46 protein-coding genes and 3 pseudogenes (1 of these 49 running past the window's edge) are annotated in these 57671 nt (G+C 56.9%); 21 read left to right on the plus strand and 28 right to left on the minus strand.

The annotated features are described in order from the left end of the window. From VSR82_RS33535 to VSR82_RS33550, 4 genes are all read left to right on the plus strand, one after another. Positions 1-596: fatty acid desaturase (locus tag VSR82_RS33535; RefSeq protein ID WP_498858449.1), on the plus strand; the 596-nt coding region annotated here is incomplete at its 5' end. Further along, positions 568-1296 (plus strand): gamma-glutamyl-gamma-aminobutyrate hydrolase family protein, encoded by a 729-nt coding sequence (locus VSR82_RS33540; protein ID WP_498858450.1) that lies wholly within the window; start codon positions 568-570, stop codon positions 1294-1296. The genes VSR82_RS33535 and VSR82_RS33540, both read left to right, overlap by 29 nt. Positions 1297-1319: 23 nt before the next feature. Then, the gene (locus tag VSR82_RS33545; RefSeq protein WP_498858451.1) at positions 1320-1976 is read left to right on the plus strand and encodes a LysE family translocator; all 657 of its coding nucleotides are present in this window, start codon (positions 1320-1322) and stop codon (positions 1974-1976) included. Between the two features lie 98 nt (positions 1977-2074). Next, positions 2075-2506, plus strand: a complete 432-nt coding sequence (locus VSR82_RS33550; protein ID WP_498858452.1) for a homoserine O-acetyltransferase/O-succinyltransferase family protein — start codon at positions 2075-2077, stop codon at positions 2504-2506. On the opposite strand, the pseudogene VSR82_RS33555 reads toward VSR82_RS33550, so the two are convergent. Further along, a pseudogene (locus tag VSR82_RS33555) lies at positions 2487-2696 on the minus strand (transposase); the annotation flags it as partial. The gene VSR82_RS33550 and the pseudogene VSR82_RS33555 sit on opposite strands and share 20 nt — an antisense overlap. Positions 2697-2942: 246 nt before the next feature. Between VSR82_RS33555 and VSR82_RS33560 the strand changes: the two are divergent. Further along, complete coding sequence (locus VSR82_RS33560) at positions 2943-4178, plus strand: IS110 family RNA-guided transposase (protein ID WP_429459802.1); 1236 nt, start codon at positions 2943-2945, stop codon at positions 4176-4178. Here the strand turns inward: VSR82_RS33560 and VSR82_RS33565 are convergent. After that, positions 4157-5272: pseudogene (locus VSR82_RS33565) on the minus strand (IS256 family transposase); the annotation flags it as partial. The gene VSR82_RS33560 and the pseudogene VSR82_RS33565 overlap by 22 nt on opposite strands. An 18-nt stretch (positions 5273-5290) precedes the next feature. Here VSR82_RS33565 and VSR82_RS33570 point away from each other — a divergent pair. The 3 genes from VSR82_RS33570 (at position 5291) to VSR82_RS33580 (ending at position 7339) form a co-directional block, all read left to right on the plus strand. Then, positions 5291-5470, plus strand: coding sequence for a homoserine O-acetyltransferase/O-succinyltransferase family protein (locus VSR82_RS33570; protein WP_498858453.1), 180 nt, complete (start codon positions 5291-5293; stop codon positions 5468-5470). Between the two features lie 4 nt (positions 5471-5474). Beyond that, on the plus strand, positions 5475-5891 hold the full coding sequence (locus VSR82_RS33575; protein WP_498858454.1) for a homoserine O-acetyltransferase/O-succinyltransferase family protein: 417 nt from the start codon (positions 5475-5477) through the stop codon (positions 5889-5891). Positions 5892-5980: 89 nt separating this feature from the next. Continuing rightward, entirely contained in the window at positions 5981-7339 is a 1359-nt protein-coding gene (locus tag VSR82_RS33580) for a glutamine synthetase family protein (protein WP_498858455.1), read from the plus strand. Between the two features lie 327 nt (positions 7340-7666). Here the strand turns inward: VSR82_RS33580 and VSR82_RS33585 are convergent, their stop codons facing one another. The 4 genes from VSR82_RS33585 to VSR82_RS33600 all read right to left on the minus strand — a co-directional run bounded on the left by VSR82_RS33585 (position 7667) and on the right by VSR82_RS33600 (position 12439). Beyond that, positions 7667-8797 carry an amidohydrolase family protein gene (locus VSR82_RS33585; protein WP_498858456.1) on the minus strand — a complete coding sequence of 377 codons (1131 nt, stop codon included), beginning with the start codon at positions 8795-8797 and terminating at the stop codon, positions 7667-7669. Continuing rightward, positions 8794-10107: an MFS transporter gene (locus tag VSR82_RS33590; RefSeq protein WP_498858457.1), complete on the minus strand. Its 1314-nt coding sequence runs from the start codon at positions 10105-10107 to the stop codon at positions 8794-8796. The genes VSR82_RS33585 and VSR82_RS33590 overlap by 4 nt, the downstream gene beginning before the upstream one ends. Before the next feature lie 77 nt (positions 10108-10184). Further along, positions 10185-11459, minus strand: coding sequence for a CaiB/BaiF CoA transferase family protein (locus VSR82_RS33595; protein ID WP_410853099.1), 1275 nt, complete (start codon positions 11457-11459; stop codon positions 10185-10187). Then, positions 11456-12439 (minus strand): hydroxymethylglutaryl-CoA lyase, encoded by a 984-nt coding sequence (locus VSR82_RS33600; RefSeq protein WP_498858458.1) that lies wholly within the window; start codon positions 12437-12439, stop codon positions 11456-11458. The genes VSR82_RS33595 and VSR82_RS33600 overlap by 4 nt, the downstream gene beginning before the upstream one ends. A gap of 163 nt (positions 12440-12602) precedes the next feature. Between VSR82_RS33600 and VSR82_RS33605 the strand changes: the two genes are divergently transcribed. Next, a complete protein-coding gene (locus VSR82_RS33605; protein ID WP_410853100.1) occupies positions 12603-13421 on the plus strand; it encodes an IclR family transcriptional regulator in 819 nt (272 codons plus the stop codon). A 753-nt stretch (positions 13422-14174) separates the two neighbouring features. On the opposite strand, the pseudogene VSR82_RS33610 reads toward VSR82_RS33605, so the two are convergent. Next, positions 14175-14921, minus strand: a pseudogene (locus tag VSR82_RS33610) (SDR family NAD(P)-dependent oxidoreductase); the annotation flags it as partial. A 128-nt stretch (positions 14922-15049) separates the two neighbouring features. Here VSR82_RS33610 and VSR82_RS33615 point away from each other — a divergent pair. After that, complete coding sequence (locus VSR82_RS33615) at positions 15050-15667, plus strand: TetR/AcrR family transcriptional regulator (protein WP_498858459.1); 618 nt, start codon at positions 15050-15052, stop codon at positions 15665-15667. Between the two features lie 817 nt (positions 15668-16484). On the opposite strand, the gene VSR82_RS33620 is transcribed toward VSR82_RS33615, so the two are convergent. The 15 genes from VSR82_RS33620 to nodB all read right to left on the minus strand — a co-directional run bounded on the left by VSR82_RS33620 (position 16485) and on the right by nodB (position 37798). Next, the gene (locus VSR82_RS33620; RefSeq protein ID WP_429464053.1) at positions 16485-17852 is read right to left on the minus strand and encodes a carboxyl transferase domain-containing protein; all 1368 of its coding nucleotides are present in this window, start codon (positions 17850-17852) and stop codon (positions 16485-16487) included. Positions 17853-17934: 82 nt separating this feature from the next. Continuing rightward, positions 17935-19278 (minus strand): amidase family protein, encoded by a 1344-nt coding sequence (locus VSR82_RS33625; protein WP_498858460.1) that lies wholly within the window; start codon positions 19276-19278, stop codon positions 17935-17937. 39 nt (positions 19279-19317) lie between these two features. Continuing rightward, positions 19318-21006 (minus strand): NAD(P)/FAD-dependent oxidoreductase, encoded by a 1689-nt coding sequence (locus VSR82_RS33630; RefSeq protein WP_498858461.1) that lies wholly within the window; start codon positions 21004-21006, stop codon positions 19318-19320. 1550 nt (positions 21007-22556) lie between these two features. Beyond that, entirely contained in the window at positions 22557-25604 is a 3048-nt protein-coding gene (locus VSR82_RS33635) for an efflux RND transporter permease subunit (RefSeq protein WP_498858462.1), read from the minus strand. A gap of 11 nt (positions 25605-25615) precedes the next feature. Next, entirely contained in the window at positions 25616-26767 is a 1152-nt protein-coding gene (locus tag VSR82_RS33640) for an efflux RND transporter periplasmic adaptor subunit (RefSeq protein WP_498858463.1), read from the minus strand. Positions 26768-26861: 94 nt separating this feature from the next. After that, positions 26862-28337, minus strand: coding sequence for an efflux transporter outer membrane subunit (locus tag VSR82_RS33645; protein ID WP_498858464.1), 1476 nt, complete (start codon positions 28335-28337; stop codon positions 26862-26864). A 334-nt stretch (positions 28338-28671) separates the two neighbouring features. After that, a complete protein-coding gene (gene cysC / locus VSR82_RS33650) occupies positions 28672-29268 on the minus strand; it encodes an adenylyl-sulfate kinase (protein ID WP_498858465.1) in 597 nt (198 codons plus the stop codon). A 180-nt stretch (positions 29269-29448) separates the two neighbouring features. After that, positions 29449-31197 carry a nodulation protein NodU gene (gene nodU, locus VSR82_RS33655; protein ID WP_152854004.1) on the minus strand — a complete coding sequence of 583 codons (1749 nt, stop codon included), beginning with the start codon at positions 31195-31197 and terminating at the stop codon, positions 29449-29451. Between the two features lie 13 nt (positions 31198-31210). Then, the gene (nodS, locus tag VSR82_RS33660; RefSeq protein WP_311733526.1) at positions 31211-31816 is read right to left on the minus strand and encodes a nodulation methyltransferase NodS; all 606 of its coding nucleotides are present in this window, start codon (positions 31814-31816) and stop codon (positions 31211-31213) included. Positions 31817-31926: 110 nt separating this feature from the next. Beyond that, positions 31927-32517 carry a NodA family N-acyltransferase gene (locus VSR82_RS33665; RefSeq protein WP_026228599.1) on the minus strand — a complete coding sequence of 197 codons (591 nt, stop codon included), beginning with the start codon at positions 32515-32517 and terminating at the stop codon, positions 31927-31929. 222 nt (positions 32518-32739) lie between these two features. Beyond that, positions 32740-33480, minus strand: a complete 741-nt coding sequence (locus tag VSR82_RS33670; protein ID WP_498858466.1) for a sulfotransferase — start codon at positions 33478-33480, stop codon at positions 32740-32742. 102 nt (positions 33481-33582) lie between these two features. Then, positions 33583-34371 carry an ABC transporter permease gene (locus tag VSR82_RS33675; RefSeq protein ID WP_368587017.1) on the minus strand — a complete coding sequence of 263 codons (789 nt, stop codon included), beginning with the start codon at positions 34369-34371 and terminating at the stop codon, positions 33583-33585. Between the two features lie 2 nt (positions 34372-34373). Continuing rightward, the gene (gene nodI, locus VSR82_RS33680; protein WP_375792177.1) at positions 34374-35288 is read right to left on the minus strand and encodes a nodulation factor ABC transporter ATP-binding protein NodI; all 915 of its coding nucleotides are present in this window, start codon (positions 35286-35288) and stop codon (positions 34374-34376) included. Positions 35289-35343: 55 nt separating this feature from the next. After that, positions 35344-36687: a chitooligosaccharide synthase NodC gene (gene nodC, locus VSR82_RS33685; protein ID WP_498858467.1), complete on the minus strand. Its 1344-nt coding sequence runs from the start codon at positions 36685-36687 to the stop codon at positions 35344-35346. Positions 36688-37120: 433 nt separating this feature from the next. Continuing rightward, entirely contained in the window at positions 37121-37798 is a 678-nt protein-coding gene (gene nodB, locus VSR82_RS33690) for a chitooligosaccharide deacetylase NodB (protein ID WP_410851683.1), read from the minus strand. Between the two features lie 226 nt (positions 37799-38024). Here nodB and VSR82_RS33695 point away from each other — a divergent pair, with 226 nt between their 5' ends. Continuing rightward, complete coding sequence (locus VSR82_RS33695) at positions 38025-38933, plus strand: LysR family transcriptional regulator (protein WP_429464036.1); 909 nt, start codon at positions 38025-38027, stop codon at positions 38931-38933. On the opposite strand, the gene VSR82_RS33700 is transcribed toward VSR82_RS33695, so the two are convergent. Next, positions 38930-40249, minus strand: coding sequence for an ATP-grasp domain-containing protein (locus VSR82_RS33700; RefSeq protein ID WP_429464035.1), 1320 nt, complete (start codon positions 40247-40249; stop codon positions 38930-38932). The genes VSR82_RS33695 and VSR82_RS33700 overlap by 4 nt on opposite strands. Positions 40250-40875: 626 nt before the next feature. Continuing rightward, on the minus strand, positions 40876-41589 hold the full coding sequence (locus VSR82_RS33705; RefSeq protein ID WP_368587013.1) for a hypothetical protein: 714 nt from the start codon (positions 41587-41589) through the stop codon (positions 40876-40878). A gap of 655 nt (positions 41590-42244) precedes the next feature. On the opposite strand from VSR82_RS33705, the gene VSR82_RS33710 reads away from it, so the two are divergent. The 8 genes from VSR82_RS33710 to VSR82_RS33745 all read left to right on the plus strand — a co-directional run bounded on the left by VSR82_RS33710 (position 42245) and on the right by VSR82_RS33745 (position 50346). Beyond that, positions 42245-43177, plus strand: a complete 933-nt coding sequence (locus VSR82_RS33710; protein WP_429464033.1) for a LysR family transcriptional regulator — start codon at positions 42245-42247, stop codon at positions 43175-43177. Positions 43178-43907: 730 nt separating this feature from the next. Continuing rightward, positions 43908-45554 (plus strand): nif-specific transcriptional activator NifA, encoded by a 1647-nt coding sequence (gene nifA / locus VSR82_RS33715; protein WP_498858468.1) that lies wholly within the window; start codon positions 43908-43910, stop codon positions 45552-45554. Between the two features lie 273 nt (positions 45555-45827). After that, a complete protein-coding gene (gene nifE, locus VSR82_RS33720; RefSeq protein WP_429464031.1) occupies positions 45828-47321 on the plus strand; it encodes a nitrogenase iron-molybdenum cofactor biosynthesis protein NifE in 1494 nt (497 codons plus the stop codon). Between the two features lie 21 nt (positions 47322-47342). Continuing rightward, positions 47343-48704 carry a nitrogenase iron-molybdenum cofactor biosynthesis protein NifN gene (nifN, locus tag VSR82_RS33725; protein WP_410851688.1) on the plus strand — a complete coding sequence of 454 codons (1362 nt, stop codon included), beginning with the start codon at positions 47343-47345 and terminating at the stop codon, positions 48702-48704. A gap of 51 nt (positions 48705-48755) precedes the next feature. Then, entirely contained in the window at positions 48756-49169 is a 414-nt protein-coding gene (gene nifX / locus VSR82_RS33730; RefSeq protein ID WP_018435005.1) for a nitrogen fixation protein NifX, read from the plus strand. A gap of 73 nt (positions 49170-49242) precedes the next feature. Continuing rightward, positions 49243-49461: a CCE_0567 family metalloprotein gene (locus tag VSR82_RS33735; protein WP_410851689.1), complete on the plus strand. Its 219-nt coding sequence runs from the start codon at positions 49243-49245 to the stop codon at positions 49459-49461. Beyond that, on the plus strand, positions 49458-49760 hold the full coding sequence (fdxB, locus tag VSR82_RS33740; RefSeq protein WP_018435007.1) for a ferredoxin III, nif-specific: 303 nt from the start codon (positions 49458-49460) through the stop codon (positions 49758-49760). Before VSR82_RS33735 ends, fdxB begins: the two co-directional genes overlap by 4 nt. Positions 49761-49776: 16 nt before the next feature. Continuing rightward, positions 49777-50346 carry a nitrogen fixation protein NifQ gene (locus VSR82_RS33745; protein WP_018435008.1) on the plus strand — a complete coding sequence of 190 codons (570 nt, stop codon included), beginning with the start codon at positions 49777-49779 and terminating at the stop codon, positions 50344-50346. A 422-nt stretch (positions 50347-50768) separates the two neighbouring features. Here VSR82_RS33745 and VSR82_RS33750 read toward each other — a convergent pair whose 3' ends face one another. Next, positions 50769-52661 carry an SAM-dependent methyltransferase gene (locus VSR82_RS33750; RefSeq protein ID WP_429464028.1) on the minus strand — a complete coding sequence of 631 codons (1893 nt, stop codon included), beginning with the start codon at positions 52659-52661 and terminating at the stop codon, positions 50769-50771. A 1502-nt stretch (positions 52662-54163) separates the two neighbouring features. On the opposite strand from VSR82_RS33750, the gene VSR82_RS33755 reads away from it, so the two are divergent. Together VSR82_RS33755 and VSR82_RS33760 are read left to right on the plus strand one after the other, a co-directional pair. Then, a complete protein-coding gene (locus VSR82_RS33755; RefSeq protein WP_410851690.1) occupies positions 54164-54592 on the plus strand; it encodes a hypothetical protein in 429 nt (142 codons plus the stop codon). 287 nt (positions 54593-54879) lie between these two features. Beyond that, a complete protein-coding gene (locus VSR82_RS33760; protein ID WP_410851691.1) occupies positions 54880-55128 on the plus strand; it encodes a hypothetical protein in 249 nt (82 codons plus the stop codon). Between the two features lie 1424 nt (positions 55129-56552). On the opposite strand, the gene VSR82_RS33765 is transcribed toward VSR82_RS33760, so the two are convergent. The 3 genes in view from VSR82_RS33765 to VSR82_RS33775 are tightly spaced (at most 59 nt apart) and all read right to left on the minus strand, a layout consistent with a single transcriptional unit that may run on beyond the window. Continuing rightward, positions 56553-57056, minus strand: coding sequence for a hypothetical protein (locus VSR82_RS33765; protein WP_026228606.1), 504 nt, complete (start codon positions 57054-57056; stop codon positions 56553-56555). Positions 57057-57115: 59 nt separating this feature from the next. After that, entirely contained in the window at positions 57116-57418 is a 303-nt protein-coding gene (locus VSR82_RS33770; protein ID WP_018435014.1) for a ferredoxin family protein, read from the minus strand. After that, positions 57415-57671, minus strand: the final stretch of a protein-coding gene (locus VSR82_RS33775) for an FAD-dependent monooxygenase (protein ID WP_410851692.1). The gene runs 1057 nt beyond the window's last position; only the last 257 of its 1314 coding nucleotides appear in the window; the start codon falls outside the window, past its right edge — the gene reads right to left on this strand; the stop codon is at positions 57415-57417. The genes VSR82_RS33770 and VSR82_RS33775 overlap by 4 nt, the downstream gene beginning before the upstream one ends.

Consider the following 57671-nt stretch of genomic DNA (forward strand, 5'->3'; position numbering starts at 1 on the left):
TGGATGTGAAAGCTGTGTTTGCCAAGGTCGATCCCAACGAGCGTCGCATGGTCCATGATGGTCTCCAGTTACGAGTGAGCTCCTTCAGCGTAACCTGCCCGGTGAGGCGGGGCGGACCATGTCATTATCTATGGAGTGAGCGGTTTCTTATTTCTCGTGAGGGGAAAAAAGACATCGACAGGCGGGGTGCTGCCATCGACACCTATGGATTTGCGATATTCTGGCTGATTGTCATTTTCGGCTTTGCCCTGACGCAATCGCTGGATTTGCTTGTGCTGTTCTGGCTTGTTCCATATCTAACCACGTTCCAAGCCTTGGGCTGGTTCATTGAACTCGCTGAGCATTCGCCAATGTGTGAGACCGAAGCCGAAGATGTGTACTTGACGCGTAACCGCAAAGGCAATTTGATCGAGCGACTGCTGGTCGGCGCGAACCTTGATGAATATCATCTGGAACACCATCTTTCGCCAGGCGTGCCTTTCTGGCACCTGAAGCGGGCACAGAAGATCAGATTGCGCGATCCGCGATATGCTGAGGTTGCAGAGTCATGGGGAGGACTCTTCGCTAGTGGCCCAAAAGGGCGAGGCGCTGACTAGACACGCGTCGGTCGAGTGCGTCATCTTACCGACGATCGACCGCGATCTGCCTTGCGACGCGATTTTCCAGAGATTACGCGACCTGATGCGTCGTCTTGACGGCCTTATTCTAACTGGCGACGAATCAGATCTCGATCCCGGGATCTTTGACAGGAACGGTGGCGCTTGGGCGCTTGCTGAAGACGACATTGTCGCCTGCAGGACGGATCGTCCGCGAGACAGGCTGTCGATGGTTGCGTTGATGGTGGCGGAAGAACTGGATATGCCAGTATTGGGAATTTGCCGCGGTTTGCAGGAGATGAACGTTTACCGTGGCGGCACATTGCACGAAGATCTATCGTTGACGCACAAGGCGATCTCGCATCGCGAAAATCCAGAGATTCCTCGCGACGAACAGTACCGTCCGGTCCATACGGTTAAGGTCGCTTCCGGCGGCTTGCTGTCGTCCGTTATCCAGGGCGACGAGTTATGCGTCAATTCGTTGCATAGGCAAGGCATCGCGGAGCTTGGTGAAGGAATCCGAGTGGAGGCAGTAGCGGGGGACGGTGTCGTAGAAGCGCAGTCATATAGGAATTCACGCACCTTTCAACTGGCGCTGCAGTGGCATTTAGAATGGCATGCTTCCAGCGATGTAATCAGCCAGAAGATTTTGGGCGCCTTCGGGAGAGCCTGTGAGGCATATAACGCAGCGGTCCACTGAGATGCGGAGATTAGCCGGATTTTGTGTCGATAGTTGTTCCTTTCGGGAGTGATTTGCAAATCGAGGCGGGGCTTCATGGATTTAATCTATTTGTTTTGTTTCTTGTTACTTTTACTGCCGCCGTGGCTTTGCCTGGTCCGAACGTCATTTTTGCCGTTGCTCAAACATTGAAGCACGGGCTCAAAATCGCAATTCCTGGCGCGATCGGATTTGGTACTGGTGCGGCCGTTCACGCAGCAGTCGTATTGTCGGGTGTTGGGATTTTTATACAGGATAACCAATGGGTGTTACTTTATGTCCGATGGATAGGGGCGATATATCTTGGATGTCTTGCCATTATTGCTTTTTGTGGGAAACGGGAGTCAAGAACAGAAGATGGGGTGCGCTGGAACTCCAGACAGGTGTTTGTCGATTCCCTCATTGTCTCTCTAGCGAACCCTAAGGGGTGGTTGGCCACATTAGTTACGTATCCCAGTTTCATCAGCCCATCCGGTTCCTACCTTGGGCAGGCGGTTCCGATGGGAGCTGCGGCAACGGCGATCTCCGTCGGGGTCTATTGCGGATATATGTTTCTTGCAGATCGCGCAAGCGTGGTATTGATCAACAGATCCATGCTTGAGAAGATTACGGGCGCACTTTACGCATGCGTCGCAGCCAGCTTGATCTTCTTAAACAGGTGAAGACCTAAACTTGCTCGCAGTCGGTCAGACGTGGTGTTATTGGTATGCCGTGCAGTCTTGCGGGTATCGCGTAGTTTCGAAACGGAGGTTGTGCTTCCATGCCGATCAAGGTTCCAAAAGGTTTGCCGGCTGCAATTGCTTTACAAAAAGAAGGCATCAAGGTAATGGAGCACGAAGCTATGTATCGGCCGATTGAATGTCCTTTGCATATTGGTTTGCTAAACCTGATGCCCAATAAAATAGAGACGGAAATCCAAATTGCACGTCTCCTCGGTGCAACGCCCATATTGGTTGACCTCACCTTGGTAAAGATAGCCAGTCATTTACCCGAGAACACACCAGCAATTCATTTGGCGTCGTTTTACCAGGATTGGGAAGAGATAAAGGAGCGGATATTTGACGGCTTTATTATTACCGGCGCACCGGTTGAGTTGATCCCGTTGGGAGTGTCTGAATTTTTGTGTGCAAGGCGTCTGAACATTTCAGGCGTGGCAGGCGATCAATTTCATTCTAGCTGTTGGGTCGTGTGAAGCGATCCTCGTAGAGGATCGCGAACTGCCGCATGGCGGCCTTCCAGTCGTGGGCCGCACGGTGCCAGTCGCTGGTGATTTTGCGCAGCGCAAGCCAGAGCAGTTTGGTCGCCGCTTCATCGGACGGGAAGTGTCCGCGCGTCTTGATGATCTTGCGCAGCTGTGCATTCACGCTCTCCAGCGAATTGGTAACCGGCATGATATAGCCGGTGCCTCGCGTTCCCGCGCCCAGCGGTTTGAGCGTATGGTGTGACCATCCGGGACAGGGGCACTGGGGAGCACTTCGGGTGGGCAGGCCGTTGTTACATGATGAGCCGCGAGCTCGTGTTAGTAGTTGGCCGCCCCTGCGACCCGCCCGGTTGCGCTGTGAGCGCGAATCCGTAGTTGTCGTGCTGCCCCACCGGCTCCCAACAGTGATCTGATACGGGAGACGGTTATGCGAATCGTGGGATTTGATGTTTCGCGCTCCGTGGCCGAGATCGCGTACCTGGAGAATGGCCTGATGCATGCCGGCGGCCGTACCGGGTTGCGACGCGACCAGCTGGAACGCTTTGCCGAGAACCTACGTGCCACCGATCACGTGGTGCTCGAGGCAACCGGCAACACTGCCGCCATCGTCAACGTGCTCCGCCGTCACGTCGCGCGTGTGGCGATTGCGAATCCGCTGCAAGTCCGGCTGATCGCCGAAGCCCGCGTCAAAACGGACAAGATCGATGCGGCCGTGCTGGCACAACTGTATGCAAGCGGCTTTCTGCCGGAAGTCTGGATGCCAGACGAGCGCACGCTGGCGTTGCGTCGGCAGATCTCGCGCCGTTCGCAGCTGGTGCGGCAACGCACGCGGCTGAAGAACGAGGTTCACGCCGTGCTGGCGGCGCATCTGATCGAGCGGTGTCCTGCCACCGATCTGTTTGGCAGGAAGGGGCGTGCATGGCTCAGCGTTCAACCGCTGCCGCTGGATGAACGCCTGGGCATCGAGCAGCGACTGCGCGAACTGGACCGCCTCGGCGAAGATCTGCGTGAGGTGGAGCAGGCACTCGCGCAAGCGACCATCGACGACGCGCGACTACGCGTGATGCTGACGATTACCGGCGTCAATACCACGGTGGCGATCGGGCTGCTATCGGCCATCGGCGACATCGAGCGGTTTCCGAATCCGGAGAAGCTGGTGAGCTACTTCGGGCTCAATCCGTCGGTCTATCAATCCGGCCCAACACCGGCCAGGCACGGCCACATCACCAAGCGCGGCCGCTCTTACGCACGGGCGATGCTGGTCGAGGCTGCCTGGGGCGCCACGCAGGCGCCCGGGCCACTGCGCGCCTTCTTCCTGCGCGTGCGCGATCGCCGCGGCCAACAAATTGCCGTCGTAGCGACCGCTCGCAAGCTCGCCGTGATCGTCTGGTATGTGATGACACGTGGCGAACCGTTCGCGTGGGATCGTCCCGCGTTAACCGCGCACAAGCTGCGCGCGCTGGAACTGCAGGCTGGAATGCCGGCGCAGCATGGCTCGCGCAAAGGTTCGGCTGCCGCCTACAGTCTGAAGAGCGTCCGCCAGCAGGAGCGAGCCATGGCCGAGCAGTCCGAGCGAACCTATCAGAGACTGTTTAACCGATGGAAGCAGTCGCGCCCCAAATCAGACAGCGCGCCGATACGGTGGCCGGAAGCGCGGACATAGCGAACGAGCGAAGTACGGCGTGAGGGCTTGTGTATTTCATCCGTGGTGTAGATGACCTTGCGCACCTCAGGCGGAAACGCGAAGAACGGAATCACGCGAACCCATGCGCGGCGCCAGGCTGCCATGACCGTCGGGAACCTGCTTCCCCACGGGCCCCGTTCCAGGGCAAGCAACTCCGCCTCGGCTGCAGCAGCACTGGCCGCCGTGTAGATTGGACGCAGGGCTGCGGCCAGCTCCCGACGCTCCTTCCAGCCGGCATAGTCGAGCGAATTGCGGATGAGGTGCACGATACAGGTCTGCAGCGTGGTCGCCGGGAAGACCGCTTCAAGCGCGTCGGACATGCCCTTCAGTCCGTCGGTGACGGCAATCAGGATGTCCTGCACGCCGCGTGTCTTCAGATCGCTGAAGACCTTCATCCAGAACTTCGCGCCCTCGGTGTTCTCGATCCACAGTCCGAGAATGTCACGCGTGCCGTCGGGCAGGATCCCCAGCGCCAGATAGATCGCCTTGTTGCGCACCATCCCTTCGTCGCGGATCTTCACACGCAGCGCGTCGAAGAACACCACCGGATACATTGGCTCGAGCGGACGGCCCTGCCAGGCTGTGATCTCCTCAGTCACCGCATCGGTGACACAGCTGATGAACTCCGGCGATACTTCGGTGCCGTACTGTTCGGCCAGAAAGCCCTGTATCTCACGCACGGTCATGCCTCGCGCGTACATCGCAATGATCTTGTCGTCGAAGCCGGTAAAGCGGCGTTCGTGCCGTGGTATCAGGATCGGTTCGAAGCTGCCGTCACGGTCGCGCGGAATGTCTACCCGCAACGGGCCGTCCTCCGTCAACAGGGTCTTGCCGCTCCTGCCGTTGCGCTGGTTGGTCGACTCCGGCGGGCGTTGGCCTCCGCTCGGATAGCCCAGGTGATGTTTTAGCTCGGCGCCCAGCGCACGCTCGATCAGCGCCTTCTTGAACGCCATCGAGGCTGCCTGCACCGCTTCCGCCGTCATCGGACCCTTCACGAACTGATCGACGAGCTCCTCTGGAATCGCGGGCAGCTCAGGCGGGGGCGCAGACCCTGCTTTTGGTTTGCCTGGCATACATGCTCCTTTGGGTACATGTTATGCCTTGAACACAAAATTTATGACAGGCTCATCCCGTTTGAGGAAGTGGCGTATTGGAACGAGTTAACTCAGATTCTCAACTGGACTCAAACCAACACTCTGAGCTGCTTCAACATCTGCTGGGCCGCACAAGCGGCGCTATATCATTTCCACGGTCTGCCTAGTACACATTGAATGAATGGCTTTTGGTGTCTTCAGGCACCAAGGCGTGGGGTCCACATCACCGTATCTGCGGGGCCTGTCAGACGATCTCTTTGTTCCCGTCTCCCGATGGACGGAAATGCGACGCGCCGACATCCCACCAGGCAGCGGTATCTGTGTGCCCATCGAATCGCCGGAAACAGGCCTGTGTCTGCTTGATGACCCGAACCATCATTCCCTGCATATATTTAATCACCTAGAGTACGATTCGCAAACGTTGGCAGACGAGTATCTCAGAGACCGTTCACTTGGTCGTCGGGTAAGTATTCCGGCAAATTATTTTCCGGAGGATTGCGAAGATCTTCGGCCGCGCAATTGCTGGCGCAGTCACGCCAACATAATTTTCGGAAACTGGATAAAACAAATTGGCATGATCAAGCCACATCAAGATTAGATCACTCGTTTGCCGGGTCAAATTTGTCCGCGCATAGTGGATTGGGTGCGCGTGCCGGAAGAGCTTATTTACGTTCCGCGGGAGGGAATATGAATCTGAAATTCGAAGAATTGAAACGGGATGTTGCTTCGGGTGCTATTGATACAGTTATCGCATGCATGGTTGACATGCAAGGTCGGCTTGTCGGGAAGCGGTTTCAAGGGGACTTTTTCGTTAAGCATGGCTATCTGGAAACGCATGCCTGCAATTACTTGTTGGCCAATGATATCGAGATGGAACCGGTGGCAGGGTACACGTGTTCAAGTTGGGAAGCTGGATATGGCGATTTTGTGCTCAAGCCCGACCTTTCGACATTGCGGCGCATTCCTTGGCTTGAAGCGACGGCGTTGGTAATTTGCGATGTTTTCGACCAGTGTCAGGAGCCCGTTGCTCATTCGCCGAGGCAGATTCTACAGGAGCAGCTTCGTCGTCTGAACGAGAGGGGAATGGCCGCGTGCTTCGCATCGGAATTAGAGTTCTACCTATTCGATGAGTCTTACGAGTATATATCGATGAAGAAATTTCGCGACCTCTTAACCTCTGGAACGTACAACCAAGACTACCATATCCTGTCGACCTCGCGACAGGAATCGGTCATGCGTCGGATAAGGAACGGATTGCACGGTGCGGGAATCGCGATCGAATGCTCGAAAGGGGAATCGGGGCCTGGGCAGGGCGAAATCAATGTACGCTACGCCGATCCGCTAGTGATGGCTGACCAACATACGCTAATTAAGCACGGCACCAAGGAAATTGCATCTCAAGAGAATAGAGCCATTACGTATATGGCCAAGTGGAACTACCAGTTGGCAGGTTCTTCCAGCCACATTCATTCCTCCCTGTGGACACTAGATGGAGCTCTGGTTTTTTTTGACAGAAATTCGCCCTATGGCATGGCCAATGTTATGCGCCACTACCTTGCGGGTCTTCTGAAGTATTCGAGAGACATCACGCTGTTTTTAGCGCCATACGTTAACTCATATAAACGATTTCAAAAAGGGACGTTCGCGCCGACCACGGCGGTCTGGAGCCCAGACAATCGTACGGCTGGTTTCAGGGTTTGCGGCGAAGGCTCGTACGCGGCTAGGGTCGAATGTCGGATCGGAGGCGCGGATCTCAATCCATACCTGGCCTTCGCGGGGTTGATCGCGGCCGGCCTCGCGGGGATTACCGAGAACCTCGAACTGCCCGGTCCATGTCATGGCGACGCGTACCGTGATCGCGATCTTCCGGATATTCCCAAAACGCTAAGAGAATCGATCGATGTTGCATCAAATTCAGCCTGGCTGCGGGATGTCCTGGGAGATGATGTTGTTAAGCATTACGTGCATGCGGCCCGGTGGGATCAGTTGGAATATGATCGCCGAATAACAGACTGGGAACTCGGGAGAGGATTCGAGAGAACCTAGGGGCAGGCTTACCGTTAGCTTGCGGCGGAGAACTGAGCATGCCCGATGCTACAGAAAGGGAAATGGGCGGCAAGTAACCCGAAAACTGCTACTGCAGATGGTGAAAATTCTCGCTACGATGACAAAAAGCGTCCGAGACGTACCGATGCTGGCAGTTGAACTGCCAGCATGGCGTCCTTGGCAAGGACGGTAGTTCCTTCCAAGTCGGCTTCATCAGACGGCTATCGCGCCGGTCCTGTCATACACACAAAGGCTGTCAAACGCAGCTGTTGGGCCGACAGTGATGACGATGCTTCCGGGCCGGCCGCGCTGATCCATCGGACGCACTCATTCGAAGCGGTAGGCTTTGGTGACCGTGCCCCGAAACAATGCTTCGCGCTCTGCGGGACTCGCTTGCGCAGTCAACTTCTTGAAGGCGTTCCAACCGTTGCTGAAGGGATAAGAGCCCTTGTCCACGGGGAAATTGCTTTCGAACATGCAGCGGGCCGCACCGAATGCATCGATACACGTATAGATCCATGGCTTCCACGCCTGTGCCAATTGGTCCGACGAGGGTGGGCGTTCGCCCCTTTCGAACTCGAAGCCATTGATGCGCATACCAAGGCCACCCACCTTCACATAGACATTCGGCAGTTCGGCGAGTGTGCGCATTGAACCGGACCACGCATCGAATACTTCCTCGCGCTGCTTTGCATAGCTGGCGATCCGGAGAACGCCGCCGCAATGGTTGATGATGAAAGGCGTATGAGGATTCGACTTGGCCAGCTCGTACAACTCCGGCAACTGCGGAAAGAATAACCACGCGTCGTATGACAGTCCAAGCGAAGCTAGTTGTGCGACTCCCGCCCCGTAGTCCGGATCGAGCAGCAGCCCTCGCGGGGGCGCCGATAATGGATTGACAAGGGTCCGGTCGGCATCCCAAGTAACGAGGTGCCTAACGCCACGAAATCTGCCATCGCCAGCATGCAGTTCTGCCTCGAGAGCATCGCGCACCGCTGATCCGCGGCGAAGATCAGCGTAGCCGACCATGGCTTTTGCAACCTGCGGCTTGCCGCTCTGCAAAGGAGTCGTGACGCTTGCAACATATTCGATTTCTCCCACAGGGCGCAGTGCCTCGGGACCAGACGGGCGATACCGTGTCAGCGCCTGCATGAACACCGAGGCAGTAATGTTATGTCCCGAGCGCGCGTCCTCGAGATACTCGTCCAGAAGGTAGGTCCATCCTGGGCGCTCGTAGAAGTGATGATGCGCATCGATGATCGGCATGTCGGGTTCGAGCGCGGCTTCGGTGCCGCGAGCGAGCCAGTCGGCCCGAACGGGAAGGTAATTGCTCGTTGTGCTCATGAGGTGCTTTTCCTCTCTTGCAAACGCATGGCGCCCGGTAACAGGGGAGAGAATCATGGAAGCTGAGGCAGTGCCGAGCAATTGCCGACGCCGCGGCGAATGTGATTTTTTCATGCCTGTTCTCCGGAAGCGAACGCATGAAGTGACAGTGTCAGCAATGTCGTGATGCCCAGCGCGATTGACAGGCCAATCATGCCGGCCGAGAACGTACCGAAACCGTCTTTCAGATAGCCGATGAGATACGGTCCGACAAAGCCGCCAAGCGCGCCGAACGAGTTGATGAAAGCGAGCCCACCGGCGGCCGCTTGGCCGGAAAGGAAGCTGGTTGGGAGCGTATAGAAGATCGTTCGCCCGGCAATCGTGCCGATAAGCGCGAGCGTTAGGCCGGCCATCGTCGGAAGCAGTTGATGAAAGTACGTCGAGACGCCGAGCGCGATTGCGCCGATCAGCAGACCCGCGGCCAGATTCGCTATCGGCCCGCCGCGACTGTCGACTCGTTTGGCCCACCAGAGCAACGCAACAGTAGCAAAGAAGTAAGGCACTGCCGACATCCAGCCCGTCTTTGCCACGCTCATGCCGTGAGCCCTCAGCATCTGAGGGAGCCAGATACCGATGCCGTAAGAGCCCATCGTGAAGCCGAAGGAAATCATCGCCAGAATGTAGGTTCGCACGTCCTTCAATGCCGCAACGAAATGCTTCTTCTTCCGACTTGACGTGTCTTCTCGATCGAACGCCCCCTGCAGAGCTTGCCGTTCGTCGTGCGACAACCACTCCGCATCGGCGGGCTTGTCGTCCAGCATTTTCAGTACCAGAAAACCGAGGACGCACGCGGGCAGTCCTTGAACGACGAACATCCACCTCCAGCCAGCTAGTCCCAAGACACCGTCCATGTGCAGCAGGCCAGCCGAGAGCGGCCCCCCCACGAGCGACGAGAGCGGCGTGGAGACGGTGAACCAAGCCAGAACTCGGGTGCGATAGGCAGGCGGAAACCAGACCGCGAGAAAAAAGATCACACCGGGGAAAAAACCGGCCTCGCCGATGCCAAGCATCAGCCGGATCGCGTAGAAGCTTTTCGGGCCGACAGCTAGTGCCGTTGCCGCTGCGAACAGCCCCCACGTGATCATGATGCGGGCGAGCCAGCGCCGTGCGCCGAAGCGGTACAGCGCGAGGTTACTCGGAATCTCGAACAAGCAATACCCCGCAAACATGATGCCAGCCCCCCAGCCGAACTGCGTGGCGGTCAAGTCCAGATCGCGGTTCATTGTCAACGCCGCGAAACCGACGCTGGTGCGATCGAGATAGTTGAAGAAGTACGCAAGCGCCAGTAGCGGAATGAAGCGCCGCGCGGCTTTTCTGACCGCGGAGTGCTCGAGGGTGGAATCCGCCGCGCGGCCTGTGGCGATATTCGATGAACTTAATGCCATGCCTCGTCTCCGGACAAATCGCGGCGTGCAGAGGCCCGGCCTCTGCGGAACAGTGACTGCTTGTTTGCTTCGCCGGTTCAGGCGCTGGCGAGTTCGTTCGCCGAAGGATTCGACGCATCGTGAGGCTGGGCGTCCCGACACTTGACAATCCCAGCCTCGACCAATCGTCCGAGATCCTCAGCCGTGTATCCGAGATCTGTCAGAAGCGCCTGAGTATCCTGACCGAGCGAAGGCGGCGGCGCGCGTAGGTGCAGGCGCTCACCACCGAGCGTCAAGGGCAGCAGCGCAGTCCGTGTCGCGATGGCTTGCCCCGCATCGCTGGCGTCAGGCGGCAAAGTCACTTGGGCGAGTCCGCCGGTAGCGAGCAGGTGCGGATCATCGAAAAGGTCCTGCGGCTTCATGATCGGCGCATAAGGCAGCCCGCAGCGCTCGAAGATCGCGCTAATCTCCGCGGCGGTGAACGCTTCCAAATGTTTTTGAAGCTGCGGCAGCAACCATTCGCGGGCCTGCACGCGCAGATTGTTGGAGGCTAGCCGCTCATTCGACTTGAGCTCCGCCAGCCCGAAAGCGTCGCAGAACGGCACCCATTGTGTATCGGAGACGACCGCAAGAAAGATCTGCTCGCCGTTTTTCACCGAGAACACGTCATAGATGCCCCAGGCTGAAATGCGGCTTGGCATCGGCGCCGCGGCAGTACCGGTCACCGTGTACTGCATCATGTGCTGTGCTACGAGGAACACATTGTTCTCGAACAGCGCGCTTTGCACTTCCTGACCCCGGCCGGTGCGTTCGCGTTGTGCGAGGGCCGCCATCGCACCGATCGCGCCGAACATGCCTCCCATGATGTCGTTGACACTCGTTCCGGCGCGCAGCGGCCTGCCTTCCGGTCCCGTCATGTAAGCGAGGCCGCCCATCATCTGCACGACCTCATCCAGCGCGGTGCGATGGTCGTATGGGCCGGGCAGAAACCCTTTATGCGACACGTAGATGAGACGCGGATTGATCCTGGACAGTGCAGGATAACCGAGGCGAAGTTTGTCCATCGTGCCGCTCTTGAAGTTCTCGCTGAAAATGTCCGCCCCTGCAAGCAGCTTGTGAATGATTTCCACGCCGCGCGGATCTTTTACGTCGACAGCGATGCTCTTCTTGTTGCGGTTGAACGTGCTGAAGAAGCCCGCCCCGGACCCGCGCAAAGCGCGCGTGCTGTCGCCGGAAATGGGTTCGACCTTGATCACCTCCGCGCCGAGGTCCGCCAGCACCATGCCGCATGTGGGCCCCATCACCATGTGCGTCATCTCGACGACGCGTACGCCGCTATACGGCAAATCTTGGTTGGCTCGCACTTTGCTCATTGCGCTAGTCTGATCCGGTAGTCTTCCGGTTTCGGCGCACGGGGTGCGTGGCCGTCTGCATACGCGAATCCTTTGGGGAGCCCCGCGTCCTGCAAGTGTCCGTATAACGCTTCGCGAGGCAACGCATCGGCGAGAATGGCACGCGCGGCGATCAGCCTGTCGATGTCCACGCCCGTGTCATAGCCCATGGCTTCCAGCAGGAAGACCAAGTCCTCAGTCACGATGTTGCCGGTTGCGCCCGGCGCATAGGGACAGCCGCCGAGACCCGCCTGGCTGGAGTCGATCGTCGTCACGCCGACTTCAAGCGCTGCGACGACGTTGGCAAGTCCCTGTCCGCGCGTGTTATGGAAGTGTGCACCGCCAGCCTTTGAGCCAAGTTCCGTTTGGAGCCGGCGAAACAGCCGGCGAACCTGGGTCGGGTTCGCGTAGCCGCTCGTATCGGACAGGCCGATTTCATCAACACCACACTCGGCCATTGCCAAACACATGCGCATCGTCTGGTCATCGGTCACAGTGCCGGCGATCGTGCAGCCGAAGGCAACCGAAATGCCGGCCTCTATCTCTACGTTTGGAAACCGTTCGTTGCGAAGCGCGACGATATTGCGCACTTCCTCGATCATCTGCTCATTGGTTTTCTGCATATTGGCCAGCGAGTGTTCTATGGTCACTGACACGGGAAGCGTGACCTTGTGCACGCCAGCTTCGAAACCGCGCTGACTACCACGCAGGTTCGGCGCGAGAACCGCGACGCGCAAATCCGGAATAGACAGCCCATGCGCGACGACTATACGAATGTCAGCCATCTGCGGCAGCAGCTTCGTCGGCACGAATGAACCCACTTCAATTTCCCTAAGACCCGCAGCGGCGAGCGCGGAGATCCATCGCAGCTTCGCTGCCGTGGGCATCACGGTTTTAACGCTCTGCAATCCGTCGCGCGGCCCGACCTCGCTGATCAACACTTCGGGATTCGGGGTATTCAAGAGTAACTCCATGGTTCTATGCAATAGATCGTGGGTCTACGTGATAGAACTCTAGATGGTCGGGTTAATCTCGTTAATAGGGGTGAACCCTTGATGTCAAAGTGAAACTTGAGCTCTGTCGAGCGAAACCGTAAAGTGACGGCAATTGACCGAAGGGGAAGAAATGACTGGCATTGGGCCCGACGACGGGCAGCGTTCAGTCGACGCATCGAAGACAAGCAGCGGAGTCGCGGTTCTTGACCGAGCTTTTGCTATTCTCAGCGCATTCGGCCCGACCGACGATCAGTTGACGCTAACCGAGCTTTCGCGCCGTGCCGGGTTGTACAAAAGTACGGTCTTGCGGTTGCTCGGCGCTTTAGAGCACGGCGGATTTATCCGGAAGTTGAATGACGGTCAGTACTCTATCGGACCTCAACCGCTACGGCTCGCAATGCTTTACCAGCGGTCTTTTCAAGTCGGTCCAGTGGTGGAGCCGATCCTTCAGCAGCTCAGTCGGGACTTGGGCGAGACGGCATCTTTCTATGTGCGGCAAGGTGACCAGCGCTTAGTTCTGTACCGCGTGGAGCCTTCGAGAAGCGTGAGAGTAGCGATACGTATTGGGGAGGAATTCGCGATTGACAACGGCGCCTCCGGCAAAGTACTGCTCGCTTTCACTGAATCGTCAGATCCGCGCTGGAATCGGGTGCGGGAACAATTGTGCGCGGTCTCATACGGTGAACGCGATCCTGAAACGACATCAGCATCGGTGCCGGTGTTCGATTCAACCGGTCAGCTAGTAGGCGCTCTGACTCTATCGGGACCGAAGGGCAGATTCGACACCCCATCTACGATCAAGCTTGCTCTTAAGGAGTTGCTTCTCAGCGCGCAGCGAGCGACGGTTGCCTTGGGGGGCAGGGGCGCGAAATACGATGCAAGCATCGCCAGATTCGTCCAGGAAGACGCCCCAAATCTTGAAGGACTGGATATCGATAGAAGCAGCTAAATGCGTCTCTTCATCGGCGCCTTTTGGTTGGTCCGCCTCGCCGACCGCTCTAGGAGCAAGACGACCTTACGGTCTCGCTGCTTCTATATTCGATAGAGTTTTCTGATGAATTGCCCACGACCGTCCGTGTGTAATTTATCTGCGGCGCTGATCGCGGGCATCGACGCGAACATCTCCTGGTTGTGACTGATCCTTATATCGACGAACTCGCCAAAGAGCAGTGCCTGCCGGTCACACTGTTCGCATGGTGGTTAGTGCCTGCGCGCAACGTTAGTCACCGACCGGGTGGCGCGTGGTGTTGATCATCGGCTCCTGGGGTACGCTTGTCATGTGGGCGATCCGCCGCCAACTGCCGTGAAAACCGGCGCCGGCTTGCGCAGCACGCCATCTACAAGCAGCGGACAGTGTGACGTTCACGCTCACCTCGGCTCGTGGGCTAGCATGAGACACAGCGCGTGCATGGTATTCGCAAAGCAGCTCATCGTTGCGTGCCTTCCAATGACGCTAGGGGTGCTATTCCATTGCGGGGCGGCTGCAGCAACGCAAGTCAGCGTGTCTGAAATTGGCTGGAGCCCGCTCGACTCGCTCAGGACAGTCAGGTCCAACGGCGTAGCTTGTCTCACTTCCGCATGCGAAATCGCCGCGTCGGACATTATCAGGAGCGCAAAGGCGCCCGCGAAGCCGCACCGTTGGGCCCGGATGAAGCATGCATCTGACACTGATCGGCATTGCATCTTTGTGGACTAACTCACCAGGAAGCGGACCCGTTGCGTTCGAAAAGGTGCCGGTCGGCCCGTTTGTGTCAAGGAGGGCAAGGCGGACCGGCTCTCGGGCCGCATCCTCGACTGACCCAGCTCTGGGTGCGTGGTTGCTCAAGTCAGTGGCTGTGAACCCTGGACAGACTGCATTGACCTTAATACCGGTTCCCTCCAGCTCAATGGCGAACGCCTGCGTTATCGCATTGAGTGCTGTTTTCGAGGTCTGATAGACACCGACATACTGCCTAGAGTAATCCGACGGGTCGTCCTTGAGCGTGAGGGAACCACCTGGGCTCGAAACGTTGACTATGCGAGCCGCCGGCGCTTTTCGAAGAAGCGGCAGCATCGCCTGCGTAACGGCGACAACTCCAAACACGTTCGTCTCGAAGACCAAGCGCATATCGTCAACGGTTGCGCGGCTCACCTTATCCCCGTCTCTCATTTCATTGGCAGGCGTCCCCAGCTTGATTGGACGTGATATACCTGCGTTGTTGATCAGGACATCGAGACGTCCCCAAGTATTCTCGATCTGCCTGGCAGCCGCGGTAATCGAGGACTGATCGGTCACGTCGAGTTGGATCGCTTGGCTGTCACCTTGAAGACTTCTTGCTGCTGCCACACCAAGGCCGAGTTTGCGTGCGCCGATGAGTACCTCGAAGCCTCGGGCCGCCAAGTCCTTCGCGATCTGAAGGCCAATTCCCTTGTTTGCGCCGGTAACGAGCGCCACGGGGGTGTTATGCATGTTTGCTCCGTTCAAGATGATGGTTTCGAGCTGTCGAGCGTGATTCGCTTACGATAAAATCCAACCGGAACCGCGCTCCGGTTACCGCCTGTACGGAACACTGTTCCATTTAACAAGGGAAAAATGAATTGATCAGCAAGACGAACGGGACCGTCGGCGGACTTCCACGGCGTTCGGTGCGCGCTGACGCGCAACGCAACATCGATACGCTCCTGCGAGCTGCACTCGCAGTTTTTGAATCCTCGGGGATCGATGCTCCGGTGCGCGAGATCGCGCAAAAAGCCGGCGTAGGTATAGGGACAATCTATCGTCACTTCCCCCAACGTTCGGATCTAGTTGTAGCCGCGTTGTGCAGTGAGGTGGATGCCTGCGCCGATGCCGGCTTTGAACTTGCCGCCACGCTTGGCGCCGGCGACGCATTGGTAGGATGGATTGAACGCTACGTCGATTTTGTGACGAGGAGACGCGGTCTCGCCGCGGCTCTGAATTCGGGCGATGCCGCGTTCCGGGCATTGCCGACCTATTTTCTTGACCGACTCCGGCCTGTCGTTCAGAGCCTTCTTGATGCCGCCACAGATTCGGGCGATATTCGCAAGGGAATACGGCCCGAAGAAGTTTTGTGCGCGGTAGCCGCCCTGTGCGCTCCGCTGGAATGTCCCGATCCGCCCGATGCCCGGAGGTTGGTGGCTGTGTTTCTCGATGGATTGCGCTACGGTGCGAGCAACAGGATTCTAGTCCGGGGTTGACTTAGCGACGATAGCGCGACTATCGCCACTTTTTGTTGGGCGCTTTTGCCGACCAACTGCTCAAGCGGCTTGCCGGATCGTCGAGCATCAGTGCGATTCACCCGGTTTCGCAAAATCGTCTCATACGGCGCATCGCACGATATTGCCATCGAGACGCTCTTCAGAGAGAAATCGTGAGTGCGGCGATCGACCACTTGCGGACCAAGCGCGTGTCTGGCCGCGCCCGCGCGACGGGCGCGCTGTCGCACCCGTCACCGGGGCCGGACGCGGAAGTCGGGCGAGTCCGGCTTCCTCGCCCAGGACTTTGGTCCCGCAGCGCGAATGACAATAGTGTATATGTTACATCTCCCCTAGTTCAGCGGCAGGCTTTGTGCACGTCATTTCTTCAAATAGAGCTAATCCGGCAGGCACGCTCGACGTGCGCAAAGGCGCCACAGTGAAGTCGGTGCGCGTGTAGACACCACACAATCCGATCGGAGCAGTTCAAAAGCGGCCGCGTTTTTGCATTGGCAACTGAACTGCAATCCTTGGCAGAAAAGCAGTCGCACTATGCAGGTTACAGGTCGGCGTGCCAAACGCATCTGTCCTGGGCATCGTCCTGCTGAGCCTGACACGCAGCGCAATCTTGTTGATAGTGCGTGGACCCCGCCTAGCGCGATGAACGTGACATGCGTACATCGAATCGCCGGTTATCATGACGCAGTGCCGGATGACCGTGGCGCGGCAACAGTCCAAAGAAGTTTGATCGCGGCAGTGCTACGACTTGGAAACGATAGTCTGGCAAGTCGCGCATTGTCCCGCGATCAGAACATCCGACTCAAGATCTGCCTGCTTCCGCGAACAAGTACCTCGAAACCTGCTCCCGGGTATCTTCTATTTCAATGACGTCGGTAATCAGTCCACTGGCCTTCAACAGTTCGGGATTTACGATTTCGTCGGTCAGCTTCTGCATTATGTCTCTTGTCGTTTCATCAAGTTCTGGCATGACTTTTGTCATCGTATCGGGAGCGAAAACACCAATGTGAGCCTGCGGATAAGCCAAGACTGCTACTGGGTTAAAGCCAGGGCCGCACATAGCATACACGCCTCCCGTGTACGCTTTTCTTGCAATGAGCAGCAACTTAGGTACTTTGCTTCGAACGTGTGCCCTGAACAAATCTGCCGCTGCAGAAAAAATCCCACTATTTTCGGCCTCTCGGCCTATCATAAATCCAGGGATGTCAGCAATAAACATGATCGGTATCCGGACTTTCTCAGCCACACCAACCATTTTGACTATTTTGGTAGCGGATTGCCTGTGAATGGCACCGCCCTTATAGCGGGGATTGTTGGCAATGATAGCGACCGCGCTTCCTTTAATGGTCGCGTAGCCTGTCAACACTTCCTTTGCGTATTCGGGGCTAATTTCGGTGAAACTGTCCTTGTCGACGAAAGAATGCAGCAACTGATGCATGTCATAGGGCGTACGATGATCCGATGGAATCAAGCTCTTGAAATCAGCTGCTTCGGGTTCTTCATATCCCAGACCACGGTTCGCTCCGCGGTTGGCGCTGACGTGAAGCAACTGCCTTACACATCCGAATAGGTCTTCTTCATCTTCGAATACCAATTGAACTGAACCTGAGTGCTTGCTGTGAACGTCTGTTCCACCTAGCGAATAGAGATCTGAATCCTGGGCCAGCATGGCCTTCACCATATCGGGGCGACCCATGCACAAGGCGCCCTTTTTGGTCATCAACACCAAGTCAGCCAGCATCAGTGGTAAGGCCAAGGGGCCTGAGGTCGGGCCGAGTATGGCGGAAATTAGCAAATTCTTCTCGGCCAACTCCGCGAGGGATGCACTGACTCTGCCCATTCCAGTTGGTGATAAAAGCAGTTTCGACATGTCCGATGAAAGAACTTTTGTGGTATCGAAACTATCTGTCCCTCCGGGACGGTCCTGAACGTAAATCAATGGGGCGCAACTGTCCCGGGCTATCGTCACGGTCTTTGTAATCTGCGTGGCGGTGCGCCACTGTCCGCTTCCTCTGAATTCACAGTCTCGTCCCCGATTCATGACCAGAAACGTTCTTACGGAATTTATAGACCCTTCGCCACAGATGAAATGACTTCTCTCGACAGGGTGATGGTCGACAAAACTACCGGCGTCAAAGAGAGTGTTTATTCTTTGCAATGAAATCTGCATTGGCTACCGCCTCCGAAACGGTGTGCGAATCGTTTGCTGCTGCCTGCGCATGAAACCTTTCGCAGTGAAGATGGCAGTCGTGTTACGACGAATTCAGAACGTCTTCTACAGACGTTGCCATAGTCAAGAGGCGGCGGTCCTGACCTCGTGGTGCGTCAAGGCTCAAACCAACGGGCAATGCACCATCCGGAGCAACAGGAAGCGTAACCGAGGGCATCGCGGCATTGCTGGCCAAGTCGGTATTACGTATCACCTCCGAGAAAAGTTCGGGCCGCCCGGCATCGCTACAGTGGGGAACGCTGCGTGGAACCGTCGGGTATGCGAGAAAATCGATACCTTGGGTGGTGAACAGGTTTTTCATTTGTTGACGCAAAAGGCCCACATTCTGAATCGCAAAAGAATAATCCGCCGCGGAGATCAGTTGCGCACTGAGGTTACTGTGGACGATATTGCGGACAGCTTCATCACGGATGTTATCGAATATCGTGTTTATCCTGTTGGCCCAACCGAAGGAAAGCAATGTGCGTGGAAAGTCCATGAAGAATTCGTAAACGGGAATGGTGAAGGTTCCAATCCTATTTAGGTCGGCAACAGCCGAGTCGTCCAGATCAACGCACTCGAACCCCGCGCGGATCAGACGCGTGATCGCACGCCAACAATGCTTTCGGACATCTTCATTGAGGTCACTCCACATGGACGCCGGAAGTCCTATGCGGTAAGGAGTACTAATCTGTTTTGCCGGCGGGCGGGTACCGGTGGAAAGCAGCTCATATATCATCAACGCGTCCTTCGCCGTGCGCGTCAAAAGCCCAGGTGAATCTTTAGTGCGAGAAACTGGAATGATTCCAGCTGAAGACCAGTGACCGCTTGTAGGCCTGAAGCCGATAATGCCACAGAAGGCGGCCGGTATCCGCACTGAGCCGCCAGTGTCAGTTCCGATCGCAATCGGAACGATCCCGGCAGCAACCGCGGCCGCGCAACCGCCACTGCTTCCGCCCGCCAGATATCCAGGAGCCTTCGGGTTGCCCACCGTTCCCCACCTCGGATTGACCGATGTGATGCCAAAACTAAGTTCATGCATATTGTTCTTACCGGCAACGACAGCGCCCAAGGATTTCAGTTTTCGGACGATAATGGCATCGCGTGTCGCTATGCATCCTTCCATCCCTGGCGTACCGGCAGTTACTGGAAACCCGTTAGCACAAATATTGTCTTTCAATGAGAAGGGGATGCCGTAGAGTGGTGCACCTTTCAGCACATCATTCGGCCTTGCGAAATGCGCATCGAGGTCGCGACTACCAATGAAACAATTGAGCTTCGACTGACTGGCATTGGCGCTAATTGCGTGCTTCCGCATGTCATCCGCAGAGATTTCACCATCGCGTATACCATCACAAAGCGATTCCAGAGAGTCTTCCGAATACATAAAGTGTCCCAAAATAGGGTGTCGTCAGAGCATGCGATATCAGTAGTGATAGGCACTGCGTATTTCGTCGAGAGGATTGCCCCGTAGAAGGTCTCCGCCCGTACTGCGTATAACGGCGCAGGCGCTATTGATAGCCGTCTGGACCGCCCCCTCGATCCAACCACCGGTGAATGAACAACCACATCCAGCCAAATATAGGCCGGTATCCGTTGCAAGGTCGTTTGCCGTCTGAAATTGAAAAAAAAGCCGCTGTGAGTACACATCTTCACCGGGATAGTTGAGTTTAAACGCACCGGAAGAATGGGGATCAGTCAACCAGTCATGGTGAAGGATGGCATGCTCGTAGTCGTCATCCACGGGAGTCAGGTGGCGCGCAAGTTCGGGGTTGAATGTAGCAAGGGCGTCGACAAAACGCTCGCAGCGCTGCTTTTTGTCGGGGACGCTTAGTAGCTTATGCGCGTCGTCCTCCCACGTGTAGCTAAGCAAAACTACACCTGGACCGTCTGGCCTATCGGGCTCGTAGTCAAGGCAATATACCCCGCGCGCAAAACTGTCAGATTGAATTGTGACTGGCAAATCGTTAGCGATCCAAAATTTACCATGTGTAAGCATGAATAGTTTTGATGACCCGGTGAGATGCGTTTCTCTAACGGCTCGTGAGACGTCTCGACTGAGAAACGTCTCGTCGTCGGTCAGGCCGTGAACCATCTGCATTGTCCTTGTGTTGCTGGTAACGATAACTCGGTCAAAGGTCATGATTTCGCCCGCGTCAGTCATCAGCCTTATCTTTCCGTCTTCTTTGTAGATACGGCCCACGCCATTGAAGCGAACCCGGTCAGCAACGGTGCATTCTCCGATCTTCTCTGCTGCGAGGCACTCAGCTAGTGTAGAAATTCCGCAAGAGACCAAGCGTTGATCGTCCATGTAGCCATTGATGACGAGCCGTAGTATTTCGGTGAATGCCGCCTGATAAACAGGAAGGAAGCCTCCAGAGCCTATGCCCAAAGAACCGAATAGTTCAAAGTCGTCAGGCCGTTCCCAGCGGATGTCTCCGGGCGGGCGAGATCCAGTGAAGATGGCCACGATGGCTGCATAAAAAGAACTGTCACGAAACACGTCGAGCCACGCTTGCCATTCCGCTCGGGCTTTCTCAAACCGGCCTGACCTCAACATTGCGGTGATTTTTGCGGGAGCAACTAGAGACGTACCGTTGATCACGCATCCTTCCTGCAAAAAGGCTCTCCAGCCTTCGTAGACGACTCTGAATAATGGGGGCGGCGGTTCTCCCGCGCGCCAGATATGGCGAGTACCGCGATAGTGCAATTCGGTATCGACCAATCCTGGATCCGGGAAAGAGGCTGTCGTCGAAATGCCGTACCTGTCAAGATAATGAAAAAGACCGGTCGCAGTCGGAGGAAATCTCATTGCACCCATTTCAGCAATGAGATGCGGGTACCGTGGATCAAAAGGTTGTGACCATACTCTACCTCCGATGCGATCGCGGGCTTCAAACACGGTGACATCGGTGACACCTGCTCGCATCAATTCCGCCGCGGCCAGAAGCCCGCTAATGCCAGCCCCCACGATTGCAACCCGCGGCGTCTGTACACTGGGTGAAAACGAGCCAATTGCTCCTTCCGATTTGCAAATGTCGAGGAAAGGAGCGTAGTCATACAATAGGTCAATAGTCGGTGATGCAATTTGTGAAGATGCGGCGCAGTTTTTCATGAATTATCTCGCTTTGGAGTACCTCTACCCGTCGAAAAGACGATCGCTGAGAGTAACGCTACGATTTAGATAAGAGAGAGGGAAGGATTGCTTATTTCGTTGCCAATAACTCCGTTGTCTGTCAGGGCAAACCGCTATTTATTTTTAGTATCCGCGTATGCCACGATAGCAAATCGTCTACCTCAGGATCAAACAAATAAAATTGATACTTGTGAGAAGATATCGTGAGGTCAGAACCGGTCGTCTATTTTTTGTCGCCGCCGAGTTGCCTAAACATCGCTTGCGAAGACGTGAAGGCAATGTCGCAACGAGGCGAGCGTCAGGATGTCGACTGGAAAAGGTTACCTCGTGCTCGATATCGGCTAACTTGAGGACGAGAACCCGTGGGCATATAACTTTCCGACTGGACTCGATTGCGGGTTGGTGGCGTGGCGTTGCCCTATAACTCCGGGGAAACGCACATCGTCTTCACGAACGAGTGAGCCATACAATTGCTGTGGGCCAGTGTACGTGGTCAGCGGATGCGGGGGGAAGGCAGTTCGCGCCCGAAGATACGCGTGCCATGGTCGATGTAGGTAGAGCGTTGTACGTCATCCGTTCGATGAGCTGCGCTGCTCGACGGCAATCAGCATCACGTCGTGCGCCACGCTGCCGGTATGGCTTCGAGTTGTCGCAGTCCAGCTAATCGCCTCCGGTTGCGGCAGGCAGCTCGAAGGTTACACACAGGGAAGAGCCATCGTCGCACCGGAACTTGAAGCCATCGGAGCACGAATGGTATTGCTGTTGTCCACGGCAACAACACGATCGTCGTGCTGCCACGTGTATCGCAGGGCCCCGAGACGGCGCAGCAGCAGATGATGCCCTCGGATAAGCCGATACACGCGCTTGTGGTTGGGCTGCGGGGCGATCTGTTCTCGCTCGGAATGCCGTAGCGCCCAGACACCTGGAGTCGGAAGAAAATGCGTTACATGGACCAGCATTTCTTCGCGACATTCTGAGTCATCGGACGGTGTGGCGCTACGACCGCTTTGCCAATCGGACAAGCGAGCCCGTTTTCACTGCTACGTCATAGCGGACCGCGCCGAGAACTTCGCAGACCGCTTCAATCGTCGCCCCCCGCACCAAGGCGGGCGCGCAAACACGTCTTTGTGCACGCCATTCCAAACCTTCCTTTAAGGTTCCGACACCGGTCGTCCTAGTCCGCTGCGGCGTGCTCTGATGACGGTGCGACGTATCGTCAGCTTTCATCGCCGCCACTCCGCCTTCCTGCAATTGCTCGGTCCGACCGGACACCTGGTTCGGGTTAACGCCTCGCCAACGGTACTCCGGTTCACTCATAAATTCAACGGTTTCACATAATGTCTAGGCTTACCGCTAGCCTAGGCTATCCCTGATCTTAGGGGAGTCTTCGTGTCCTCAGATACGTGGGGCTGATCAATGGCGAGACACAAAGACCCGCGTGAAGGCAGTCCTTGCAGTCATCGCAAGTCGCTTGCTCCAGCCACGCCGCGGCGCGAGGAGTGCACGAAAAATTGCACAGTTGATGGCGGTCACGTCATTGCTGTTGTCTTCTCGTGATGTTCTGCACCTAACAACATGTACATCGACGGGACAACGAACAGTGTGAACAGAGTGCCGATCGACAGTCCCGTGAATATTACCAGCCCGATCGCGTTGCGCCCTGCCGCGCCAGCGCCGGACGCAATCACTAACGGCAGAACACCAAGCACCATGGCGGCTGTAGTCATGACGATCGGGCGCAGGCGCGCGCCTGCCGCTTCTTCAAGAGCTTCGCGCTTGCTGCGGCCTGAACGCTGTAACTCATTCGCGAACTGCACGATGAGAATGCCATGCTTGCTGATAAGCCCCATGAGTGTGACCAGTCCGACTTGCGTGTAGATGTTGAGCGTGGAAACGCCGATGTTAATGAAGACCAGCGCACCGAACAACGCCAACGGCACTGATACCAGAATGACGATGGGATCGCGGAAGCTTTCAAACTGCGCCGCGAGTGCAAGGAACACAATGACCGCTGCCAACATCAGAGTGATTAGGAAGCCGCCCGACTCCTGCATGAATTGGCGCGAAAGTCCGGAATAGTCCATGTTGTATCCTGAGGGAGCGACGCGGGTTGTGGCGTTGCGCAGGAACTCGAGTACTTCGCCCTGCGAAACGCCGGGTGCGACTACGGCCGAGATCGTTGCCGAATTCATTTGCTGAAAATGGTTGATGGATTCGGGCACAACCGTCGACTTCAGATGCGAGACAGTCGAAGCAGGGATCATACTGCCGTCGGAAGTGCGCAGGTTGTAGTCTAATAGCTGCGATGGGTTCATTCGGTCGACCTGCTGAAGTTGTGGAATCACCTTGTAAGAACGGCCGGCGACCGAGAAATAATTTGCGTAGTTACCACCGAGCGCAGCTCCGAGCGCCTGTCCCATGTCGCTTTGCGTAAGGCCGAGCGAGGCGACCTTGTCGCGGTCAACCATCAGAACGGTCTCGGGCTTGTCGATCTTTAGGTCGCAGTCGACAAAGAGGAACATGCCGCTTTCGCGCGCCTGTTGCAAAACCGCTTGGGTTACTTCGTTAAGGTTATCGAAAGGCTCAGTCGTGTTGATCACGAACTGCACCGGGAAGCCTTGCGCACCGGGCAGGGGTGGAAGCTGGAAAGCAGCAACTCGCGCGCCGGCGATGCCATTCCACTTGTGTTGAAGCTCCTGTTGCAACTCGGAGGCACCTCTCTTTCGCCTGTCCCATGTCGTGAAGAGCACGCCGCCGAAGCCCTGATTCAATGTCGGCGCGCCTGTCAACTGAAACATCTGCGCATACTCGGGCAATTGCTTAGATATCTGGAAAACCTGGTCGGCATACATCTGCATCTGTTGAATCGTCGCATTGGGTGGTCCCTGGATCAGCGACAGTACGATGCCTTGGTCCTCCTGGGGGGCGAGTTCGGACTGTGACGTCGCAAATAAATAGATGGTCCCGCATAACAGTATTGCACCCATCACGACGAATACGGTCCATGTGTCCAGTATCGAGCGCAGGAGCCGCATGTAACCCCGATGCACTTTCTCAAACTGCTGATGGACGAAACGGTTGAAGCGTCCGGGTTGCTGCTCGTGATGAAAGAGTCGCGAGCACATCATTGGCGATAGGCTTAGCGCGACCACGCCCGACATAGTGACCGCGCTTGCCAGTGTAAATGCGAACTCCGTGAACAGTGCGCCCGTCAGTCCGCCCTGGAAGCCAATGGGGAGATAGACGGCAATCAACACAACAGTCATTGCGAGTATCGGGCCACTGAGTTCGCGCGCGGCGATGAGCGCGGCATCGAAGGGACGCTTGCCCCGGGTCGTCAGGTGTCGGTCGAAATTCTCAACCACGATGATCGCGTCATCGACCACGAGTCCGACCGCGAGCACCAGCGCGAGCAGCGTCAGTAGATTAATGGAGTAGCCGAGCAACTGCATCATGAAGAATGTGCCGATCAGAGACAGCGGCATCGCGAACAAGGGCACTATCACCGCGCGGAAGCTGCCGAAGAACAGGTAAATCACTAGCGTTACGATCAGTAGTGCCTCGACGAGCGTCTTCACCACTTCGTCGATGGCAGTCTCGATAAAGTCCGTGGCATCATAGACGATGTCGCTCGACACCCCCGTGGGGAGCTGCTTCTGCAGATCAGGGAACACAGCTTTGACGCGTTTCGCTACTTCGAGCAGGTTCGCGTCGGGCGCTACCTTGATCCCAATGAACACCGAGCGTTTTCCACTAAAAGCGACATTGGAGTCGTAGTTGTCCGCACCCAATACAACATTGGCGACATCCTCTAGGCGCACGATCGCGCCGTCCTTCTGCTTGATAACCAGCTTCCTGAAGTCTTCGACGGAATGCAGATCGGTACCAGCGTTTAGACTGACGCTGGTCATCTGGCCTTTGGTTGCTCCGAGCGTCGCCAGATAGTTGTTGTTGCCGAGTGCGGTGTAGACGTCAGAAGCCGTGACGTTGTGCGCTGCGAGCCTGGTGGAGTCAAGCCACGCGCGCAACGCGAACTGACGGCCGCCGAGAACCTCTGCGGTTTGCACGCCCTGAATTGAATCGAGCTTCGGCTTGACAACGCGCAGCAGATAGTCCGTGACGTTGTTGCTTGGCAGGACATCGCTGTAGAAGCCCATATACATCGTGTCAGTAGTCTGGCCGACCTGAATCGTCAACACTGGCTGTTGCGCTTGGGGTGGCAACTGGTTCCGCATAGACGCGATTTGGGTGTTGATCTCTGTTAGCGCGCGGTTCGGATCGTAGTTCAGGCGGAGAGTCGCGGTGATACTTGAGACACTCGTGCTACTCTTCGACGACATGTAATCGATGCCTTGCACCTGTGCGATCGCGGCTTCGAGCGGCTGAGTAACGAAGCCGGCCATCGTCTCGGCGCTAGCGCCATAGTACGAGGTGGTGATGGTAACGACGCCAGTGCCGGTCTGGGGATATTCGCTAACCTTAAGTGTCGACAGGGAACGTAAGCCCAGCACGAGGATGAACAGGCTTACCACGGACGCGAGGACCGGCCGTTTGATAAAGATGTCGGTGAAATCCATCTGAGGAACTCTTATTGTTCTTGGGGCGTCGGAGCAGGACTATCTGCCGGCAACACGCGATTGTCGATTACGAGCGGTGTGCCGTTCTTCAGCTTGAGTTGGCCGCTCGTCACCACTAGTGCGCCTTCGTCTAAGCCCTTCAGGATCGCAACCTGATCGCCGCGCGTGGGTCCTGGCGTTACGAAGATTTGTTGCGCAACGGGCATCGTTTTGCCGCGTGCGTCCTTATGCTCGCCCGGTTTGATGACGAAAACTGTTGCCCCGTAGGGATTGTAAGTGATTGCCGTTTGCGGCAGTGTCAGGTAGCGCTGCTCGTGACCAACATCGACTTTTACGCTAGCGTACATCCCCGGCAACAGTTTGCGCTCGCGGTTGTCGAGGGCCGCTTCGACCTCCACGTTGCGCGTCGTGCTGTCGAGGCGCGGGTTGATAGCGTGGATCTTGCCCACGAAGCCGCGGCTCACGAATGCACTTGTAGCTACGGCGACGCTCTGTCCCACCTGCAGTTGACCGAGTTCCTGCTGGGGCAGGTGAAAGTCGACGTAGATGGGGTCAATAGCTTGCAACGTGACGATGGCGTCTCCCGGATTGACGTACTGGCCTGGATTGACTGTCGTGATGCCCACGCGTCCCGCGAAAGGCGCGCGAATCGTTTTTTTCTCGACTAGTGCGGCCTGCTGTTCGACTTGTGCTCGTTTGCTTCTCAGGTCGGCGGCATCAGCATCCACTTGCGCCCTGGCAATCGCCTGAATGTCGTACTGTGCCGTGTCGCGGTTATAGACGGTTTGCGAGAGCTCGGCGGCAGCTCTTAGCGAGGCGAGCTGCGCGCGGTCCGAGCGGTCGTTCAGACGCACGAGCACCTGTCCAGCCTTGACTTCCTCGCCAGACTTGAATGCGATCTCGCGAACGAGTCCAGCCACTTCAGTCGTCACGTCGACACCGCGCACGGCACGCAGGCTGCCCACAGCGGCAAGCTGTGGCTGCCATATCTGATAGCTCACGACGGCGGACGTGACGGTAGCAGCCGGCACCGCATTGTGTGCCATGAATTTCCGGATCATATGCGCCTTGTACAGGTTGAAACCGATCAGCGCGCCAAGCAGAACGCCCATGCAGATCAGCATGGTGATCATCCGTTTTGCTGTTGGTTTATTTGTCGTCATCGTCGTGTCCTTGCACGGCAAACTGATATGGAACAGATCCCTTTGGACGCGCAGCATTGGAAACCATGCGGGGCGCGGCAAGCAGAAAGAGGGTTCACTGCGGGTTGATATCGGAGTCCGCCTGTCCTGTCTGGAACCTGGCCGCGTCGCTCCACCAGCCGCCACCCAGTGCTTCGAACAATGCGGCCGTGTCTGCGTAGCGTGCAGCGCGCGCCTGGGTGAGATTGACGATGGTCTGCTGGTATTGACGCTGCGCATCGAGCAGAGCTAGATAACTGACACCGCCGGCACGAAACTGGCCACGCGTCAGCTCGAGCGAGCTGCTGGCTGCACGCCACGCTTCGGTTTGCGCGGCGAGTGCGGCTGCATCGTGATCGAGTGCGCGGAGCGTATCCGCGACATCTTCGAATGCAAGCAGTATCGTTTGCCTGTATTGCCCGTTGGCCTCATCGAAGGCGGCTTCCGCCGCGCGCTTTTTAGCGCTCAGTTGGCCTCCGTTAAAGATCGGCTGCGTGAGCCCCGCGCCGATGTTCCAGATCATGTCCGCGTACTTCAGCATGCCCGCTGGCGTTAATGATTGCGGGCCGTAGTTTGCGGACAGCGTAAGCTGCGGATACATGTTCGCGGTTGCGACGCCGACCTGGGCGCTCGCCTGACGCAGCAGGGCTTCCGCAGCCAGGATGTCCGGACGTTGACGGACGAGCGACGAAGGGAGGGCGACGGGTAAGGTCTGCGGTAGGGTGAACATCGACAGCCTGAACTCGGGAACGCTGTTATCGCTAGGCGGTTTACCCGCGAGCACGGCAAGCTGATGTCGCGCCCGATCGAGAGACTGCCGCAGTGGCGGCAGGGTAGCGCGCGTTTGTGCGAGCAACGTTTCCTGCGAGAGCACAGCCACGCGACCCACCCCGCCGAACTCAAGTTGCTTACGCAATACACCGAGCTGAGTCTCCTCATCCGCGGCGATACGCTCGGTCGCGTCAATCTGCTCGCGGAGGGAAGCTTCCCTGACCGCAGCGGTGACGATGTTCGCTGACAGCGCCAGGTATGTGCCCTGTAGCTGCAAATTCTGGAAGTCGACCTGCGCGCCCAGCGCCTCGAGTTCGTGGCGTGCAGCCCCGAAGAGATCCAGGTTGTAGGAAACGTTCACTGATGCGTTGTACAGACTTAGTATTCTGTTCAGGCTGGGCTGGCCTAGCGTCGTGCCATTGAGCTTTTCGCGAGTAGCATTGAGCTTCACATCGATGGCGGGATATAGATCGATCCCTGTTTGCGCACGCAGATTTTCGCTCGCCTGGCGCAGCGCCGCGCTGGCTGCAGCGATATTCGGGCTATTTGAGAGGGCGTCGCGTATCAGCGCGTCGAGGGGCTCGCAACGGTAAAGGGTCCACCATTGTGCAGGCAGCTCGCCGCCAGCCTTGAACTGCTGCGCAAGACCCGTCGCACCGGGCGACGAAACCGTGTGTTCGGGTAGGGCCTTCGGTGTATAGCTGTCGGTCGCGGGCGGCGCGGGAGTGCGATATTCGGGGCCGACTGTGCAGCCGGAAAGTGAATAGACTAGTGAAAGCAAGACAGTGATCGATGCGGCACGGCCGAGAGGCCGATTTGCTGCCGGAAGCAACGCTGAGTCGCGCAACCGAGACCGCGATCGTCCGCGATAGCAATTGAGATTGCCGTAATCAATCATCTGTCTACCTTGGTCCGCGTGAGCGCAGTGCAATCAGATGGGTGGTTGAAGAAACTCACCTCCCTGGCACCGGGTTCGCTGGAAGGAGGGTATGCAACATGCGAGTGTCGACGTTTCGCCCGCTCCGACAATTGGCGTCGATCGAGCCGCTCGTCCGCCATGGACATCGGTTTATCGAGTCCAGTTTTGCGGCGTGCCCACACTCGTCTCGCTCCAACTAGCGGCTATTGAGCCACTTCACCACAAGGTCCGCGCCTTCATCGATGGACTTCGAACATGTGTCGATGAATACGTCCGGGACCGTCGGCTGTTCATACGGCGAGTCGATGCCGGTGAAATGCTGTATGACGCCAGTTCTCGCAAGCCGATACAGTCCCTTGGGATCGCGAGCTTCGGCTGCGGCCAAACTAGCGTGAACGTGGATTTCGGCGAAACGGTGCCTACCCGCGGTAGATCTGGCGAGTTCCCGATCGCGACGGAACGGCGAAATGAGGCACACCAGCACAACGAGCCCCGCGTCAGCCATCAATTTTGCAATTTCGGCCACGCGCCGCACGTTCTCGTGGCGATCCGCATCCGCAAAGCCGAGATCCTTGCATAGACCGAGCCTGATAGAGTCTCCATCGAGAATGTAGGTGAGTTGGCCGGACGCATGCAGTAGTGCCTCGACCTTGTCGGCAATCGCCGACTTTCCAGCTGCCGACAGCCCCGTGAACCACAGGATGGCGGGCGTTTGCCCGAGCAATCGTCCTCTCGACTCCGGCTGAATCCGGAAGCCGTGCACATGAAGATCTGAAACGGAGGTCTTCTTCATATTTGTCTACGATAGGGGTGAAACCGCTGTTGGAAGCAAAGGCGTCCGCTCTGCATCGCAGGGTCGGAGCAGTGTGGTGGGGCATCGGTATGGCAATATAAAAAATCTTGACATTGAGGGATGCTGCCGCTGTCTGTGCAGTTCGTCCGTGAAAGAAAGTCCCTGACGCACTCATTCAAGTCACGCCCCGAGCGGTGCGCCTACGGCCCGCTCAAACTGGCCGCCAGAACCTGGTTCGTCGATTGACGATGGCAGGCCAGTGCTACATGCCTTGCTCAATAAAAGACCGTCGCACCATACATGTTCGACACCTCCCCACTCGCAGGCTGAAGCAGCGTCCGGAAAGAAGCCACGTCCATGATAGTTGGCACTGGTGTTACATAGCAAAGGAACGCCAGTGAGTCTTTCGTATTCAATCAGGAGTTGCGCCACGGGATGCGCGGAAGTTCTTGCAATGGTTTGCAACCGAGCCGATCCGTCGAGATGCACTACGGCGGGGATCCTCTCCCGCCATTCCTCGCGGGTCTGATGATCGAACAGCATGTAGGGGTCTGGAGTACCGGGACAAAAGACGGCAACCGCCCGATCTTCAAGACATATTGGTGCTACCGGACGAAAATGCTCCCGATGCTTCACCGCGTTGAGGAAGTCCTTCATCGCAGGGGACGTCGCAGCAGCGAGAATGCTTCGGGCACCCAACGCTCGGGGTCCCAACTCTGCCCTGCCGGCTAGGAAGACGACGGGTTTATTTTCAGCGAGTACGCCGGCGAGTTGTGCAATGGAGCAAGGGGACGTTGTCCATCCGGGCGGCACGTCACCAGTTTTCACTGCTGGCCCGCTATAGATCGACCATTCCAACGGCAGGAAGCCTTTGTTCGCTGCCATCGAGCAGCAAGCGGCGCCAATCGCAGACCCACTATCGTTCGGAAAAGGCGGAATCCAGATTGCGTCAAAAAGACGACTCTCACGTAGTGCGCTGTTCCATTTGATGTTGAGACCGCATCCGCCAGAGATGCACAAGTTCCGCGGCTCGAAAATCGGATGGCGTGAGAGCGCTGCCTCCATTCCTTGAACCAGAAGACGCTCGAGGAATACGTGAAAGGATGCAAGTATGTCTTCTTCAGGCTTGGCCTCCAATTGTGGAACGCATTCTTGGAAAAAGTCGCGTGTAGCTGCGAGAGATTTTTCTGGTATGCGGACATTCTCGCGGTATTCTTGCGCAAGTTCGGTGTCGCCGGCAAAGCGTTGCTCATAAAGATCCCGAAAGACTGCAATGATGCCTTCGTCGACCGACCCGAGCGCGATGTATGCCATAAGCTTGCCTGCCACGCCCAGGTCCCAGTCAGCGCCGCTCGCCTTCTTGTAGGGCCCGAAATGATGTCCAGCCGCCGCGTACATTTGGCCGATAACTGGGAACAGGCAATTGACGAGGCGTGCTTCGTCCGGTCGCACATAGTACAGTCTTGGGACCATGCCGCCATCCCAGACTAGGCAGTATGCAGGCTCCCCGCTTATCGCGAACGGACTGGTGCAGTACGCGGACGCGACATGGCCCGAAACATGAGGGTAGCTCTGATACGAATACGATTGTTCGCCGATTAACAGGCCGGTGCGTTCGAGCGGATGGAGGAGATCGTCGGCTCTGCGTTCGATATAGGGAGCACCTTTCAAGATCACAGGCGTACGGCCGCTGAGAGTGCGAAATTCCGACTCTATCTCGCCGTCCCAGCCATCAATTACAAACTGATCGATGTCATCGACAAGCAGACCGTGTTCGCTCAGCACTGTTGCAACTACGTCGAGATTCCCGATTTCCTGATATCGCGGGTTATTGTCCCGCTTCTCCTGTTCGATGCAAAAAAGGAGCTTTCCATCCTCCACAACAGCGATGGCTCCATCGTGTGTCAGTTTGATGCCGCAGATGCGCATAGTATCTCCCGCTCTAACGGAGGCAATTCGGTTGATTTGGAAAATCCATCGGGCTCCGGAAGCGCGCGAGCATGCAATCCTCATTGGACGACCGCCCGATGCACTGCACGCGCTCGACCTCGGTCAGCTCTTCCCGTAGCATTTCGAGCACCGTTTCCGCCCCGGCGATGTGGCCCCACCGCCGGCAATTGGCGTCAACAGCCGATCCGAATACCAACTGCCCGTTGGGCGCAAGCATGCGCGCCAAGCTCTGCACAGTGGCCCGTACCTCGGCGATGCTTCCGAGGTAATAAAGAACCTCCGCGACAACGATCAGATCGAACTTTTCCGGAGCCGAAAAGCGCTGGATGTCTGATACGATCCAAGTGATATTGGCCGGTTCCATTAGCCGTGCGCGTGTTCGCGCGATCGCTTCTGGAACTACATCGATGACGGTGAGCCGTCGACAGTGAGGCGCCAGCTTCTCCGTGAACGCCCCGCCCGCACATCCGACTTCAAGTGCATCTGTGACGATGCCCTCGGCAAGTGACAATCGAAGCATTTGCCTGTGGCGCTCGAATTCGAACGGGTTACTGTCCAGCCGCCACGGATCGTTGGAGTTCAATTCCCGAAGCAGCAAGTCGATGTTCGCTACATGTGTCAAGTTCACATACCTCGATAGCGGTTTACTATAAGGACAATTGCATGGGGGCGTCGGCTCCACCGCCTTCTGTGGTGAAGCGCCAGCCTTCATAGCTCCGGACCATTGCGCTCGATTGCACTCCCCTCCGGCCACTGGCTCATCGAGCTACCAATCGGCATGATTACCGCAAGGACGTCTTCAGTGCGTGTCGGGGGCAAATCTAGACGAACGTCGGCCAGAGTTGACCGCACCCGCACGCCCGAGACGACCGTTCCCAATCCATGCCGACACAACCTCGCGATATGGTTCTTCAACTCATGGCGCACCGTGCCGAATGCGAAAGGAACCCGAAGGCCCTGCAGTGCCGGATACATCGCGCGGATCGAATGGCTGATGCCGAGTCCTTCGAGATCCGGACGAACTCCGTAAAGTCCCAGTTCGGCTACAAGAACATCGACCGTGCCAACCTTGATGAACCGGCGCAGCGAGCCCATGTGAGCCGCCACCCCTTGCGAATCGTAGGCAATCGCACGGAGTTCGGGCCGCGCACCAGCCCAACTCCGGCTGCCCTCGAAAGGTTTCGCGTTAAAAGATCCAGTTGGTCCATACGTTGCCCGAAAGAACTCGGACAATTCTATGTGGTCCGAGAGCCCTAGCTCATTTTCCCAACACAGTCTCCATTGCACAGTTGAGGCCATTTGAAGTCACCTTATAACAATATGTTCATACGCCATTCGCTGAACACAGAACCGGAACAGTGGGCCATACACATCGGGGTTCATCTGCTGTTCGGAACGCAAGAATTAGTTTAGCTAGGCTGCGGACCGCTAAACCCGAGTTTGCGAGTCGATAAAGCCAATGCTCTTCAAAAGCTAGACAATTGAAAGCTATCGGGGAAATCTTGATGTTTGGCGGGCCGATCAGCCCCCTTGAGCTTCGAAAAAGCTATCGTATCGACTGCCCTCGAAGTGACGCCTCAACTCTTCGAAGTTAAGTACCGTCTGCCGCAGCGATCGAACTTCCTGACGTCTAAGAGATGTGTTTTCAGAGCAAGGGAGATTCGAGATGCCGAGAAAGGCTGAGACCGCCTTCAGACTTGAGGCCGGATCGTCCCGAAGAGTTTCATAGTCGATAGTGAGCACGCTCGACGGTGAAAACGAGCTCAGAATTAAGTGGTGGAAATCGTCCGCGGCTTTAAAGTAAGCCTCACAGTCTTCGATTTTCAACATGACTTGCGGAGGCGGACGTGAGTCGTCGTTGTCCGGACCGTATTTTAGCCACTGACCGCTTTGTCTTGCTTGCACCAAAGAACGAAACGATTCCAACGTGTTTCGTCGAATCACGAGCAGTACCTTTAAACGTGGCCACGCGGCCAGCGTCTCGAAAAAACCGGGACGTTCGTTAAACTGAGGCTGGTTGATCTTGCAACCGACGTGTGTCAAATGGGGATTCCCGGTCATGGTCGGATGGTGCAGATAGGCTAGCTCGAGCAGTTCGCGATCGCTACGCAAAAGCCGGGCGCGATCGGGCCAGATTGGGTCATACGGATTGAGCAACTCACCATTGCTTGACACGTTCGGATGCGCATTCAGCAATTCTTCCAAGTAGTGAGTGCCGGTCCTCGGCATCCCCACGATCGCAAATGGCTCAGTTGTCTGCATGGGGTATGTCATGGCGTTCATCTAACGGGTTGAAAGAGGGTGTGAGTGCTGCGCAGATGGTCCGTTGCGAAGCTCGTGGGCTCGGATTGATTGCCAAAATCGTCACGACATTAGGCGGCGGCGAAGTAGAACCGCCGATAAAAAGAACGGCAGTACTGCGTAGACGCAAAGCGCAGCCACGTGAAGGCTGATACTAGCGACAGGCCGTGCCAGCATCGCTGGGCGGATCAGCTCAACGGAATGTGTCAGCGGAAGGAATCTCGCAATTTGCCGAAGAGCACCGGGGAGATGACCGATCGGGAAGACGACGCCGCTCAGGAACAACATGGGCGTCAGAACAAGGGTTTGGTAAAAAATGAAATAGTCGTAACTGGGCGCGATGGCGACGAGCACCATAGCCAGACTCGCGAAGGCGAGTCCAGTAAGAACGACGACGGGCATGACATAGATGATACTCGGCAGCGCCGCATAGCCTAGGACCGCAGCAACCACCATCACCGCAGCGCCGGCAAGAAGGGCTTTTGTGGCCGCCCATGAAAGTTCACCTAGAACGACGTCGCCAATCGTGAGTTGAGTGCATAACACCGCTTCCCACATGCGCTGAGTATGCATTCGCGAGAAGGCCGCATAAATCGTCTCAAAGGTGGCAGAAGTCATTGCACTCGTCGCAACCATTCCAGCGGCCAAGAAGGCGATGTATGACGTGCCGTCGACGCGGCCTATCATTATTCCCACACCTAGGCCAAGACCAAACAGGTACATCATCGGATCCGCAAGGTTCCCGAGGAGCGACACAAGCGCAGATTTCCTCCACGCAAGGTAGTTGCGGTGCCATACCGTGTGCCAGTTCAGCGCGTTGCCGGGCAGAGTTATCATGAATACATCACGCATCACTAATCCTTCATTTCGCGGCCGGTTAGCCGCAAAAACACGTCTTCCAGGTTGGCGGGGCGTTGGAGAATGCGCAGACCCGCATGCCCCCGCAACTGCAAACGCACCTGCTCAGGATCAGCGGCATAGCAAAACAATGCTTCGCCGCTCACTTCGGTTCGCTGTGTGTAGGGCTCGAGTAACGGCCGCAGTTCATGTGAATTGCCGCCATATATCTCAATCACTTGGCTCCCAATCTGCTCTTCGATCAGCGCACTAGGAGTACCTTCGGCAATGCTGCGCCCTTCGTCAATCACACAGAGACGGTTGCACAGTCGCTCCGCTTCTTCCATGAAATGAGTGGTGAGAAGAATTGTTTTGCCGCGCGCGAGTAGCAAGCGCAGGCGTTCCCAGATGAGGTGGCGCGCATGCGGATCAAGGCCCGTCGCGGGCTCGTCCATTACAAGTAGTTGGGGGTCGTTGATGAGCGCGCGAGCGAGCGTCAGACGCCGTTTCATGCCGCCTGATAATTCGATAACGCGCGCATCAGCCTTGCTTTCCAGTCGCGCGAATTCGAGCAAAGAGGGAATCACAACCGAGATCTCACCTGCGCTCATGCCAAAGTAGCTCCCGAATATCTCTAGGTTCTCACGCACTGTGAACCCGGGTTCAAGATTATCGAATTGCGGAACGACGCCAATTCGTGCACGTGCCCGTCGCGCGCGTCCAGGCACAGGCTCTCCGAGGACTGTGATCGTACCCGCGTCAGGTAGCGCCATCCCGAGGACCATCCGCGCGGTCGTGCTCTTGCCTGCGCCGTTAGGCCCCAAAAGGCCGAAACACTCGCCCGGCTCTACGTGGAAGGACAGTCCATTGACAGCGAGCTTCCCGCCGTAGGACTTGTTGACACCTGTAAACGTGATTGCTGCAGTTGGCATTGACATGGAAATCCAAATGGTTGTTCTCTTCAGGAAGATCTCGTGACGAACACGATCATCCGTTTCGGAAAACGTCATCAGATTCCGTTAATGCCTGCTCATCCCAGTGTCGACGGTGCTTGTCACGCTGAGCCCCGCCATTTGTGGATATAGTGGTGTCCGTTTCAGTGTCGTGCCCCGGCGGGTCGACGTGTGCGCTACAACCGCCGGCGGCCACGCCGCGGGACAGCCAGTTGCTGTTGCTGAGTGTACACAAGGCGTACGCCTTAACAGGTAGTAGGAACAGTAGGTTGACCAGCGTGTGCGCGGAGAACCCAAGAAATCGAAGCTCACGAGAGCGCATAGCTGCCACGGAGCAGCGGAGCATACTCATTGACGCGATCACGAAGCACGCCTTCCATGGGGCCGTCTCTGTCAATGCGATCTGTAAAAAGCCGGAGAGCATTGCGATCGCGAGCAATAGGGAGCCTGCATTCTGCGCAATGACGTCCAGCGTAAGATACCGATCTAGGCGGGGTAAAAGGCGTAGCGCCAACAGCGTGTCGCGATATGTGCTTCGCGCCCAGCGCAATTGTTGGCGAAGATACGGCCCGAGTCTGTCTGGAACGACGGTCGAAGCGATCGCATTTGGAACGTACTCTGTTCGGTAGCCCGCGGCCAGCATGAGAATTGTTAGATGACGATCCTCCCCAAAATCGCTTCGCTTTCCCCGGAACATCTGTGTTTCGTACTGGTCGAGCAGCAAGAGAAGCGCGGAGCGGCGATATATCGCGCACGGCCCACAGCAGCACATCACGGCGCCGAACCGGGCCTGAGCTGCGCGCTCCTCGTTACACGCGAGCCAGTATTCCATATCAATCAGACGGGTCAACCACGTATCGTTGCGATTGCTGGCGGTCAATTGACCCATGGCGGCGCCGACCTCTGCATCGCTCATTGTCAGTATGAGTTGGCTTATAACGTCCGGCGCCAAGGTCGTGTCGGAATCGACGTTGAGTATGAGTTCTGCGGATGAAGCCCGTATTGCGGCGATCTGGGCCTTGCGTTTTCCCACGTTTTGGGGAAGAAGAACAAAATTGAATCTTGGATCGTGCTCGTAGTCGCGATAAACGGGTTCCAACGCATCGCGGTTGGCGGATCCGTCATCGACCACGTGGATTTTTAAAGCCCCTGAGTATTCCTGCGTTGCGATAGAGGCGAGACACGCGCGCAGAGTATCGGGGTTTTCGTTGAAGCACGGAACGATGACGTCGACGTCGGGAAGAAAATTCGTGGCAGATTGGTTGCTATGCTCAGCTGGGGCGGGTAGGGTATGTAGAACCTGCGCTGTCTTATAAACGGCAGAAAGAAGTGCGTACAATAAAACGGAGGTCGTATTGATGGCGGCAGGAATGTTCATCGAGGTCAGTTTGCTAAGTGGTGTCAAAAAACGATCTGATTACAGGCCTGCTAGGATCCGTCAATACGCCTGCTTGGCGTGATCACATCGACGACAGACCCTGCGTGAAACTGCGATACCGTAGACAGGAAGAGTTGACTGGGTGCTGTCGCGTACCGCCTTTTTGTTGATGCAATCGTATTAATCTGTCGCTTTCGACCGACTAATAACCTCCTTCAATGCGTTCCATGCTATCGAGGTGGGCAACAACACCTCCATCGGCGGACACGGAAAGTTATATCAGTGGATCCTTTTTCACGGGTCAGTTTTTCCTGACATCTTCGTTTGATTGTCCGCCAGAATCGTGCACGATCTCTCGATGTGACTATGGGGAACCGTTTGCAATGAGTGGCTAGCCAATAGTCCAAGCAGGCTAGTGGTTACAGATGTGTACTCATTCGGCCAGTGTTTTGGATCGACGATCAGGAAGTCGACTAATCACGAACTTGCGCGCCTTCAATGCAGGAATTAGACGCGAGAGAGCCTCGGTCGTTTGTCTGCGGGATGTCGTGTGAACATCGGAGTTTGACTCTCCGGGGGGGCTTCCATCATGCAACAGCACAATCGAGCCTGGCCGGACTGATGCCATCACCGCATCAACAATCACATTGACACCCGGTTGAGACCAATCCCGCGGGTCTACTGACCAGTGAAGCGCGATCAATCCAGCCTTCCCCGTTTCCCCGATTGCGTCTTTCGTCCAGATTCCGTATGGCGCCCGGATATACGTCACTTTTGCCGCAGGACACGTCTCCTTGATAAGCGCATCCGCCTCCCATATTTCACGGCGAACTAGGTCCGGCTCACATTTCGAAAGGTCTGGATGTGTCATGGTGTGGTTAGCGAGTTCATGACCTTCTGCGGCGATCCGTTTGATCAGTTCTGGATACTCCGCTGCGTATGCGCCGATGACACAGAAAGTTGCCGCCGCTTGCTCATATGCCAATATGTCAAGTATTTTCGGCGTCCATACTGGATGAGGTCCGTCATCAAATGTAAGGTAAACCTTAGGGCGAAGATCGGCACAATCACTGTCGCTGCGCACTTCTGTCAAATAGTCTGGGTGGTTCATAGCCTTTCCATCGCGTCGGACGCATGCCTTGTATCGTTCGATCTGCCGATAGGTTCGATCGCCAACTGCGGATCACTATGCGGGATTTTGCGGATCAATCAGTACTACGATAGACGGGCTTCGACGTTCCCTATTCCATTTGAATGGTCGCAACTTTGCGTTATCGCAAATAATTTGTACAATCGATTGTTTCGATATGTCTCATCCATAAGGCGGATACCGGAACATGCGATTCAAAGGCCTTGATCTGAATCTTCTCGTCGCGCTGGATGCGCTGATGACGCAGCGCAACTTGACGGCTGCGGCGCAAAGCGTCAATTTGAGCCAGCCTGCCATGAGCGCCGCCGTTGCTCGACTACGCGATTATTTCGGCGACGACCTGTTTGTAATGAGAGGTCGTGAGTTCGTCCCCACTGCGCGAGCGACGGAGCTCGCTGGACCTGTTCGGGAAGCCCTATCGCACATCCAGCTTTCGATCATCTCGCGGGACGTGTTTCGACCGGACAAGTCGAATCGCCGCTTCAGGGTGTGCCTGTCCGACTTTATGACGCTGGTCTATTTTCAGAATGTCATTGAGCGGGTAGCGCGCGAGGCTCCTTCGGTTGGTTTCGAATTGCTTTTCCCTGATGACGACCCGGGTGAGCTGCTTCGGCGTGGGGACGCCGATTTTTTGATCCTGCCGGAGCTGTTGTTGGCTGATGCTCATCCTAAAGCACCGCTCTTTGAGGAGAAGCTCGTGTGTGTAGGCTGTCCGACGAACAAACAGTTGTCCCGCCGCCTGCCGCTCGAGAAGTACATGTCGATGGGACACGTAACAGTGAGGTTTGGACGTGCACGGAGACCTTCGATCGAGGAGTTCTTCTTACTCGATCTAGGTCTCAAGAGGCGCGAAGAGGTTATCGTGCCTACCTTCGACTTGATCCCGCGAGTCCTGCTTCATACTAACCGTATCGCTACGATTCCTCTGAGGTTAGCAAAGTATTTCGCGGAAGTCGCCCCGCTGCGGATCGTCGACGTCCCGTTGCCACTTTCCTGTTTCACTGAAGCGATCCAATGGCCTTCCCTGCATAACGGGGATCCTGCGAGCATCTGGATGCGAGAGCTCCTGCTGGAGGAGGCGCGAAACTACGTCTAGCAAGGCAGAAGCGGCGGGGAATGCCTTCCGGGATGAACCATTGGAGCCGCTGGCTCCGCAGTGAAGGGGGGCGCGGCAATCTCGGCGAGCGTGTATTGGAAATTGTCTAATGTCGTGTGAATTCCTGTGGCTATTTCGTGCTCCGATGCAGCGCGGTAGCGGAAGCGCGCGAGGAGGGTGGCGTAGCCGCCGGTGCCGTCGAAGAAATGACGTGGCTTGGGGAAAACCGCCTCGTAAAGCGCGGGGATCTCTCGTAGCAATTTTGCATCGACGAATACTTTGCCCACTGGCTCCGGCAACATGAGGAATCCACCGCGGGCGGACGATGCCGACGCGTCTAGCGCTGCTTGCACCTGAGTGGCTAACCGCGCCTTGTCACCTGACTGCTGCGCGGCCCAGAGGGCGAACAGGTCAACACCGTACAGATCGTGAAAGAGGAATGGGATTTCTCCTTCGCCGACGCGGGCACCAACCTTAAGGAAATACAATCCATCGCAGCCCCGGACTATCTCAAGATGGAATGGCCCATTTCTGAAATCCAGGGCGCGCAGACACTTTACGGAGAATGCGGTTAGCGCCTCATTTAGAGGACTTGGGTCGAGCATCACCGAGCCGAGTGGTTTACCTTGAGCGAACTGGACATAAGTGCTGATGTAGCGAGACGCGCGCGCGATAACCAATGTGCTATTCAGAAGGAAGCCGTCAACGTGATAAACCGGACCGTCGATGTACTCCTCGCAATCGTACTCGGCAAGCGGTAGTGTCGGCCACAGTGCATCGAACTCAGGACGGGTCTCGATGCGCCGTGACCCTATGTTCGCCGTACCTGATCGCGGTTTCACGATTATCGGAAAACGCATCACAGTGGTAGTCGCCGCCTTGGCAACGACCAGATCTTCCAGGGCTGCAAACCGCGGTACACGCAGGCCAGCTGCGGCGATAGTATTCGTCGTAACGGCCTTATTTCGAAAGCGCACGACTGTCTCGGGAAGGTCGCCGGGGATATTGAACGAATTGCGCAGTCGCGCGGCCGCTAAAAGGTCGAATTCGGATAAGGCGACTAGCCTGTCGATGCCGCCGAGCGCTGAACTACAGGCGCGCACCGCCGCATGCAGCGCTTCTTCATCGAGGATGTCAGATAGCTGTTCGACGTGTGCAATGCGAGAGGTGTCAAGCGCGGCGACACTGTTGGGCGTGCAGACGTATGCGATCTTGTTCGCCGCATGATCAATGTAGCGCTGATAGGCAGCGAAACCGTCGGACCACCGGTTAAGCACGACTATGCGGTTACCCTTAGCAGGATGATTGGCTTTCATGTGGAAGCAACTTGTTCAGATATTTTTTCGGCTTGATCAAATTTGAGCGCACAGAGCGTTTTGGCGATGTCCGGGCCCGGCGTCGGGGCGATCTGCGGCGGTGAACCGGACATGTCTGGTAGGGGTTTAAGAGAGCAGTCAGTCTCGCGATAGTGGAGGACGGGTGGGCGTGGGAGCTTCGTCTCCTTTGAGACCGGATTGTGGCGCACACTCGCCACTTCGGCGCCGCCGGCGAAGTCCGCTGATAAGGATTTGACGAACCGTACGATTGTCAGGCACGTCGCATCGCCACGTTCGCATTGCCGGAGCTGCGTGGGTTTGGATTGCAAATATGGCCGCGTATCATCAGTTTCGACAACAAGATCGACTTGTTTAGTTTAACCAGTGGGTATATGTGTCCATTACGCTGCTGCCCGGCAATCTCCGCGAGCGCTGAACTGTCCACGGTGACTCGCCTGTGCATGGGAAGACACCGAGCGCAGCGCCCACCACCGCGAAGGACGCAACAGACGCTCGCAGTCGAAGGGTCGCGGCACGCGCAAATGCAAGGGCGGCGATACCTTGACGAGCTGTGGCGGCGAAAACTGCGGTACCGGATGACGCTGGCGCAACCAAGATGACGGCGGTCATGTGGCTGCTTCCCGCGAGGTTATGCTTTCCGTCCGGGGCACGGTCGTCACACGCAACTCATCGAAATATTCGTGGATCAGGCCGACGAAGTTGCGGAGATACATTTCCGCGCTCTCAATGCTGCCCCAGCCGCCTATTGCCCGCTGAAGGGCAATCCAAATGATGTCATAGTGCTTGTGCGATTCCGCGTACTGAATGTGGTCGAGCGAACCTTTAACGTGATCGTGGCCGAACGCCCGCGCGGCGGCTTCTGTAATGCTCTTGCTGTAGCGATTGGTGTACCATTCGAGCAGCCAGTTCCAGACCATCGTCGGCAGCGGACCGTTGCGACCAATGCTCAGATAGAGGTAGCCGATCAGTTTGTCGGTGCTGTGGAGTGGGGCAACCCGGTCGACGTCATTGGCAGATAAGCCGAATTTCTTAAGGTCGTGGAGGAATTTCCCCTCATGCCCGTATCCTTCTGCCAAGTATTGCGCGAGGATCTGTGCGAGCGTGTTGTCCTTGGAGCCGATTTTGTAGAGTGCGAACGCGTCGACCTCGTTATTGAGTCGGATTCGCAATACAGTTTCTACGAGGTGGCGGCGATAGTACTCACTGTCGATCCAGTCGCCACGGTGGAACGCTGCGGTTTCGGGCGAAGTTGCGAACATCTGTTCCACAGCTTGTTGAGCGACTTGCTCAAAATAAGTGCGATCGTTGGCTGTACTCATGTGACCTCCGGTTAGAAATTGAAAAAGGGCAAAGAAACGAGCGAACCGGGCTGCTATAAACGCGTCGAGGAGATCAGCCGGGCACCTTGACGCGTTCCTGCGGGAAACTTCGATGCGTACATCAGGCTCGCGGGAGTTCCTAGAGCTTCTAGACTCGAACCGCGACTGCGGCGGTCGTGCGATGAGAGGGCAGCACTGTCAAACATTCTTGGGCATTTTTTTCGGCTAGCATAGCGAGAGAGGGTTCGTGCAACCTGCTGAACGCAATGCTTCAACCTATTGTTTGCTAAGCAGTTAAGTGGTCGTATCCGGGCTCAGATAGCCCGGCGTGCCTAGAACTCCTCATCGAGGAGCGCCATGACGTGGGCACGAGATGACTGGAGGCCACAACGTCAAGCTGTGCTTTTCTGCAGTATTGCTCCTTCACTGGAAGGAGCATTGGCCAGTTCGGTGGCGGCTGTTCGATCAGGTACACGGCGAAGCTCGAGGGGCCGGCTGCGCCAGCGACTCGGGTATTCCCCGCAATGCGTATTCGGCGTGTTTCTCGTGCAACTTTTTTCGCATCCATGTTCCCTGACTCGTGACGGTAGGATATTAACCGCAGGGGTATGCGTGGTATAAGCTGATAATCTTTATGTCTGCATGAGGGAAATTGATGATTCGCGATCTCGACAGCACGCTGCTGCGTACGTTCGTGACGGTTGTAGAAGCCGGCAGCGTGAGCAATGCTGCGATGGCTCTCCATCGGACACAGGCTGCTGTCAGCATGGCCCTTCGGCGGCTCGAAGATGAGGTTGGCCACCGCTTGCTCGAACGTTCACCGCGCGGCGTAAAGCCGACCACCGCGGGCAGCGTGCTACTGCCATATGCGCACAAGCTCCTCGACATTGGCCTCGCGGCTCGCTCCGCCCTGACTGAGGGCGACGTTTCTGGCACGGTGAGGGTCGGCATTCCGGAAGACATCGCAATGAGCCACCTTCGCCATGCATTGCGGCAGTTCTCGGCTCTCTATCCGGACGTAGCGCTGGAGATTGTTGTCGATGCGAGCCCGGCGTTATCGCAGCGGCTCGCAAGCAACACACTAGATTTCGCGATCGGCGACCCTGCGCTGATTCACTCGGAGCCGATAGTGACATGGCGGCATCCGCTTCGCTGGGCGGCCGCACGTACCCGGAACACGGACCTTGGCGAGGGCCCGCTTCCGATTGTTGCATTCGGCGGCGCATGCCGGTGGCAGGAGATTTTTTTCGCGACGTTGCTCGACGCCGGCATCGCGTGGCGTGTTGCGTGTACGAGCACAAGTCTGTCGGCGGTGCAGTCGGCCGTTGAGGCAGGACTCGGTATTGCAGTGCTGCTCGACTGGCACGTGCGCCGCGACACCATGCACGCGATCGATCCGCAAGCTGTCGGGTTGCCGATGCCGCCAGTGGCGGAATTCGGTCTGTTCACTCAAGAGAACTGGAACGACCGAACATCCGCAGCTACCGCACTTCAACGGTTCCTCTTTCGCTCGCTGCAGCTGAGCTCGGCAGAGCACGGAATGTTCACGGCAGAGCAGCCGGCGATGCCAACGCGTGGTCAGGTTTAGGTGACGTCGCGCAGTGGTCGCGTCGAAGAGATGATGTTTCGGCGCGTCAAAACGGTTGCTGCCGGGTATTTTCGATGAGCAGCCCCGACGCTGACGCGGGCAGGCAGCGTTGCTTTGGGAATTCACGAGCCCACTGAGTGGCGTTTGACTTATGTCATCGAGAAACATCGGGCCTCGATGCGGAATGACATAGGTGTCGACCGGTTGCAGGCGTGTAACGTTGCATTGGATCGCGCGCTAAAAAAGAAACGACGAACAACTGGGCGGATGCACTCGAGCAAGCTGCTGAACAGCTCTCACAGCATTTTGGAAGGACTCGCGCGGAGTTGCGTCTGCGTGGTGCAATGCAACCTGAACTGCCATTTGAGGCCTATGGCACTTACGATTTGAATTTCATATAACGAAACCGCTTCTGCCTTCCTTCAACGCTTGCAGCGTTCGACCGAGACTAGGAACCTCGACTGACGGTGCGGGTTGCCGTTGACCCGAATTTGTCGTGAAACCTACGTCTTTTTTGGTTAGTATGCTAGCCGCGAACGGAGGGGCCCCGTTGCCTCTGTTTGCAGCTTTCCGACGCCATTGCTGCGATTTTGTCATTTTTGTCGAGTTTGGCGATGCCTGAGCACAGCGGCATCCCGAATTCGGCTGCCAACAACGCGACTATGGCTCTGCCGTTGTGCCGAGCCGTCTCCGTCACTGCGTTGACGAGTTGTCGCTGGAGCCCGAATCTATGTCGCATTCTCTTATCAACGAGAGCCCTCCCGATTTCGATGTAGTGGCCGAAGTGCTAAAAGCGCTGGCCTCATCCCGTAATGCGGAGCACGCGTTGAAGAGGTCGCTGTGGTTTCTGTCGCGTGCGAGAGGCTGGCGGTCCGCGTTCATCGCCGTCGAGCAGCCGGATGGAAAGCTTGGCGGCCTGTGTAGCACGGGACTGTCAGACGGCTGGCGAGAAGGTATGCGTTTTCCCTCCGGTGAAGGGATCGTAGGGCAGATACAGGAAAGCGAGTCCGCCGTGGTTGTGTCTGAGTTGGATGGTGACCCAATGTTCGACGACCGCACGGGGGCTGTTCGTGTTTCCAATGCCGAGCGTGTCGCTCTACTTGGGACACCGATCCGGCACGAAGGACGGCCGCTCGGGGTGCTCGTAGCACTTTGTGAGAATCCGGACGGGAAGCGTGTTTTCGCAGACGATCTCCAACTTTTGGAAGTTGTTGCTGCGCCAATGGGCAGGGCACTTCTCCTTGAGCGTGAGGCGAATCCGAACCGCAAAAGCGTGCAGGAGGAGATTAGTCGCCGACGGAACGCGGCCCCTCCTATATATCAAGTCGATTGGGCAATCGGCCGATCTGCGTCGATGCAGCACGTATTCGCGCAGGTCCATCAGGTCGCACCTGCGAGAACGACGGTGCTCTTGCGCGGCGAGAGCGGCACCGGCAAGGAGTTGATCGCGCGTGCAATCTATCGTTTGTCCCCGCGCAAGGACCAGCCATTCGTCTCGGTGAATTGTGCGGCGCTGACGGAAACACTGCTGGAAAGCGAGCTGTTTGGCCACGAGAAGGGGGCGTTCACGGGCGCGCAAACTCAGCGAAAGGGGCGCTTCGAATTGGCGCACGGCGGAACACTTTTCCTCGACGAGATAGGTGATATATCGCCGTCGTTCCAAGCGAAACTCCTGCGCGTTCTGCAGGAGCGGGAGTTCGAGCGGGTAGGAGGGACAACGCCCGTGAGAGTTGACGTGAGGCTCATCGTAGCAACTAATCGCAGTCTGGAACAAATGGTGAGAGAGGGCGAATTCCGAGCGGATCTTTACTACCGCATTAACGTGGTGAGCATCGTGTTGCCGCCGCTGCGCGAGCGCCGGGAAGACATCCCCGAGATGGCGCAATACTTCCTTAACCGCTTTAATCGTGAGAACGGTCGCGCTCTGCATTTCAACGAGGAAGCGTTGCGCGTGCTGTCGAGTTGTTACTGGCCCGGAAATGTGCGCGAGCTCGAAAACTGCATTGAGCGGACTGCGACAATGGCGCATCATGACACGATTGGTCGTTCTTCGTTTCTCTGCGAGATCGACCGGTGCCTCACGAAGGTGTTGCATCATGTGGAGCGAGAAGACGCAGTACGTCCGGCACGCTCGTCGGACGTTACAGTCAGTAACGTGCTGAACGTTCCCGCGAAATTCGGCGCCCCGGAGCGCGATGCCCGCGGTCTCGGCATGCGCTCTGGTGAGTACATCCCTGAGGACGAGCGTGAGCGGTTGCTCTGGGCCATGGAGCGCTGCGGTTGGGTGCAGGCAAAGGCGGCACGCCTGCTCGGCATTACGGCGCGGCAGATCGGCTATGCACTGCGCAAGCACGGAATCAAACTACGCCGCTTCTAAGAAAGCGAAGCTTGAGGTCACGCCCTGGACGGCTCCGATATTTCGTCTGCTCGGTATGCAAAGCGAAGCGCGCGTGGAACACAGCACGCGCATGGTCTGAAAGAAGGCCGATAAGTATGTTGTGTCGCAATCCGTTCAACTCCGACAAAGCACTGGTTTAAGTTGACGCTGTTACTACAGTGCCCGATCTCCCACGCTGCGGATGCCTGCAGGTTCGAGCCGTGGTATGGAACTTGCGATTAGTTGTGGACCTCATATTGTCAGGATTCTCCAATGTGGTTCAAGGCTAGGACTGCAGATATTTTCGACGAACCCGGTTGCGCGAAGAATAGGGCGAAAAGTGAGACGGAGCGCAGACAAGGCTGCGCCAAGCAACTTCCGCCAGGAGCGACTGCTGGCGGTTGTGCATTCGATGGAGCTCGGATTGCACTTCAGCCCGTGGTTGACGTAGCGCACCTTGTGCACGGGCCGATTGCGTGCGAGGGCAACTCGTGGGATAACCGTCCCGCGGCATCCTCCGGGTCGATGCTCTATCGGACTGCGTTCACGACTGATCTAAGTGAGATCGATGTAATTTATGGCGGCGAGAGACGGCTGTTCAGAAGTATTCGCGAGATTATCCAAAAATATGATCCCCCTGCCGTGTTTGTCTATCAGACGTGCGTCACCGCGCTGATCGGTGACAATATAGAGGCAGTGTGTAAGCAAGCGTCAAAGAAATTCGGCAAACCTGTGATACCGGTCAACGCGCCCGGTTTCGCCGGGTCGAAAAACTTCGGCAATAAACTCGGTGGGGAGGCGATTTTCGATCATGTAATCGGCTCGCGTGAGCCCGCTCACACAACGCCGTTCGACATCAATATCATCGGCGAATACAACCTCTCGGGGGAGTTGTGGCAGACGAAGCCGCTCTTCGACGCGCTTGGTATCCGTATCTTGGCTTGCATCTCTGGTGATGCTCGCTACAGTGACATCGCGAGCGCTCACCGCGCGAAGGTAAATATGGTGGTGTGCTCAAAGTCGATGATTAACATTGCCACAAAGATGCAGCGGAAATACGACATTCCCTATTTTGAGGGCTCTTTCTACGGAATCGGCGATGTGAGCGATGCGTTGCGCCAAGTCGCCAAGCTGCTGGTGCAAAGGGGTGCGCCCGACGATCTGATCAAACGCGCCGATCGCTTGATTGAAGCAGAAGAGGAGCGCGCGTGGGCGCGCATTGCGCCATACCGGGCGCGCCTCGATGGGAAGCGCGTGCTGTTGATTACAGGCGGTGTGAAATCCTGGTCGCTTGTTGCGGCGTTGCAAGAGGTGGGGCTCGAGATCGTTGGCACCAGTGTGAAGAAAAGCACCGAGAAAGACAAGGAAAGGATCAAGGAGATCATGGGCGATGACGCGCGCATAGTCGACAATATGACGGCAAGCGAAATGTACGGCATGCTCCGCGAGTCGCAGGCCGACATCATGCTGTCCGGCGGGCGCTCGCAGTTTGTCGCGCTAAAGGCGCGGGTGCCTTGGCTTGATGTCAATCAAGAACGCCATCATCCATATGCCGGGTATGAGGGAATCGTCGAGCTGGTGCACGAGATTGACCGCGCAATCAGCAACCCGGTCTGGCAGCAGGTGCGCATTCCAGCTCCGTGGGACGACAAAGGCGAAGGGCTCTGTGGCGAGCGAATGGAGTTCACGGAGCGCATGACAGAACAGTCGCCGCGTGCAAGCGCGCGGGATTGCCCGAAGGGCCTTCGACCCAGCGTCGCGGCCTGAACATAGCGGAGTGCAGACACAATGGCAAACGTCGTCGAACTAGGGAAAGCCTGTACGGTCAACCCGCTAAAAATGAGCCAGCCGCTTGGCGCGAGTTATGCCGCCATGGGACTCGATGCGTGCATGCCGGTGATGCACGGTTCGCAGGGCTGCACGTCGTTCGGCCTCGTCCTGTTGGTGCGCCATTTCAAGGAGGCCATCCCGTTGCAGACCACTGCAATGAATGAGGTCACTACCATTCTGGGCGGATTTGAAAACGTCGAAACGGCGCTACTAAACATCTGCAAGCGCGCGGCGCCGAAAATCATCGTGCTTTGCTCGACAGGGCTGACTGAGGCCAACGGGGAAGATGTCGCCGGTCATCTCGCGATGGTGCGCAAACGCAAGCCAGAGTTGAGCAATACCGAACTCGTGTACGTATCGACGCCAGACTACATTGGCGCATTCGAGGACGGCTACAGGCGCGCCATCGTTGCAATCGTGAAGGCGCTTGTCAAGCCGCTGCCAACCGTGCAGCGACAGGTCAACGTGCTGCCCGGCAGTCATCTGTCACCCAGCGATATCGACGAGTTGCGAGAGATCATTGAGGCATTCGGGTTAGTTCCGATCATATTGCCAGACGTCTCCGGTTCGCTCGATGGCCACATTGCTCCCGACTGGCGCGGGACCACGCTGGGCGGGACTTCTCTCGACCAGATACGCGCCGCAGGTGCGTCGACATTCACCTTCGGCGTGGGCGAGCAAACGCGCGACGGTGCGCAGGCACTGGAGACGATCGCAGGCATCCCATTCGAAATTTTTGAGCGGCTCACAGGGCTCGAACCGAACGACCGGCTCTTGCATCGCCTTGCGCGATTGTCAGACCGGGAGGTCCCGATCAAATACCAGAGGCAGCGCAGCCAACTGCTGGATGCAATGCTCGACAGCCATTTTTACATAGGTGGCATCAAGGTGGCCTTGGGCGCAGAACCGGATTTGCTGCTTGCAATCGGTTCGCTGTTGCACGAAATCGGCGCCGAGTTGCCAGTCTGCGTCAGCACGACTACATCGGCGTCGCATGCGCTACTGCCGACGAGCGAGGTCGTGCTCGGTGACCTTGAGGACATGGAACGAGGCGCGGGGGATTGCGACCTGCTTATTACGCATTCGCACGGCCGGCAGATGGCCGCGCGTCTCGGCAAGCCTCTGTTGCGCATAGGCTTCCCCGTATTCGACCGGGTCGGCAATGCCCATCGATGCCAGGTCGGCTATCGCGGAACGATGAACCTCGTCTTCGAACTCGCGAATCTATTAATCGATCGAGTTACGCACCACCGCTCGGCCGACTGGGCTCTGCCGCAGTCGTCGCTCGACCTCGCTGCGCCAGTCGCTAACGCGGAGTAAGGAATTCCGGTCGTCGCGACCATTGCATGCAAATCATGAGGGAACCATTGCATGAAAATCGCATTTGCCACGCAGGACAAACTGCATGTCGACGCGCACTTTGGCTGGGCGAAAAGCATTGTTATCTTCGATGTGACGGCGGAGGGGTACGCGTTCGTGGAAGCCTTCGATTTTGGCGGCAAGTTAGAGGAGGACGGCGACGAAGATAAGCTTGCACCGAAGCTGGACGCGATCCGCGGTTGCGCGATCCTGTACGTTGCCGCAATCGGTGGTTCAGGAGCGGCGCGCGTCGTAGCGCTGAAGGTGCATCCAGTCAAGGTGCCACAGCTGGAGCCAATTGAGGACATCCTTATCAAGCTTAGGGATGTCCTGAAAGGTACGCCACCGCCGTGGTTGCGCAAGGCGCTAACCAGAAATGTGCGCTCATTCGACTTGGCCGAGGATGACGAGGTATCTCATGGCTAAAGCCACTGTTGACAAGACCGCCACTTTGCGGACAGCGACAACTGAGGCGCGTCCTTTTACCACGGGAGGGGGCATGAGTGACCCGAATGAACTGAAGGTGCGCCTGAAGACACTCAATACACGGGCCATTCAGGCCAAGATGGATCTCCACGACCTTTCGGAGGATCTTCCGACTAGGTGGGAAGAGATATTGACGGTTGCGCAGCTCTGCCACGAGGCTCACGCCGCGCTGATGGACGCGCGCAAGGCCGCGGCAGCGGCTCTCGACGAAGCGCTTGGGAGCCGGAGATGAGCGAGATTTTTTGCGTAAAGCTACCTAGCGGGGAGATGTGGACGCCTACCTTTGTCTCCGCCCTTGATGATGAGAAGTGTATCGGCTGCGGACGATGCTTCCGGTCGTGTTCTCGTGGGGTCCTGCAGCTCGTCGGTGTAGACGAGGGGGGCGAGCTTACCCCGGTAGGCGAGGATGACGACGACGAGTACGAAAAGAAGGTTATGACTATTGCGCGCCGGGAGTTGTGTATCGGTTGTACGGCATGCGCGAGGATATGCCCAAAAAAGTGCTACACGCACGCGGTGGCCATGGTCTGAGCCACAAAGGACGGTGATGGACTTCTACACGACGTTGATGCGTCACGCTGTGGACAGCAACGATTCCACGGTTCTTGCCCTCGCTGGGGTACTCTCGGCGGCGTTCGGCCAAGCCGGCGTGCACACACTGCCCATCCGCGGGTTGAATCTGGATGAAACCCACTGGCTGCTCGCGCATTGGTTTCCCGGCGTCGACAGCGCCCTTTTCTTGCAACTGGCCGCCTCGCCTGCGGCGTGGCGCCAGCGATCGTGCGACGACGAGGTCGGAGACCTCGCAAACCTGTTGAAGGCACATGCTGATCCGCTCGCAGGCACAACGATTGAAATCCATTGCGTTTCGCATGCGCTCGCCTGCGCCTGTGCGGGGCACAAACACCTGTGGCAGGAGCTGCGCCTTCGCTCGCGTAGCGAATTGCCGGTGCTGTTGGGCTATTGGTTTCCGCGGCTGGCGCAAAAAAACGTTCACGGTATGAAGTGGAAGAAATTCCTCTACAAGCAACTGTGCGAGCGTGAGGCGTTGCTTGTCTGCAAGTCTTCAAACTGCGCGGAGTGTGGCGACTTCGCGGATTGCTTCGGACCAGATTGATGGTCTGGTTACCGACGATACGTGGCCATGCGGGGCCTTGGCATATTCGCCGTGACGGTGAGCTACAAATGCTCAGGAGATACTTTAACGATTGCCAGCTGATTGCGTTCAGCGCGGATCAAGGTGTTAAGCGTGGATGTCATCATGTCTTCCTATGCGTCATCGCCTCCGGGTTTCTCGTCGCACACGACTGTACCGAGGCTGCAAACAACCTAGAATCCTTGGTGCATCTCGCACCCGAGGATTTCCTGCTCGGCTCCCCGGCGCACGCGGTGACCCGTACTTGGCTCGGTGGCATCGCTGCGCTGGCGCATTGCTACTCGTATAGCCTTGCGATTGTGGGATGCCCTTGCCGCTTGTAGCGCTGACCATTGCGCGGACTGGGGCGGATAAACAAGTAATTGCGAGGCATAGTCTGACGATTAGACCGTGGCTAGAGTTAGACGTGACGGTGTTGTTCCGATTTGCAGTCCGTCTGAGCGGTTCGCAAAGTACCTGTGGTTCAACTGGTCTATAGTCCAAGTGTGGGAACTGCTGAAGCCCAGTGTAACCAGCATTTGAGCCAACTCAGCCGGATCGAACGCGCTTTTCCACGGCTCGCCGCCCTCGGCGAATTGCGCCATCAACTGTTCGACGAAGACACGCATCATCGGCGGCAAGCTGGACACTGGCAATGCGTATTCCAGCAGCACGGCGCTGCCTCTGGCGCAGCGCGCGATGAACCGCAAAGTATCAACGACCGCAGCCTCGTCGAGGTACATGGTTACTCCGAGCCAGCTGAAGAAGGCCGGTGCGAGTGGATCGAATCCGGCACGCGTCAAGCCCTCGGCAAGGCTGATGCGCTCGAAGTCGACCGGTACGAACCGCAACGATTGCGGCAAGCGGATGCCCGCCTCATTCAGGTGCGCTCGTTTCCATTCCTGCGTGGCCGGCAGGTCAACCTCGAAGATGCTCCCGGGCGTGTCGTGCTGCCGGTAGGCGGTGGTGTCGAGTCCTGCCCCAAGCACGACGTATTGTCGCACCCCCCGCTCGGCGGCCTCGGTCCAAATGTCGTCCGCTAGCCTACTGCGTACGACCAGCGCGCTGCGCCTACACATCGACATCGGGTGGCGGAACCGATCGAGGCCATTGCGTAGGTCCTGTGCCTCGGCTTTGCCTAGCACGGCCAATGCGAGCGGATCATCAAGCACCAGCGGGCGATCCAGTAGTTGGTGCGCCGCCCGTTGCCTAGCCACGATCAAGGCGCTAGGCTTGGGCCCGGCGTCGGTTGGTGTCACATCGTGCCCAACGATGTGTGCCTTATGCAGATAGGCCAACAATGCCTCGTCGAGCCCCACCCCAAGTTGCAGGTCCGGCTCTTGGTTCAAGGCTTCTCGAACATGCACTTCCAAGACCACGTCATCGCCACAGAAGCTTTCACGGAAAAGCTGTTGCCAGCGCTCGACGAGAGCCTGTACCGGCGCAGCGTCGGCCGCGACGCCGGCCTGCATGTGTGCCCGCAACTCAAGCGCCAACGTTGGCCATTCGCGCCTGTTCTTTTCGTTAAGCTGGCGGCGTCGAACTTCGTCCATTTGCGCCGGGTTCAAGTGTTTGGCGAGAAGTGTGCAGCGCGCGTGCGCAAACGATTCGTCTATCCAAACCAGCATCTCCGCCGTAATGCCGACAATCTGCTGTGCGCGTGGCTCCGCGGTTTGAATCTTCATCAACTTGTAAGCGAGCGCCGGGTCGTTGTTCGTCATGCGGGTCATGAGCCGAACCCAGCGCCATGCCAACTCTTGGGCAACACTGCTTTCACTAGACAGACCTTCCCGCATGGCGCTATGAACCTCAACGATGAGCTCGTCCCATATTGGATCCATCGGCGCAAGTGCGTCCGGGCCCGTTGCAAACAGCGTGTCGAGTTCGTCTTCGTTCAAGTGCTTTTGATACATACTCATCAACTCCAAGGTGTTGAGCCAATCAATCGCGGGCGTTTCGCTGCCGGCGGCAAGCATCTTGGCGAGGCGTCTCAGGTGGCGACTGAGCCGCTGCGCCCGCGAAGCCTGCGCGTCCAGTTCGGCGATCTGCCGATGAAGAATATTTATCGGGGCACTGGCCGGTTGGTCGTCAAGGCTGGCTTTGATATCGGGAAGCGAATAACCGAACCGTTTCAGTGCCTCGATACGATGCAGCCGGATCAGGTCGCCACGCCCGTACAGGCGTGCTCCCCCCTCAGTGCGTTGCGACGGAGACAGCAAGCCGATCGCGTCGTAGTGATGTAAAGCACGAACGCTCAGCCCCGCTCTTTTTGCCAGTTCACCGATCTTTAACTGCATTGCGTCTCCGGTACGTACGTCAACGCTAAAGCCTGACGTAGCGTTAGGTGCAAGGTGAATTGATGTGCCGGTGCTGCTCCGCATTTTCAAGCTAAATGAATATCAGGTGTCGCGCCGATCGGCATCTGGCCTGATCTTGAAAGCATTGTCAATAGCTTGCCTGTGCTACCAAGGAAACGCCAAGCGCTGCGATGTTGTGATGTCTGGAAGGGCGATACAACGCAGCCCCGATTGAATTCTGAATCACTTTGGATGCGATAGAACTCTCTGGCTGGTTTGCGCGCCGCGCAAATCAAACAGTCAAGTGGTGGTCCGCGCGGTCGCCAAAAATCTAGCTACTGCTACTTGTTGATAGTCGCTGCTCCGATTCTTTGCGCAGCTGCAACCCGGCCTCGCCGTCATAGATTAGATCTGATCCCGGCTATTCCACCCGGGCGGCTTTGTTGCACTCCAGGCCTCCATGGCTCGTCAGTGGTACGCTCACGGCGCACAAGCGTCTCATCCGTCCGGCAATGTCATCGAGCATGCGCGGTTGAACGATTGTCAGCCGTTGTCCCAACGAATTGCCGCAGGAATGTGGTGCTCTGGCACGGTTTGCGTGGCCCCATCTGTATCGGATTCCGATATCGGCTCGCACGCGAAGGTTATGCCTCATTGAAAGCGGTCGATAAGAACTTGCGGCTAGTAGTATAAGAAATGTTGAATGCCAACTTGTTCTATAGTCTGCTAGCCTTCGGTACTATAGCTAAAACGTGGCAGCGTTCGAGCGCGTTCAGCGTTGAGGTGGGCGGCGGCACCATGACATTAGTTTCGTTATCGTGGCAGCAGTGCTATGAACCGCGGGTTCGATGGCCATCTGCTATCCTGATAAGGAGTTTCTATGCCTAAAATCAAGAGGGGCATGTTTGGATGGGGCTGGCCGCAGTGCTAGCCGGAAGAGCGCCGCTGGTCGCCTGCTGAGTACGCGGCCACCTGTCAGTCTCGCGAAATCCTTCTGGGATTTACCGCTGCGCAACGTTTGACGGAGGGTCAGTGGGCGTTGCTTTTAACCGGTGACGAGCATGATTGTTGCTGTACTGATCACGGCACAGGTACGAAACGGCCTAAGCAGCAAAACTCGTTGATCTGAGGTGCATGCTCGTCCAGGTGACTTCGCGTTTGACAGCCTTTCGGAGAATGGCCGTCGGTCGGACGCGGGCTATATGTATCGTCGGCCTAACTTCTAAAGATTGCGGTGCGGCGAACTCGTTTATGAGGTGCCGTCGCCCGTCGTCCTCCGCTTCAAGCGTCCCGCTGGCACTCATGAAGCACTAGAAATTCCGTTGCTTTTTTGACGACTGGAAAGCGTTAAGTCGCGCAGAGCAAGCTTTTTGAACTGGCCTCTCACTTTCCCGGCTCTTGTGTAATCGCTGTGCGCGAAATGGCGGGGCAGTGACATCTCATTTTGGCCGTCATTGTTGGTTGATTGTCAAATGGGCCCTTTCGAAACCTTGGAGAACATCGTGGCAATACTTGTAAACATTACCAGCGGTACTCCCGACGCCGTGCAAATTTGGGGATTCCATGATCTGTGTTGCGTGGACGACGTCGCGGCCGCTCTCAACACGATCGCTGCGGGGCTGAGCGGTGATGGTAATACGATTCATGTGATGTCAGGTACTCATGGATACTGCAGCGGACGGGTTGGTGCAGTAGCGACGCGGGAACAGAGGTTCGCGGAAGAAGATCGAGTTCTCGCTCACCCAATGACGAAGGACAACAACGCCGTTGCCGTGGTTGTCCACGACTTCAATACCGACAAGCTGCCGGCCCCCGACTACGTGTCTGCGGCGATGGCGAAGCTCAACGCGGATATCCGCTCAATCGTCAGGACCGACACCGGAAACCATGTATTCCTCCTCGCCTACTGCTGTAGTGCTGGTACGGAGTAGATTCGCAAACCGGGACAAGAGAACAGGTGGGCTTGACCCCCCGAGCATGTGCCTATGGCGCAGCGCGAGCCGGTTAGACACGCTTGTCCGTTCTGCAACCTTTGCAAGGTCCCGCATGCGCCATCGGGCTTGCCGCTGACCCGCGAGGCCACGCTGCTGCGTCGCTTCGGCGGTGAACTGCGTTGCAAACCATACAGAAATTGCTCATATACGTACCGAAGAAACGGGGCGCTCAAACTACGAGCGAAGCGGCTGGTGGCAATGCTCGCACGTATTAGAATGCAGAAATGCAGCCATTTAATCAGTGTGCGCCTTTATTTTTAGTTGATATGCTGTTCACGATGCATAAAAGACAGATTCATAAACTTCTCGACCTTGCTCACGAAGAAGCCTACGCTTTCGTTGAGGAGAATCCAGCACGAGCTTTCAAAGAATCGGAAGAGCTCTTTGATGAAATGTTCTTTCATCCGCTTTCGCGTCACATTGGTGAAATGACAATCGCAGAAGTATCCACCCGTATTCGCGAAGGAGAATGAGAACGAAACCTAATCTATCAGTTGGGCTCTGAGCAGTCAGAGAGTCACTGTGACATTGCTGAATTGACCGAGTACGATCGCGTGCTTAGGATGCGAGATCGCCGTGACCCACGGTCTTCGCTTCCCAGCGGCGGTCATCAGTTGCGCGATGTCCTATGCTTCAGGTTTCGGTTCAGTCTGTGTGATATCAAAGCGCTGCTGTTCAAGTAAGAGTAGCGTTAGTTGCGGACCGCTCCGACTTACGGACCTGATGGCTGGAAAATGACAAAGGACAAACACCATGACGAAAAACTCCGATGCCGCAACGAGGGGAAGCCGTCCGTAGTGGTGTGGAGGCCCTTGCGATGAGGCTGACGCGAACGGGGCGTTATCCCGTTGACGATGGTCGTCAACCTGACAGCTAGGGATGAGTGACATGGCCTTAACAAAAACCGCATTGCGAAGAGCACGGTGTGAAGCGTATCAGCTTGTACCGATTGCCCGGCAGGTTCTGTCCGAATGTCGCGATGCAACCAGTCCGACTGGTTGGCTCGATTGAATCGAGCGTGGACGATCGTGTAACCCGTTCGAATGTTTCCGCCTCGCCGACAAATGTCATGCGTGGGTTGGGGTGGTCGGATCTGCGTAATAAACCGACGCCCGCACGACGGTTGGCGTCTTGACTCCCTCCGCCACTTCGGCAGGTTGCATGGCGCGCAGGCATCCAGTCGGGCTTGCCGTCCTGACGGTGTCCACGCGTCTGCATCCCGCTTTGCCTCAATTGCGCGCGCATCGCTTTATCCCGGGCATGACGGCCCGAGCGTCAACGACGACATAATCTGTAGCTGTCGGGTCGAGCGGTTTGCACTACCCACGCGTGGCCACCCGAGCGCGTCTACTTTGCGCCCACTTCGGGGGTGGCCGCGATGGTGCGGTCGATGGAGTAAGGGTACCGGGCGGTGTAGACTGGCCGAATGCGAATGGTTGACTTGCCTCCTTGTCAGTAAGCGGCGGTGCCACATCGTCTCCATTGCATCCGGCCAACTGGATTGCTACTGATACGAGCAGAACAGCCGCCCCCAACATCGCACGAAAGGATGCTCAACTCCGCTGGCGGCCCGTCGTACTCATGCTTTTCGAACTAGAATTGCATTAGCTGTTCGGGGATTGCGACGTCGTCAGCGGCGAGGTCCGGAACTCGCTCGCAACCTTCGGCACGGATTGATGTGCACCCCTGCATGAAGGTAGACGCGACATTGACGATACCGGGATTGCCTTCCGCACCGAACACGCACGAAGTCATGGTCTGCTTGTTGTTGAGAAGGTGCTATGCACCGTGCCGGAAGGATTGAGCATTACAAAGCTGACCACGCATTTCGATTGGGCATGCGGAAAAGCTCCAATGAATCGTGGGAGTTCCCCTTCTAGTGACGAATTGCTGTCTGTCAATTCGTCAGTTTGCGATTGCCGTGTTCTGACTGCGCGAGTAAGGCTTCGACGACCTCGAAACCGATGCAATCAATCGGGTCCAGCCAGCGTAGTTTGGCAATCAGCTTCAGTGCAAGGGCCCGTTCGCCACGCCGTACGCTGATGAACGCAAGCGCCTTCAGCGTAAAGAGCCAAAAGCGCGGCGGCCCGGGAATGGAGAAGTCCGCGTCGCCCGGCTGCACCGCGCACCAATCACCGCTGATCGACGCTTCCCAGGCAGCGACCGCCAAAGCCCTCGTTGCAACTCTATGCGCCTCGCCAAGTTCTCCCCGGTTTGCATGGAACTTATATAGCAGATAGTAGGGTGGCAGGCAGCGCGGATAGGACAGGATGGCAGTCCACAACGCGGCGGCCACATCGTCATCGCTGCCGCGGCGGGTTCTCTCGATCAGCTGTAGTACGCCGGCCGGGACTTCACCGCCGAATAGATCCGTCGACTCGATACCAGTAATGAGATTCATCAAAGTTTCTCCGGATGTGATAAGGCGCTCAGCCGCGGAGCGATACTGAGCTTGTTCGTTTAGCCGAATTTGAACTGTATGCCATATCCCCCGCGCGGATAGGCCCATTCAACATTGTGGTGGTCGGTGCACAAAATGCGGCAACTACCGCATTCGAGGCAGCCGTCGGTGACCAACGTGACTGAGCCGTCGTTCTCGTTCCGATAGCAGGAGGCGGGACACACGAATGTACAGCTCTTTTCTGTGCAATCGTTTGTGCAAATGTCCACGTCTTTTATGCGGACGTGCGGCCGCCCGACGTCCACTCGGTAGCGATTTTGAAACAGCTTTTCGTCGATGTTGGCAGTGATCGTATTATTCATCGGAAAGCCCTCCAGAATTTGTATGCGTCGCCGATCAGCCCTGCCACTGAGCGACTTTTACGGAAGCTGGCTATGACCTCGCGCTTCTTGGTCTTCTTGTCGATGCCATCGACCGTCATCATAGTGCGGGCCGCTTTCGCGACGAGATCAGGGTATGTGGTAAAGAACTGGGGATTATGGTGTAAGACCTTCGGCATATCGCGGTACTTGTGCAAGTCCTTCATCACGAAACTCTTGTCTAGCGCGGCCTTAT

It is taken from the genome of Burkholderia sp. JPY481, assembly GCF_038900515.1.
Lineage (GTDB): Bacteria > Pseudomonadota > Gammaproteobacteria > Burkholderiales > Burkholderiaceae > Paraburkholderia > Paraburkholderia youngii.

Coding starts and splice junctions, on each gene's coding strand:
- VSR82_RS33550 (WP_498858452.1), top strand. CDS start 2,075: ATGCCGATCAAGGTTCCAAAAGGTTTGCCGGCTGCAATTGCTTTACAA.
- VSR82_RS33560 (WP_429459802.1), top strand. CDS start 2,943: ATGCGAATCGTGGGATTTGATGTTTCGCGCTCCGTGGCCGAGATCGCG.
- VSR82_RS33570 (WP_498858453.1), top strand. CDS start 5,291: ATGTTATGCCTTGAACACAAAATTTATGACAGGCTCATCCCGTTTGAG.
- VSR82_RS33575 (WP_498858454.1), top strand. CDS start 5,475: ATGGCTTTTGGTGTCTTCAGGCACCAAGGCGTGGGGTCCACATCACCG.
- VSR82_RS33580 (WP_498858455.1), top strand. CDS start 5,981: ATGAATCTGAAATTCGAAGAATTGAAACGGGATGTTGCTTCGGGTGCT.
- VSR82_RS33585 (WP_498858456.1), bottom strand. CDS start 8,797: ATGAAAAAATCACATTCGCCGCGGCGTCGGCAATTGCTCGGCACTGCC.
- VSR82_RS33590 (WP_498858457.1), bottom strand. CDS start 10,107: ATGGCATTAAGTTCATCGAATATCGCCACAGGCCGCGCGGCGGATTCC.
- VSR82_RS33595 (WP_410853099.1), bottom strand. CDS start 11,459: ATGAGCAAAGTGCGAGCCAACCAAGATTTGCCGTATAGCGGCGTACGC.
- VSR82_RS33605 (WP_410853100.1), top strand. CDS start 12,603: ATGACTGGCATTGGGCCCGACGACGGGCAGCGTTCAGTCGACGCATCG.
- VSR82_RS33620 (WP_429464053.1), bottom strand. CDS start 17,852: ATGCAGATTTCATTGCAAAGAATAAACACTCTCTTTGACGCCGGTAGT.
- VSR82_RS33625 (WP_498858460.1), bottom strand. CDS start 19,278: ATGTATTCGGAAGACTCTCTGGAATCGCTTTGTGATGGTATACGCGAT.
- VSR82_RS33630 (WP_498858461.1), bottom strand. CDS start 21,006: ATGAAAAACTGCGCCGCATCTTCACAAATTGCATCACCGACTATTGAC.
- VSR82_RS33635 (WP_498858462.1), bottom strand. CDS start 25,604: ATGGATTTCACCGACATCTTTATCAAACGGCCGGTCCTCGCGTCCGTG.
- VSR82_RS33640 (WP_498858463.1), bottom strand. CDS start 26,767: ATGACGACAAATAAACCAACAGCAAAACGGATGATCACCATGCTGATC.
- cysC (WP_498858465.1), bottom strand. CDS start 29,268: ATGAAGAAGACCTCCGTTTCAGATCTTCATGTGCACGGCTTCCGGATT.
- nodU (WP_152854004.1), bottom strand. CDS start 31,197: ATGCGCATCTGCGGCATCAAACTGACACACGATGGAGCCATCGCTGTT.
- VSR82_RS33665 (WP_026228599.1), bottom strand. CDS start 32,517: ATGGCCTCAACTGTGCAATGGAGACTGTGTTGGGAAAATGAGCTAGGG.
- VSR82_RS33670 (WP_498858466.1), bottom strand. CDS start 33,480: ATGCAGACAACTGAGCCATTTGCGATCGTGGGGATGCCGAGGACCGGC.
- VSR82_RS33675 (WP_368587017.1), bottom strand. CDS start 34,371: ATGCGTGATGTATTCATGATAACTCTGCCCGGCAACGCGCTGAACTGG.
- nodI (WP_375792177.1), bottom strand. CDS start 35,288: ATGCCAACTGCAGCAATCACGTTTACAGGTGTCAACAAGTCCTACGGC.
- nodC (WP_498858467.1), bottom strand. CDS start 36,687: ATGAACATTCCTGCCGCCATCAATACGACCTCCGTTTTATTGTACGCA.
- nodB (WP_410851683.1), bottom strand. CDS start 37,798: ATGAACCACCCAGACTATTTGACAGAAGTGCGCAGCGACAGTGATTGT.
- VSR82_RS33695 (WP_429464036.1), top strand. CDS start 38,025: ATGCGATTCAAAGGCCTTGATCTGAATCTTCTCGTCGCGCTGGATGCG.
- VSR82_RS33700 (WP_429464035.1), bottom strand. CDS start 40,249: ATGAAAGCCAATCATCCTGCTAAGGGTAACCGCATAGTCGTGCTTAAC.
- VSR82_RS33705 (WP_368587013.1), bottom strand. CDS start 41,589: ATGAGTACAGCCAACGATCGCACTTATTTTGAGCAAGTCGCTCAACAA.
- VSR82_RS33710 (WP_429464033.1), top strand. CDS start 42,245: ATGATTCGCGATCTCGACAGCACGCTGCTGCGTACGTTCGTGACGGTT.
- nifA (WP_498858468.1), top strand. CDS start 43,908: ATGTCGCATTCTCTTATCAACGAGAGCCCTCCCGATTTCGATGTAGTG.
- nifE (WP_429464031.1), top strand. CDS start 45,828: ATGTGGTTCAAGGCTAGGACTGCAGATATTTTCGACGAACCCGGTTGC.
- nifN (WP_410851688.1), top strand. CDS start 47,343: ATGGCAAACGTCGTCGAACTAGGGAAAGCCTGTACGGTCAACCCGCTA.
- nifX (WP_018435005.1), top strand. CDS start 48,756: ATGAAAATCGCATTTGCCACGCAGGACAAACTGCATGTCGACGCGCAC.
- VSR82_RS33735 (WP_410851689.1), top strand. CDS start 49,243: ATGAGTGACCCGAATGAACTGAAGGTGCGCCTGAAGACACTCAATACA.
- fdxB (WP_018435007.1), top strand. CDS start 49,458: ATGAGCGAGATTTTTTGCGTAAAGCTACCTAGCGGGGAGATGTGGACG.
- VSR82_RS33745 (WP_018435008.1), top strand. CDS start 49,777: ATGGACTTCTACACGACGTTGATGCGTCACGCTGTGGACAGCAACGAT.
- VSR82_RS33750 (WP_429464028.1), bottom strand. CDS start 52,661: ATGCAGTTAAAGATCGGTGAACTGGCAAAAAGAGCGGGGCTGAGCGTT.
- VSR82_RS33760 (WP_410851691.1), top strand. CDS start 54,880: ATGCAGCCATTTAATCAGTGTGCGCCTTTATTTTTAGTTGATATGCTG.
- VSR82_RS33765 (WP_026228606.1), bottom strand. CDS start 57,056: ATGAATCTCATTACTGGTATCGAGTCGACGGATCTATTCGGCGGTGAA.
- VSR82_RS33770 (WP_018435014.1), bottom strand. CDS start 57,418: ATGAATAATACGATCACTGCCAACATCGACGAAAAGCTGTTTCAAAAT.